We start from the raw sequence: 57,093 nt of genomic DNA, 5'->3' as shown, positions 1-57,093 counted from the left end.
GCCGAGTTGTAGTCGCTGTTGCTGATCGACTGCCAGTCGCCGCCGTCGGGTTTGATCTTGCTCTTGCTGGCAAACTGGTCGGTGACCGAGAACGACATACTCATCTTCTCGTTCAGGGCGAACGCGATACCACCGCCAATCTGCCAGGAGTCGCCGAGTTTCACGTCGCCCGGCACCTTGGTGTTGACGGTGGGGCTGATGTCACTGAACGAATCTTCCATGTTGTAGGTGTACGACAGGCTGCCGAAGAGCACGGCCGGGTCGAAGGTCTTGACCAGCGAGATACCGGGTGTGATGGCCCACACGCCATTACCGGTTGGCAGGTCTTCAGGGATCGCGAGGTTGTCGTTGGCGCTATCCTGGATGAGCTTGATGCCGTAGGGGTCCTTGCCGGTAGGCGCCTTGATCCGCAGCGTGGCGACCGTGTCTGGCCAGTTTTCCGACTCGTCGATGAATTTGTAGGCCACGCCGACGTTGACGTCGCCGATGGTCGGGTCGCGTTTCACCGAGCCATCGGAACTCACCCCGGCTGCACCGCCTGCGCCGCCGGAGGAGTAGGTCGACTCGCGATAGACAACCGGTACGTTGATGTCGAACTGCCAGCGCTGGTCGACGTTGTAGCGTGCCGTCAAGTCCAGCGTCCAGTTGTCGGCCTTGATCCGGTCGATGTTGATATTGCCCAGGAAAATCGAATCGAGCGCCAGAAACCCGTTGAGCGTCAGGGCACGGGTGTCGTAGTGGGTATAGGTCAGACCGGTCTCGACACTGAACTTGCCGCCGCCAAAGAAGCCGCTGGCTTCGTCATACAGGTTGGAAACGCTTTGCGCCGGTTCCGAGTCCTCTTTGAGCGATTGGCCGTAGGAGCTGCCGGTGGTGCCTGGTGCCCCGGAAGCCACGGTCTGTGCACCCTTGACGCCTTCGGCGGGTGACTTGGTCAAACGCTTGGGCGCGGGAGTAGCAGGGGCTTCCTCGACCTGACGCAGGCGTTGTTCCAGCACCATCAATGCATTCTGTTGGGCTTCGTAACGTTGTTTCAACGCGATCAATTCTTGTTTCAGCGCTTCGACCTGAGGGTCGGTTGCCGCTTGTAGCAGAGTGGCCGGGGCCAAGGTCGTCAAACAAACGAAAGCTCTCAACGTCAACAAACGATGCATGGATTAGCCGTCCCTTCTGACTACTTGTTCGATGAGACAGAGCGTAGATCAGTATCCGCCGGTACGAAGACCTTTGAGCTGATCAAGGTTGGCGTTCATCGGGCCAGCCGTTGCAGGGCTGTCGCGCAGCACGACATTGAGCTCCGTCAGGTTACGCACCTGGTTGCCAGCGCCGAGCAGGGTGGTGTTCTGCATCAGCCCACCCTGGCCCAGACGCTGCAGTGCGCTGCCCTGGTTGTTGTTGGCGACGATGCCGAGCTGCACGCCGGTGCCGCTGGCGGAAACACTCAGAGAACCTGCGCCATTGGCGCCCACCAGGGTCGTGCCCGCCGCCAGGGCCTGGCCTTGCGTTTGCGTGGCGGGTGCTTCGTTGCCCTTGGTGACCGTGATACCGACGTTGTTGTAAGCCGAGTTGTAGTCACCGGCGGCACGTACCACCTGGGTCACACCTTCGGTGGTATTGAGCCCGCTGCCACCGGTAACGGTACCGGTGCCCGGGCTCTGCGACTGCGAATTACCCGTGCCTTTTTCATTGATCATCGAGACATAGAACTGCGGTTGCAGGGTGGAATGCTGGATCTGCATCGAGGAGGTAGCACCGATCACCTCACCGTTGGCGTTCTGCCAGGTGCTGGTCATGACCACGCCAAAACTGACGATGCGCCCCGGCAATACATAGCGGCCGCGCAGTTCTGCCAGCTCCTGATCCTTCAGTTCGATCGGTTTGAACGTCTGTGCCTGGGTCGGCAGGCTGGCGGCCAGGCAAACGACTGCGAGCCAGCATGAAGTCTTCATGGGATGCTCCCGGGGCCTCTTGCCCCTTGTCATTAGAAGAAGTCGCTTTGAATGAAACCGAAGTCCATCAACTCGGCATCCTTCACCGGGGCGAAGTTGTTGATGCGGTTCTTGGCGCTGAGTGGCAGAGGCGGGTCGAGCAGTACATTGGACTTGTCGTACCCTTGGCCGATGACGGCGAAGATGATGCCGTTCCAGCCTTTGACGAAATCATCGAGCTTGAAGCGTTTGTGGCCCAGCACCGGGTCGCCGATGTATACCCAGCCGTTGTCGACTTTCTGCATGACCACGAAATGCTTGTAGCCGCGGATGTCCATCAGCACGACCACCGGGATGCGGATGCTGTGCAGGGTGTCGGGGGCTACCCGGTAGCCGCGGGCGCGCATGCCCAGGCTTTCCACGTAGCGCTTCATGTCGAGCATCGAGAAGCCCTGGGTACGTACCAGGTCATGGTCGGCGCTGGCCAGCATGCCCTCGATCACGTGTTGTTCGTCCACGTCCAGCCAATAGGCCTGGCGCAGAATGGTCGCCAGTGATGCGGCGCCGCAGCTGAAGTCGGTTTTTTGTTGCACCAGGTCGGCGAACTTGCGCTCGCGGATGCTCTGGATGGGTTTGTAGATCACTGCACCACCTGGCAGGACGGACAGCGGCATCTGGGCTGCTTCGCTGACACTGGCCATGCACAGCAGGAATGCCAAGGCGATAATGCGCATGTTCCATGCCCCCCTGTTTTTGTAGAAAGCTTTTGTAGAACGCTTTTAGTAGAACGCTTCTGGTAGAAAGAGGCCCCCCGAAGGGGGCCTCAAGGCTGCAGTTACATCGAGGTGTTGGAGATGGCCAGCGAGTTGCTCTGCTGGTTGCCCACACCGGCTGCCACGTTGACGCCCAGGTTGCCGCTGCCGCCATTCACCGAGCCACTCAGGGTTGCGGTGTTGGTTACAGGGTTGGCCCAGCCAGTCGGGGTCAGCACTTGGAACGAGACGGTGTTCTCCATCGCGTACTCGCTAGCCTCGCTGAAGCTCTTCGAGATGCTGTCCGAAGACTCCGAGGCCTTCTCGCCAGATTTCTCGAAGGCCGAAGCCTGCGCTTTTTCCCATGCCGACTCGTTTGCCTTCTCGAAGGAAGTATCGCGAGACTTGTCGTAGGACGAGTCACGGCTGCGGTCATACGAAGAGTCACGGGTACGGTCATACGCAGATTCGCGGCTGCGATCAAACGAGGAGTCACGGGCTCTGTCGAAGGACGAGCTCAAGGACTTGTCGAACGACGAGTCGGTGGACGACTCGTGCGACTTGTCGATCGATGCGTCAAGCGAAGCGCTGAGCGTTGCATCGAAGTCGGCACTGCGCGAGCGCGTGAAGTTGCCGACGGTTTGCGACGAAGACGCACTGCCGTTGGCACTGGCATCGAGCGAAGCGTTCACCGAAGCGCTAGACGAAGAGCTGTGGTCGCTGCTCGACGAGCCATTGGCAGCCCAGTTGTTGGAACCGCTGGCGCTGCTGCTGTTGCTGCCACTGGCGCTGCTGCTGTTCGAGCCGCTGGCACTGCTGCTGTTGCTGCCACTTGCGCTGCTGCTGTTGGAGCCGCTGGCGGTCATGCTGGTCGAACCGCTGGCGCTGCTGCTCTTCGAGCCGCTGGCTGAGCTGCTTTGGTTGCCAGCCACGTTGAAGCTCGAGCTGGAGCTCTTGTCGACGCTGGCATCGAACGAGCCGCTACGCGAAGACGAACCGCTCTTGGAGGTGGTGAAGGTCAGCGTGTCGATGGTGTAGGTACGATCGGCACGGTTTTCGACGGTCAGGCCAGGTCCGTTCTGGTTGGCCGAAGCGGTGGCAGTGGAGTTGCCGATAGGGGCAGCGTTGTTGGCAATGGCCATGGTATTTTTCTGCTGGTTCAGGTCACCGCCAGCAATGTTGATACCAATGTTGCCGCTTGCGCCTTCAGCCGAGCCGCTCATGACCGCAGAACTCTGGGTCGACCAGTTCTTGACAGTGTTTCCGTCGCTGAACTGACGCACGCTTGCGGTGGCTTCGGATTCGCCGAAGACGAAGCTGTTGTCGATTGCCGAGTTGTCAGACGAGGTATTGGCAATGGCCGCGGCGTTGTCTTGTTGGTTGCCGTTACCGGCCGCCACGTTGACCCCGACGTTGCCACTGGCGCCAGTGCCAGAGGTGCTCATTTCGGCTTCGTTGACAGTGCCTTCGTTAATGACCGAGTTGCCAGTGCTGCGTTGAGCATCGTTAGCTTCGGCAGTGGCGTTGGTGTACACCGGTTTTGGTGGGGTGGGTCGCCTGTCGTTCTGATTCGCTTGTGCAGCAACAGCCATGACCGCAGCAATTGCGAAAACCAGAGGCTTGATTGCCATCGAGGGTTTCATGGTGTTTCTCCGTCTTCTTTAGGTTAAGTGTTGTTCTTACCTTTTACCTATTCGGGTCAGTTCGCGACCCGTACGCTCAGGGTGTTTGCCGTCTGGTTACCCACCCCGGCGCTCTGATTCAGCTGAATGACCCCACGGCTACCGGTGAATGCCTGGTCACCGGTGGTGACCTGGCGATAGCCAGGGGAGGAATCAGATGGATCGGAGCTGTTGATCAGCGCCACGTTTTGCTGCAGCAGGACGCTGTCGTCGATACTTTGCGGTTGTGTACTGAGGCTGATGCGCAGGGCGTTGGCCTGCTGGGTGCTGGCACCGGCGCTCTGGTTCACACCCAGGGCACCACTGCCGTGACTGAAGGCGTCGCCCTGGATGCTGGCACGGGCATCCATGTTGGGGTCGACGATGGATATCTGGCGTTGCCGGATCTGCGTGGTGGCAGCGGCCGTGGTGCCGGTGGCCAAGGCCCGGGCGTTGGCTTGTTGCTGCAGGTCGCCTGCCGCCTGGTTGACGCTCAAGTTGCCTTGGTACTGCGCGCCGGAACTGTCGATGTTGGCGCTGTTGATCACGGGAACCGGGGATTGGGCGAGGGCCGTTGCACTGCAGAGGGTGGCCAGGATTAACAGCGATTGCCTCATCTCATTTGCCTCCGGTCAGGATCTGCAAGGGCGCCAGGCCACGCTGGACACTTGAGTTGACCATGTTGGAAATGCCGTTGCCGGAGCCTGTACCGCGACCCGCCGCCAGGTTGGGGAGTTGGGTCTGGTTGCTGATGTTGCCGCCCACATTGTTGGTCTGCTGGGTGATCAGCGAAGAAATCCCGGTACCGCTGGTGATGTTGGCAAAGTCCCCATCGCTCAGTTCGTTGGTCTGCTTGAGCACGTAGGCGGAGGGGTTGGCGTTGGCGGTGGTGGGGTAGGGGTCGGGCGCCAGGGGGGCGCGAGTGGCGATGCGGGGTTGAACATCGCGGGTGATGACGATGATTCCATTTTCGGCCTGTACCGGCACGCTGAAGCTTGCGCCCAAAGCACAGCCGACCAGCAGCAGACGGCAGATGCCATTGTCCAGTTTTCCCATGACTGCAATTCCTTCTTCAGCGCGGGCCTGATTAGGCGTTGCGAGGAGGAGAGCAGAAGGCGTGCCGCTTTTGGTTATTCTCTAATAATCAATGAGTTGCAGTAACTTGTTGGCGGTTGTGAGAGGTTGTTGTTTCAGCGTTGAGACAGATTATCCGCAAAGTGGGCTCTTTTCCGGTATGGATGTTGCTCAGAGGGCGCTTTCGCTCACTGTTTCATCGACTTGACACTCCCACCGCCAAAAGTGGGGAAGTCCGCAAATACGGGGGTCAAGGCCCACCGGGGTGTGTCAGAGGGTTAACACTCGGTGGGGCAAAGCGGGGTTTTTCCCTGCAACAGGGCCTGTACGGCGCACAATGCCGCCGCACTGCGCCGGGGCCAGTCACCCTCGATCACCTGCACCGTTTGCCGATGGCGCTGCAACCAGTTCAGGCTGTCGGTGAAGAAGCGATGCCGGTCGGCAAGGTCCGGCTGGCTGCGTTGGCCATCGGCCACCCAGCCCACATCATGGGGGCTGAGCAACAGGTGCAGATCATACTGACGAGCAAGCAAGGCTTGTTCCAACCAGGCGGGGCAATCCTGAAACAGCGCGCGGCTCCAGAGCATGTTGCTCAACAGATGAGTATCGAGGATCAACAGCTCCGGAGCCTGTTGCCGTGCCTGATCCTCCCAGGCCAACTGGCCCTGGGCGATGGGGGTGATATCGGCATAGCAGGTGTCGCGACATTCCCGATCGATGAAATGGCGCACATATTCGCCCACCACCACACCGCCGAAATGCGCCTGGATCTCGCCACTGAGCCAGCTCTTGCCGCTGGACTCGGGACCACACAGCACCAGGACCTTCATGCCTGCAGCGCCGGGTCGCGGCGCCATTCCAGCCAGCCGCGCACGGCGATCAGGGTCAGCACGGCGAAGAAGCCGGCGGTGAAGTACAGCTGCTGGTGCAGGTACTGGCCGACATAGACCACGTCCACCACCATCCACAGTGGCCAGCACTGCACGCGTTTTTGCGCCATCCACAGCTGCGCGACCAGGCTGAAGCCCGTCAGCGTGGCGTCCAGCCAGGGCAGGGCGGCATCGGTCCAGTTGGCCATGGCCGCGCCCAGCGCCACGCTGATCAGCAGACCGCCCACCAGCCCTGCGGCCAGCGCCGGTGTTTGCAGGCGCGAGACGTGGCGGGCATCCTCGACGCGGCCCGGGCGCGTCCATTGCCACCAGCCGTACAGTTGCAGCGCGGCATAGGCCAGTTGCAGCAGCATGCCCGAATACAGCTTCACCTCGTAGAACAGCCAGCCATATATAAGCACCATCACCAGACCGATCGGCCAGCACCAGGCATTCTGCTTGACGGTGAGCCAGACGGCGGTGACGCCGAGCACGGCGGCGATGAGTTCGAGGCCGGACATCGGCGCTCCTTGGCGACTTGAGGGGGGCGCGATTGTAGCCTGTGGGCGAAGGGAGGTGTAGAGCGGCGCATGCACCGCCCACTGCGGGTCCTTCGCTAAACCTTGAACTGGCGCAGCAATTGCTCCAGCCCTTCGCTCAAGCGCCCCAAGGCCACGCCCGCATCACTGGACTGACGCGCCGCTTCGGCGGTCTGCTGAGACAGCCCGGCGGTGTCCAGCACATTGCGATTGATTTCCTCGACCACATGCGACTGCTGCAACGTCGCGCTGGCGATCGACGCGTTGAGCGCGGTGAGGCTGTGCAGCGCCTGGTTGATGGCGCTCAGGCTGGAGCCGGCCTCGCGGGCTTGCTCGACGGTCTGGCGCGACGCTTCGCTGCTGGTATCGATGGCCTTGACCGCGGCGTCCGACTGCTTTTGCAGGTATTCGATCATGGTGTGTATCTCGGCGGTCGATTGAGCCGTGCGCTGGGCCAGCAGGCGCACTTCGTCGGCCACCACGGCAAAGCCGCGGCCCTGTTCGCCGGCCCGCGCGGCTTCGATCGCCGCGTTGAGGGCGAGCAGGTTGGTCTGCTCGGCAATGGCGCGAATCACCTCCAGCACGCCACCGATCCTGGTGCTATGACCCGCCAGGTCGCGGATCACCTGGACCGCCTGGTCGATGGTCAGGGACAGGCGGTCGATCTGCAGCAGGCTGCCGTCGATGGCTTGCTGGCCATGCTCGACCTGTTGTTGCGCGGCCTGCATTTCACCGGCTGCCTGTTCGGCCGTCTTGGCCACGTCCTGAACCGCGTAGGTGACTTCATTGACGGCGGTCGCCACCTGGTCCATCTGCAGCGACTGCTGGGCGCTGTGTTGTTGCGCCGCGCCGGCATTGTCGCCGACATGCCCGGCGGAGTGGGCCAGGGCATGGGCGGCATCCTGCAACTGGCCGACCACGCCCTGGAGCTTGCCGTTGAAACGGTTGAAGTGCTCTCCCAGCTGGGTGATTTCGTCGCGGCCATGGGTGTCCAGGCGACGGGTAAGGTCGCTTTCGCCGCTGGCGATGTTGCCCATTGCCTGCACCGCCTCCTGCAACGGGCGGGCGATGCTGCGGGCGATCAGCATGACCACCAGGGCCATCAGCAAGGCAACGCCCACGCCGACCAGGGAGGCGTCACGCAGCTGGCGCGCGAATTCGGCCTGCACGTCATCGACATACACGCCCGAGCCGATGACCCAGCCCCACGGCTGGAACAGCTGGATGTACGAAGTCTTGGCCACGGGCTCGCTGGCCCCGGGTTTGGGCCAGCGGTAGTTGACCGGGCCTGCGCCCTGGCTGCGGGCGAGGGCGGCCATTTCATTGAACACGGCAAAACCGTCCGGGTCGCGGATGGCGGAAAGATCCTGGCCGTCGAGCTTGGGATTGGCCGCGTGCATGATCATCTTCGGCCCCAGGTCGTTGATCCAGAAGTAGTCGCCCTGGTCGTAACGCAGCGCCCGCACCACTTGCAGTGCTTGCTGCTGGGCAGCCTCGCGGCTGAGCGTGCCAGCGGCTTCCAGCCCCTGGTAATAGGTGAGCACGCTCGCGGCGGTCTGCACCACATGGCGGGTCTTTTCTGCCTTGGCCTGGTACAGGTCGCCGTGGATCTGGCGCAGCATCAGCAGGCCGAGCACCACCAGCATCCCCACCGCAACCAGCAGGATCAGCCACAGGCGGCGACTGATCGACATCGACCTCAAGGTCTTCATGAATGGCACTCCCGCATTGTTCTTGTTATTCAGTGCATCCAAGCATGCTTTGTCGTCAGCCTGTATCCGACTAATGGCTAAGTGCCATTTATAGTTGCGGCGTTACGGCATGCCGCGCGAGCCATCGCCAGGCTGCTCTGCTAGGATTTCGGCCGCGCAAGATGAAACCTTTAGGCGGGGTGAACTTTTCTACTGGCGTTATACCCAACAGTCGCTGTAAAAGAGCCGCGCCGCGAGCGGCAATCACAAGCAAATCAAGAACAAGGGGCCTGCAGACAGCAGTGCTTCAACGGGGGAATGATGGATTTTTGGACTGCCTTCCAGGCAATCATCTTAGGCGTGGTCGAAGGACTGACGGAGTTTCTGCCGATTTCCAGTACCGGCCACCAGATCATCGTTGCCGACCTGATCGGTTTTGGCGGTGAACGGGCCATGGCGTTCAACATCATCATCCAGCTGGCGGCGATCCTGGCGGTGGTGTGGGAGTTTCGGGGCAAGATTCTCGAAGTGGTGTTCGGCCTGGCCAGCCAGCCGAAGGCGCGGCGTTTCACGGGCAACCTGCTGCTCGCGTTCATGCCGGCCGTGGTGCTGGGCGTGCTGTTCGCCGACCTGATTCACCATTACCTGTTCAACCCGATCACCGTGGCGGCCGCGCTGGTCGTGGGTGGCGTGATCATGCTCTGGGCCGAGCGCCGTTCGCACCGCGTAGAGGTCGATCACGTCGATGACATGCGCTGGTCGCACGCCCTGAAGATCGGCTTCGTCCAGTGCCTGGCGATGATCCCGGGTACCTCGCGCTCTGGCTCGACCATCATCGGCGGCCTGCTGTTCGGCCTGTCTCGCAAGGCGGCTACCGAGTTTTCGTTCTTCCTGGCGATGCCGACCATGGTCGGTGCGGCGGTGTACTCCGGCTACAAGTACCGTGACCTGTTCCAGCCGAGCGACCTGCCGGTGTTCGCCATCGGCTTCGTGACCTCGTTCATCTTCGCCATGATCGCGGTGCGTGCGCTGCTCAAGTTCATCGCCAACCACAGCTATGCGGCGTTCGCCTGGTACCGCATCGTGTTCGGCTTGCTGATCCTGGCGACCTGGCAGTTCGGCTGGGTCGACTGGGCGACGGCGAACGGCTGAATGCGTATCAGGCTACTGGCGCTGGCAGTGCTGTGCCTGCTGCCCCTGGCAGGGGCGGTGCAGATGGCCTGGAGCGGGCAGTCGTGGTTGCCGCTGGGGCTGTATCCGGCGGTTAGCTTGGTCACTGTCCTGCTGTATTGGCAGGACAAGCACCAGGCCCGCACTGCGGGCTGGCGTACACCCGAGAAGGTGCTGCACGCCAGTGAGCTGCTCGGCGGCTGGCCGGGGGCGCTGGTGGCCCAGCAACTGTTTCGGCACAAGACGCGCAAGGTTTCCTTTCAAGTCGTGTTCTGGATCATCGTGCTGGTTCACCAGGTGTTCTGGGCCGACTGGCTGTTTCTGGGCAACCACCTGCTGTCGTAGTGATCCGCTCACATCAGCAAACCCACCTGCAAGCGCTTCGGTAGCCGCCGCACCACCAGCTGGTGCGAGCGCTGCAACAGGTCGCACAGCTCCTCGCGTCCCATCGGGTAGGGGGGCTGCATGATGACCCAGTGCGCCCGCGCCAGGTACGGCGCCGGCCGCACCCCAGGGCGGTCGCAGTAACCCAGAAACAGCTCGTTGCCGACCTTGAACGATAATCCCGCCCCGGCCAGCCCGATGACCGCGAACATCTTGTTGCCCGCCACCGAGAACACCCGGATCCCGCCCCATTTATAGTCTTCCCGTGCCCCCGGCAGGTTCAGGCAGAAGGCTGCCACCTGGACCTCGGTCATTTTCTGCTTAGACATAACGCTCTCCACAGGCTTCGAACGAGGTGGCCAGGTGGTCGATCCACACCCGTACGGCCGGTAACAACCCACGCCGATGCGGGTACACCGCCTGCAGGTAGCCCCCTGGCAACGACCACTCCGGCAGCAGTCGCACCAGCTCCCCGCGTGCCAGCTCTTCTTCGCAGAACATGCTCGGCAGGGCCGTGAACCCTAGCCCGGCGCGCACGGCAGCATTGCGTACCACGAAGTCATCGATCGCCAGGCGTGGCTCCAGGGCAATTTCCTGCTGCCGGCCATTGGGCCCGAGTAAACGAAAGTGCACCAGCCGGTCGGCTTCGGCAGCGCCCAGCACCGGCAGGGAAGCCAGCTCGGCGGGGTCACGCACATGGTCGGCAAAGCCCGGTGCGGCCACCAGCTGCATCTGCGCCTGGCGCAGGCGGCGGGTGACCAGCGCCGGGTCTTCGTCGCCCAGGTCGCGCACACGCAGGGCCACGTCGATGCCTTCGGAAATCAGGTCGACACGGCGGTTGAGCAGCACCATGTCCAGTTGCACCTGGGGGTACTGCTGCAGAAAGCGGCTGATCACATCCGGCAGGAAGGCATGGGCCAACGCCACCGGGCAGGACACCCTCAGGCGACCGCGCGGCTCGCTGCTCATGCTGGCCACTACCTCGTCGGCCGCTTCAGCCTCCATCAACATGGCCTGGCAATGGTGCAGGTAGCGTTCACCGACCGTGGTCAGCTTCAGCTGCCGCGTGGTGCGTTGCAGCAGGCGGGTGCCGAGACGTTCTTCCAGCTCGGCGATGCGTCGCGACAGGCGCGACTTGGGAATGCCCAGCTGACGCCCGGCGGCGGCAAAACCACCGGCTTCGACCACTTGGGCAAAATAGAAGAGGTGGCCAGTTTTCCTAGAGAGACCATTGATCAAAACTGATGTTTCCTTTATCGGTCAATGGGCTAGCATGCTTCTGCTATTGACGAATGATCAAAATTACACCTTTGATCAGGGCCAGTCTCATTGAATGAAATCAGGATAGTTGACGAGAAGGTGCTGGCGGAGCCACCTACAGTGGCCGGTCACCGCAACGATCGAACGCGTGTGCTAAATGATCTAGCCAAGCCCTGACTGCCGGCAACACTCCACGCCTGTGCGGATATACCGCCTGGAGCCAAGCAGGAGCACAACGCCAATCTGGGAGCATGCGAACAAGCTTGCCGCTGGCCAGCTCGCTTTCACAATGCATTAATGGCAAAACCGTGAACCCCAGGCCAGCCAACGCTGCCTCTTTACGCATTATGAAATCTTCCACGCCCAAACGAGTCGGCATGGCGATTTCGAAACGTTCGCCAACATCATTAAACAGGCGCATTCTGGCCAACCGATCAGAATCTACTGCCCCTAGGAATGCGAGCCCCATCAGCTCTTTAGGATGTAAGACAGGGTGAGCGGCGACAAAGTCTGCGGAGGCAACAACCTCTGTACGGGCCTCGCGTAAGCGCTTGGTGACAAGGTTTGGTTCCTCATCCTCTACTTCGCGAACGCGAAGCGCTACATCGATACCTTCATTGATCAAGTCGACACGCCGATTCACCAAAAGCAGATCGAGCTGGACATGAGGGTATTGCGCTAGGAAATCACAAACCAAGGGATTGAGAAATTGATTTGCTAGCCCGACTGGGCTGCTCACCCTGAGAGGGCCTCTCGGTTCACTGGTTGCGCTAGCAATCACCTCATCAGCTTGCTCTGCTTCCAAAAGCATTGCCTGACAGTGGCGAAGGTACCGCTCACCTAGCGCAGTGAGCTGCAATTTGCGTGTTGTTCGTTGGAGGAGGCGAGCGTTTAGCCGCTGCTCCAATTCTGCAATACGCCGGGATAGCCTGGATTTCGGAATACCAAGTAGGCGACCTGCGGCAGCGAAACCACCAGCCTCGACGACCTTCGCGAAATAAAAGAGATCGCTCAAATTTCGGGGATCACCAATGGGCACTTTCGAATGACCTTATGAGTTAAGGGGGCAAGGTATGGGCTAGCGTCCATTATGCCTGAACTCAGTAGGCTTGTGCCCACCATTAGGCTGCACGTTGATTTGCTCGGCTATACGAGCTCATCGGCCATCAGTGCGCTATGAAAAGTTAAGGACTACTAGGTCAGCAGGGTTGTACAGAACTAGCGATCGCTTCATTGCAAGCTGTGATGGAATAATTTCGCGAGCGAAAATTCTCGACAGCTGGCCGAAGTCGAACATAAGGCGAGGGTCATGAGTTTTCTGGAATGCATGTGTCATCGAGATCACTGATTCGGGATCTTTAAGGCTTGAAATCCATGCCGGATCTAATGCGTTAAACAACTGACTAGCTGAGCAGTAAGCTCTGGAGTAAAAGTCGCCGTGGTAACCAAATTCGACATAGATGGCGTCCGGAATCCATTCTTGGAATGCCCTGTCAACTTTATAGCCTTCAGGCGAATAATGATCTGGAGTTGAGCACAGGGTAATCAAAGTAGAAATGGCGCAGGCGATGTCTTCATTCGTATAGGGGAGATTTCGCATACCGTTCCATGCTTGACGAGTCGTAGAACTAAGCAACGCCTCGTCGACTTCCTCGGGAAGTCCGGTAAAGACCCACTCTACTGCTTGGGCTCGAAGCCCTCGTTGTGTGTTAAGTGCCCCTCTTATCGAATGTTTCACCTGATCGGCAAGACTGGGGGCTGTGGCCTCTCTGCGAAGGGGCAAAGGCATATGGCGGCCAACAGTCGAATAAAATTGTTCGTTCGGGTTGACTCGCCATAGTTCAAGTGTCTCGTCGCTCCATTGCGGGGTGGGGCTCAGCGGGGCGATAAATGAGTCTGACTCATAGGTTTCGGGCGTTTCGACATAGATGTTGCGGAACAGGCTTTGCTTTCCTTGCTCCTCTGCCATGGCACGGAGCAAGGCATGGTTCTCTATGCATCGCTCGTTGAAGAAATACGTGTCGAGTGATTGCTCCAAAGCGCTCTTGTGAGAAGGATATATCTGTTCACGCGACGGGAAGGCTGGAGCACCGCTCCAAGGAAATACGATTCTATCTATGTCGTAAATCTGATACCAGGGATGGTTCGCGAACAAGAAGTGACCGTGCTGGGACTCCAGTCTCCAAAGATTAGGGACGTTAACCGTCACTGGCTCTGCAATAAAATCTATCCCTTCAATCGAAGGGGGCAGATGACCATAAAATTCTTTAAGGTCTGAAGTATTTAGGCAGTAGATAACGCAGTTGCCAGGTTCTTCGGGCGGAGATTGAGTGTCAGATGCAAAGAATCCTGCAATTGTAGGTTCGGTGCTAAAATCAATATAGTTCGTAGGGAATCCATAATGCTGAAGCACAGCAAACAGAGAATCGACGTGCTCTTCCTCCGCAAGATAAGCGAGCGCTGGCTGTTCGATCACCCAGTTCGTGAACCTGAGAAGCTTCTCATCAAGCTGAGATTTAGCGACCGGGTCGTGAAGTACTTTGCGCTCCAGCGACGAACTTGGCGTCCACTCGCGGAGCTGTCCTCGAAACCAATCGTAGCGTCCTTCGGCTTTGAAACCCTCAGCAAGTGCAACTGCTTCTTCTACGTTTGCCGCCTTAAATACTGTCATCGATGATATCCATATATTAAATTATGCAGTCGATGGTTTGACCGCCTTGCACCAACTTGTTAACTAAGCCCATAACTTGAATTATTTGCCGTGGAGAATCAAAAGCCACTTCGCCGACGGCTGCTAGCCCCAGGAAAATTCAGAGTAGGTATTGGTCTGGGCCCAAACTCCAGCATCATGAGGTCTGTGCGATATCTTCCTCCAGCTCTCGCACTGCCTTACTTACTTTGATCTCAAATCGGCGTTCTACCTCTGAATCGCTCAATTTAGCAGCCTCTGCGCCAAGCCACATAGCGAGCTTCTCGCGCTTCTGGGGCACTGTGAGGGCGTCAAGGTTTGGAATGTATCCATCACCTGCCTTCATGCCTCGTTGAAGCTCGTAATAAGTCTTGATCAGCGACTTTGGGCGAATCTCGCCGCCAGGACAGAATCGATCAGTCAGCTTCCTGATGGTGTGATTCACGGAGCGTAGTTGTGCAGTCGTGGTGATCTGCGAGAAGTACGCGGCCCAGCCGAGCCGCTTCCCCTTGAAAATGCAACCGGTGATCCTGAGGTTGAGCTTCCATTGGCAATAGGCAAGTGCACGCTCTTTATCAGCCACGCTACGGGCGGACAGCAATTTGTGGCGGTAAGCGGTGAAGATCTTGGCCACCGATGCCTCGAATCTCAGGATGCTCTCGTGACGTATTAGTACGTTGCCGGTCTCAATCTGATAGCCCAAGAAGCTGAAGGGATCAGTCAGTGGTGCGACTTTGGATTTTGAGTCAGGCCCAAAGTCATGAGGATTGAGCTTCAACCCCTTTAGTTGGGTAATCAGGTCGTTTGCCGTTGAGCGTGCCAAGCCTGCGGGTGCGAGGATCAGGATGTCATCCACGTAGCGCTTGTACCAAATGCCTGGCCTCGATCCAAAGGTGGCATCAATGCTTTGCAAGGCAACCTCTGCAAGTACGTTGGAGATTGCCAGGCCCTGCGGTACGCCAATAGTAGGACGATCAGCACCTTTACCTCCCCTGGATTCGGGCACGGTGGGCGTGGTGAGGGCGCTGCTGATCAGCTTGCGAAGCTCTGGTTTTCGGATCTTTTTCTTTGTTGCCGAGGCCACCAGGTCATGAGGAATGGATGGGTAGAAGGTTTTCAGATCGATTTTGGCGTATTCAGCGTAAGCGCCTGAGTCGAGCGCTTTTTTCAGCGAGTCGATGACGGTCTGAGGCAGTGTGAGCTTCGCAAGGGGGAAAACGTCGGTGAGGCAATTGCAGAGCGCACGCAGAACGATACGGTCTCGGGCCGTGGGGATAGATATCTGCCTAGGAAGAGATGATGCCCCTTTGAGTATCAGTTTTTCCTTATAGGCGGTGAAGCGGTACTCACCCTGGTGAACCTTTTCGTGAATTTGGTCGATTTCCGCACTCAGATTCTTGTTGAGGTTAGCCGGGCGCATACGGTCGAGCCCGATTGCACCAGATTGCTTGATTTTCTCGGTATAGATTTCCAAAAGGTGCTCACGGCTGAAGCGCTTTTTGAAACTCAGGGACGCGCTCATGGCTTGTTCCAAAACGAGTAAAGCCCGACTGCCACAGGGAGTAAATAAAGCATCGTGGTGATCAAAAAGCGCATCGTCAGCCAGAACACTGCGTTGAAGTATTCGAAACCTGTTGGCGTACGACTGGTAAGCCCAGTTGCGAACACCCGCGCTATGCGATCGTCGATCTCTCGATGATTTTCGGACTCAGCGAGCAACTCGTCATAGCGGGTTACCTGTGCAGGTGTAGGCTTCGGGGCGTCAGGTTCTGATGAGTCGTTGGGCAAAGCACGATGAAGCTTCTGTAGCTCCAGATAGTTCGTACGCATCAGCATCGCACGGCCGCGAAAATCCCGATTCGCTACCGCCAGTGAGATACCGAGCAGCGCGACGGATAGAATGGTAGCCATGACATCGGTGTCGGGGCCCAGCACAGTGCTGTGTCGTATGGTTAGCACCCCTAGGGCCGTGCTAAGAATCGCATACCACACCAGTAAGAGTTGTGAGTGAAAGTCCAGCCACTCTAGGCGTTTATGAGCCTGAATTCGCGCCTTGTAGGTGAACCAGACGTTGTCCTTTTTCACGCACATCTCTCCATAGAAAAGGGGAGAAGGGGTGGGAGGATTTGAGTACCGTTGAACATCCCTAATGGGATCAGCGGGCCGAAGCCCAACAGCCGAAACTGTTTATTGTCAGAACCGCCCTCGCTTGCGCGAGAGGAAGAGCCCACCCCCTCGGTGAATGATTCTACCGTGCCAGTATCACGGGTGGAACTGTCCACCTACCGGGCTACGCATTTTGTGAAATGCCGGATGAAGGGCACGGGCTCAGATTCACCCGCTGAAAACCAGCTAGAGTACAAATGTACTCTTCTGTGTAAGGTCTGATGCCTAGAGATGGTGTCAAACAGAAATGCAGGCCGGCGTCGCTTCTACGGGATGCTCATGTACTCCTAATCCGGCCAATGCGTCACGCAGCGTGGCGTGCTGGCTGCTGGCCATCCTTTCCGGATATGCTCCGGCCACAGCATCACATCCAGCCCTACGCGAAAGTGGCCATCGGCCCTGCAGGCTGCAATTGATGCGTAATTGTCGCCTGGGCGCATGCCGAGGCGGGTGGTTCCTCTTCCTGCTCAGGAGGGGGGCAGATTCCATGGAGATGGCATGAGCTTTTTTTCGGACGAAGAGATTGATTCACTCAAGATCACACGGATGATCTTGCATGTCGTGGGTAACAAAGACTTCGCGGCCATGCCAGAGCGGGCTCTGGAGGAGGAAGCGTTCTTCATCGGCAAGATCGTGGACATGGCCACCGCGCCGGTGTTCATGTTCAAAGCGGTATCGGTGACCCGTAACGAGGTCGAGGCGATCGCAAGTGAGGACACGTCCTTCGTGGCCGGCGCTCAGGCCCTCGCCGGCAGTTTCAACCGGGCGCACGTGGGTGGCAGTGCTGATGGCGTTCTGTTGATGTTCGAGCTGTCGGTCGCAGACCCTGATGTGAAGATCTACAGTCTGATCAAGTACGACTACAAGCTTGCGTTGGAGCAGAATGATGGTGCTCCAGGAACGAAGCTGCGGCGTATCGTGAATGCCTTGGTGGACGAGAAGAAGGCCATTCAAAAAACGGCGCTGATTCGGGTGATCAGCGGGGTTGCCGACCAGAACATTTCGGCCACCGATCGCACCAAGCAAGGGGTGGATCTTGCCGACTACTTCGCCGATTTCTTGGCTGTGAGCCGGGCAGTCTCGGACACCGAGCTGAGCGAGATCACCCGCAAAGTGCTCAAGGCGGCACTGCAGACCTGCATTGAGCACCTGCCCGGTCAGGATATAGCCAAGGCGCTGCAGCGGGCCCAAGCCAACCTGGGCACTCGCCGGCGCATTGATGAAGAGGCGATTGTTGAGGCGGTGATGCTGGCAGCGGGTCATCCTGAGGATGAGAAAATCGCCAACCGTCTGGAGCGTGAGACGCGTAGTCGTGTCAGGAAAAGCAAGCTGCACGAGCTGAGCTTCAAGCCTGATCGCCGGATCCTCCGGCAGCCCTACATGCGCAAGATCGTCACGGCTGAGGGCGTCACGATTCTCTTCCCCGATCGGAAGGAAAACCCCAACGTCCAGGTGATACAGCTCGACGGAGATAAGAAACAAATCATCGTCGATACAGACCGAGTCAAGGAGGACAGCGTTGTCACACCAAAGCCTGGCCAGCCTGCTTAACGAGCTATCGCGCAAGCGTCAAGCGCTAATCACAGAGGGCAACCTGACCCTCATCGTTTCCGACCTATCTGCGGAAACTGCTCGGTCGATCAAGAAAGCCGCTGTCGCTGCTGCCTGGTCATTCACGATCTACGACTGCGCGAGCAGCGAAACTGACGTCGATGATGAGGATGAAGATTTCGGGCCGTTTCGCGTTGAGCTGGAGAAGCCACTTCCGGAAGCCCATGTCCAGGAACAGGCCCTCTATGTGGCGACGGAAGTAGGCTTCAAGGCGTTCCTGGTCAATGGACACGCTGCTGCACGTTGGCACCTGCTTGGCCTGACTCAGCCTTTCAATACAAGAGCGAGGGCATATTGTGGTTGGGGTGAAGGGGGCGACTACACCGAATCACAGGCGACCAAGTCACCCCGCCTCTTGGTGAAAGAATCAGCGACCGTCCGGAAAGTACCGGAGGATGTGCGACATTGGTTGCTCGAAGAAGGGCACCATCTCGATGAGGCTGATCCTTTAAACATGCTCTGGGCAGGGCAGGCATTCGGTGCCCTGAGCCGTTGCTTTGCGAATGAAATCGACACCAGTGGTAGCAAGCTCACCTTCAAGGGGCCGCCCAAGCTAAACCTGACGATCCCAGAGGCGGTCGAGGGGAGTCCATCCATCTCGCTAAAAGACTTCGAGGTTGTCCAGGAAGCAGCGGCATGGGTGTTCGATAACGCGCGGGAAGCAGAGGTGAAGCACATCCTGTTGTCCGCCGAAATCGCGCGTTCCGGTCGGGCGGACGGGGAGGTACAGGAGTACTTCGGGGAGAACCTGGCCGCTGCCTTGGATTGCGCGAGAATCGCTTATCAGATGGCGGTCTCGGAAATCACCAAGGACACCCTGAAATCCCTGACAGATCTTCGTAAGGCCGTGACGGAGGAAACGTCGAAGGCGACCGACGCGACTCGTCAAGCAATAGCAGCGATCTCCACAGCGCTGACTGTTGGCTTGGGCCTCATCGCCGCGAGGCTCACGTTGCAGATCAACCCGTACCTGATCTCGATCGTCATGGCGGTCGCAGTTGGCTACACGGTACTCAATGTGATGTCGGGCCGTAAGTTCATCAACATCCAGCGAAAGCTTCGCAAGGACTGGCAGCCAAAGCTGTATCGCTTTCTGTCTGAAGCCGAATTCAAGAAAATGGTAGGGGATCCCATTGAGCAAGCCGAAGGGCTCTTCTACAAGGTGAGTTGCCGGGGTATTGCGATGCTTGCGGTCGCTGCCATAGGTATATCCATTTATGCCTTTAACTACAGCGCCCTTGCATCCTCATCGTCGACGTCTTTAGTTCCCCCGTCCCAAGCTCCAGCAGCTCCAGCAGCTCCAGCAGCTCCGCAGCCGTCAACCAGCGACCCGGCGACTAAGCCTCAAATCAAGTCTCAGCCAGCCCCTGCCTCTCAGCCCGAAATTACCCCGCAGCGAGAGCCGGCGCTTCAGCCTGAGATAAGGCCACAGCCAAACCCGGATCCGAAAGAAAACGTCCCGTCGAAACCTTCAGAAAAAGGGGGGAGCCCTGTCAGTTTTGAGCAGGGGATTTTTGCTTCACGATCGATTTCCCTGTAAGTACTCCGATCGTTGCGTGTCCACGTTACCGTCCGTTGCACCTTATCCCGTCGAATGAAGTTCGAATGGGAGAGGGCAAGCGAGTACAGATTTGTCTCGACAAGGTGAATGTATCGCTGAGAAGGTGGCTCACGGATGAACCTTATTTTGCGGGCTGGTCACTCAAGCCTACTCAATTCGCCTACATATTCCCAAAGGTTGGCAGTGCAAATTATGTGGATGGGCACCGGTATTTCCCGGGGATCGTTGTGATCTTCGACGTGCGCCACAGGGCAAGTCAGCAACCCACGCAGGCTGAGCCAAAGGCCTCGCATGCAGCCTTAGCCTGATTTAAGACCTGGCAATTCATTGGAAAGCAAAAAATGACCGGCAACTGGCAGTCATGCACGCGCCCTACCGCCCCTCCACCCTCAGAGAATGGAGGCGGGCGCTCACCTAGTCGATTCAGTTAGTTCAGCGTTTGAGCGGCTCAACACGGCTAATCTGCGATTTAAGCGCGAGGTTGAGCATGAGTCTGCGATTGGTCAGCGTTTTGAAGCGCCCTCCTTGCATCGGGGCAGGTCTGGGCGCTGCGATGGAGTGTTTCCATATCCCGAGAATGACGACCTCATCGTCCACCGCAAAATCCTTGAACCAGTCCGGCTGGTTCGACCAGACGCTGACCTCGAGCCCGATTCCGTTGGTCGAGTCGTCAGGATCGCTGCGGAGCTTGTTCATCACCAAGTTGATGACATTACTCGATGGCTTGTTCTGTACAGCGTACCGGATGCTCTTGATCTGCCCCTGCAGCGCGATGGGGTGCTGCACAGTGTTCTGTGATACTGCGTGATAGGCATGCATGTGCCGGTCTTGGTCAAAATAGAACTGATCCCAAGAAACACTGACGTTACCTTCAAATACCAGCTCCAGGTGCTGCTCCATTTCAGCGTTGCTCTCACACATCGCTCTGAGCTTGAGCACCCTGTTCGCGGAGTTGATGTAGGCTGGCAGAAGGCCCGGGCTAGACGAATAGGTGTGGCCCGCCTTGGCGCGTTCTCCGTCACCCTGCTTGGGTTTGCTCGTCTCTGTTCCCAGGGCCTCCTGAATCATGACAAGACGCAGGCGGTATTTATCATGCTCAAGGCTCTCAATGAGGTCTTCAGAAGCCTTCGCGATCTTGTTGATCTCTTCATCCACTCCGTGTTGACAGTTGGGGGCATGAGCGCGTTTGGGCATCAGCCGGAAATACCCAGGGACGAACACCGGCTTGTCGTACATCTCCTTGGGATAGGGAGGATTGTGAGCGACCGTTGTTTCACAATGCATGCACAACAGAGGCTCGGCACCGCGCCCTTTTTGATAGGTGTCGGCGTCCCAGATGTGTCCTTTCTGGTCGCGAGCCTGGCTCATCTTGATGCCCATTGAATTTCCTTATGTGCATTAGGTGGAGTGCAGTGCTGGCTGACCTCTCGGGCTTTCTTCCAGTTTCACCTACATGCGCATTCCTAAAGTGAAAACGCGGGTTAGGTAGCTCTCAGCAGCTCTGGGGCCGGATAAGGTTCGAGCGAGCGCTTGCAGATCGAAGCCAGAATGTATCAATGTGACAGTTCGAGAAACAAGCCCGAATACCCACGCTGATTGTCTAGCATGCGGGATCCATCGATTCAGAGGGTGGGGTGCAGTTGCTCTGTCACTTTGGCGGGGGAGGTAAGGCGCGAGCGAGCCTGATACCAGGACGTGCCGACTTGCGGCGTTGCATTGTCCAGGTATGATCCGTAGCATGGTGAACTGACTACGTAGACAGCAGAAAATTTGTCGGCGGTGCTGCGCAGGCCCTTTTGTTGTGGGTCATATGAAGGGAAATTGGAAGCGCATGGGTTGTTCTGCTTCAGTGCGGGAGACTTGCTTTCGAGGCCGTCCTTCCTCCGTAGTCACGAGATGCTTCGAATCTTGGCCTCCGTTGCATGAAACGCAGTGACGGGGGCCAAGAATTTTCTACCGTTTTCCTGGCAAACCTTCACAACGGCTACCGCTTGGTACCGTGTGGCTCCCACTATCACCTTGCGCCCAGCATTGAACAAGATCGCTTGCGCGTTCTTCGGTTTGTTCAAGCCAATCTGGCTGTGGCTGCAGTAGGCGCTGATCAGTATCTCAGCTACCTCCTCGACTGTGCAGCCGTCCTTCAACTGTCGAGCGATCAGCGGATGCGCGACAGCTTCCAGGTCAAACCTGATACCCCGACAGTTTGGTACCGGCCAGTTCTGCTGCCGGCAGATTTTGCGAATGCGGTCGTACTGCTTGGCAGTCATCAGGTAAGTGAACTCAGGGGCGCGGCCTGCTTGATCAAGACGTAGCCCGTCTTTTTGAGAGCGCACCACATGATCAATCAGCGCCCGAAATGCGTCGGCTACGTGACAATCAGAGCAACGGTTGTGCTGCATAGCCTTCCTCCTCGAGCGCTCGCTGCATGTGTGATTAGGTCGATTTAGGTGCGCGTGCGGGTTTCTTCCGGCTACTCGCTACCGCTTTAGCTTCTCGCTCTGCAATCATCTGCTTTGCATAGACGCGCGCTTTCTTGATGAGTCCATTGAACGAGTAGCTGTTGCTCATGTTGCCGCCGCTTTTCCAGAAGCGTTGAGTGCGCTCGATGTAGCCCATGGCTTCCAGTTCGGCGATCGCGCGCTGAACCGTCCGAGGCTGCACCCCCATTTTTTGGGCAAGCGTTGCCTTGCTCGGGAAGGGGTCATTGCCTTTGCGCCACCAATAACCTGCCAGGTGCAGAATCACCACAATGTGAGCAGTTTTCAGCCCTAGGTCTTGAGAGTGCTCAAAGACAGCGTTGGGGATAGCAGTCCATCCAGCGGCTGTGAGGTCTTTGCCCCAACGCTCGGCAATCGACTTGTCCTCCGCGGGTTCTTTTGGGGTCTTCTTGGCTTTTGCGGAGGGCGTCGCGGCTTTAGGAGATCCGGTACCGCTTGCGGCAGCATTTTTAACCTCATCTGCAGCATTGGGCTTTTTGCGCGTCGCTTTGGTCTTAGGTGCAGCTGGGGAACCGCTACTAGCGGTGGTAGAGGCAGTGGCCATGGTGGGCTCCGGCTAAAGTGGTTGTGTCGGAGCGGATTATGAGAGCGCTAAAAGCGAGGTGGCAATGGGGTGCCTCGCGACAAAATTGTCTCCCCGTCCCTGGTATGCTGCGTGTGAGGGTTAGCTGGATGTGCTTAACGGTGATGTACTTAACGGTGGATATGATTAGGAGGACAGAATTGACCTCCGCCAGGGTGTCTTTTATGTCTACCACCTGGGAGGCTTATATGACTCCGGGGGAGGTCATAGATGTCCTCCAAGCAGGCAAAAAATATTTCTCTTTTTTTCGTTTTCCACTGGTTAGAGGTGTGACAGGCAAGGTTCTGTCGTTCACCGCTCGTACAGGGCATGCGCTCGTAAGATTCGATGCCGGGCCAATGCCTGTTGCAAGACGACCTGTATGTGCGTGTCTTCACGCGATTTTCACACGGGTACGGTGGCCTTACTCCTTTTACGAATTTCCTGGCCCCCCATCCCGGGCCTTTTTGCGTGCCGTCTAGCTGAATCTGGCCACCCGCATTATTCGTACGGCAGCTCACCAAACAGCCCGATCATCAGATCACCCCGCAGCACTTCGAAAGGTAGTTCGACATGTTCATCCGGGTGGCGTGGTAGCGCTTTCTTCTCGTGGCTCGAATTCTTCGTGTGACCCTGCACCTTCTGGCCACTGGCTTTGATGTAGGGAAGTACAACAATACGGCCATGGTTTTTGGAAATGATTGTGCCTTCGTGCCACAGGGTGTCGCCATTTTCGCCGGATGATGCACTGACCGTGGTCTTGATGATCCACCCAGGCGTACCGCTCTCTTCGTGCCAGAAAACAAAACCGCCCATCACGACGACGCGTTGGCCGCGTGCTTTGGCATCAAGAAGCATTTTCTGGACGCTTGCCAGCTGCAGAAGCTGATTGGCCCGAGGCAGTAGCTTTGCACGGATCTCCGCCTTCGTTTTGCCCCAATGATCCGTTCCCGCGAAACCGAACCCTCTGGCGATCTTTTCACGAGCGCAATACATCGCGCATTTTTTGGTTGGACTTAGGCGATGCGACCAGTCGAATTCTCCCGTGCGAGCCAGAGCGGTATTGAAGATAGGGGAAAAAAACAACTCAAGGTATGGCATCTGCTTAAGCTGCTGGAAAAGGGTTTCCCTGAGAGCTTCGGAACCAGAAGGCAAGATAAGCTTCTCGCGTGCAGGACGCGCGGTTGAAGCATGACGTCTCAGCGCCTCTTCCAACATCATCTGCTCCTCATCGGCCAGACGGGCCTGAACAGTCACCTCTTTCGTGGCTTTAAGAGTCAGTGAGACACGCTGCGCTTCGGTCAGATCCAATGCGCCCACCTTGCTGGCGATCCCATCATTGAACTTGGCGGCAAAAGCACGCCCTTCCTGGTAGGTAGCGAAGGCTTGAGCTTTAGCATGGCCGCTGTGCTCAATGCAGTGGTACATCCACTTCACCTCGCCTGAAGGAAGCGCCTTCAACGCGCGAATGATCCAGCTTCCAGCCTCGTACCAGCGGAAGGGAAAAAGAGCCACAGTGGGATATTCGTAGCCTGGTATTTCGCTCAAGAGCATGTTCGGGTTCCCATGGCAAGGCGACAGGGCAAGTACAGAGCGGGGTGTCAGATCACGTTTTGTAAGCTTTGAACAGCTTGTCCGGTGCTATGTAAACACCACCGCGTGCGCGGGAGAACGCTACGTAGAGTTTGTTTCTTGTCTGGGCCACGGACTCATGCAGCTTACCCTCCAGGTATTGCTTCCACGCCTTGCTGCCCATCACGACGCAGACATCCTCGTAGTGATCCTGCCCCTTACTGGCCCCCCAATTTTGCGAGTAGCATCCGTACTTGTAGTGCTGCTCCTGGAACAGCTTAACGATGCCGTGATCAGCATGCAGACGGTCTGCGAACTCCTGAGAATCGACCTTGATGATCTGGGACACCCTGCCTTTGTGGGAGTCAATCTTGATCTGCAGGTGGGCGCTTATGAAGTCGCAAACCGTCGTACCACACCGCCAGCTCTTGCTCAGGGTCTCCTTGTCTACCTTGATTTTGGCTTTGGCGAACCGCTTCTCGTATTTCGTGATGTCGTCGTGCAGGGTGCTGTTCACCGAGCCATCGCGACTGGTGTCGAAGGTGTGCTGGTAGAAATCACCTACGAACAGCATTTCGGTATTCGCAGCTGATATCTGGAGCAGCAGGTTGAAGTCATGGCCGGCAAAATCCTGCACCTCGTCAACGTAGACCGAGTCGTAAAAACGCTCGATTCGCGCCTTGATGCCAGGCAGCAATCCCTCGACCTCGATCAGCTTGGCTAGTCGGTTGTGGTAGAGCCGACCACCCCGATCTCGGTACCGCTCCCTATCATTCAGTGCGTAATTACGCTGTGGAGGTCTCCTGAAATTCAGGCCTCTCGTGTTCATCTCGTTCTGCATGAATGGACGGAAGCAGAACCCGTGTAGGAACGCAAAGTACGTCATCACGGTGATGTTCGACGGGAGGGTGCCGAACTTCTTGATGATGCTGTTGCGCAGATGGCTGTAATTGTTCTCCGTGTAGGTGATGATCAGGGCGCGCTTCTCAAGGCTGAGCTTGCTGATGAGGTGGGTTGTTTTGCCTGACCCAGCCACTGCAAAGATCACTCGTTTATCCATGCGATCGCATCCTTGATGTACTGAGGGGGCACGAGCGCTGCCGACTTCTTCCTGAGCAGTTCGAACGCAGCGTCGGCCTTGTTCTTGAGCATGTACTCCTGGACAGTCAGCTTCTTGCGTCCGGCTGCGAACAGCTCATCGCAAGCCGCCTTGTTGTCCTGGTACAACCCGATCTCGAACGTCGAACGCGCATCATCCTTGTCAGCGAAGATCTGGGCGCCCTTGTACAGGCTTTCCTTGTAGTTCTCCACGCAGTGCTGCTGGTAGTCGCCGTCATTGTCACGGATCGCTGCGACTCGGATTCCCAGTAGCATCCCGAGCTCCAGGTAGCGTTTGAAGCTTGTGCCACCGATCGAAATGATGTGTACCTGATCGGCCTGTGGCGTTCGTCCGTTGGAGTGCTTCTTGTAGAGCTCTTCGATCAGGATGAACTCGGCATCACCCTCCACCAGAATGACCTTCTTGGAGAGCGCGAACTCCAGGACATTATTATCCGGTGCCTTCATGAAGAAGCTGGCAGTCGGCTCGGTGAGCGCTTTCAGACGACCAGCCTGCTGATCGCTACCCAAGAGAAGCGCATGCCGAAGGTCGAGCCGCGAGCAGATGTGGCTACTGTGAGTGGCGATGAAGAGCTGCGTTCCTGCCGTGGCGGCCAATTGCTCAACTAGGAGCTTCATCCTGGTGTGGCTGAGGTGGTTCTCAGGTTCTTCCAGGAGGAGGGCATGCAGTTCGCCCTTGGCTTCATGCCGGCGCAGCGCGAACTCGGTTTTGATGAAGCACTGCTCACCCTTACCTCGATTCTCGATCGGGATCCCATCCTTGGTGATGACGAGGTCGGTTTCGAGATTGGCGCGGATACTGGTTCTCACGCCAAATTGGTAGGCACCTAGGTCAGCATTGAGTGCGGCCAGTTCCTTGTCGCGAAAAGCTTCCTTGCCGCGGCGATAGCGATTTTCCAGGCTGTAGCGCTCAGGTGGTTCGGCGTTGAAGCTGAACACTGTGCGGGTGTACTCCCTTGCCGCGTACTCACTGTCGATGCGGGAGCTGTCCAAGAGAAGGTGCTTCACAGGGCGCCGATAGCTGACATGCGGGCCGCCAGAGAAAGTGTAGAATTTCACACCGTAGTATTCGTACGGGAAACCTTCCGGGTCGTCTTGCAAGAGCTGATGGATCGTTGTACCGAACTCCTCAATCAGCGGAGCAATCTTCATCCCAATTCCGTCAGTCATAGCGCCGGCTAGATTCTGCGTGCCGTAGTAGCCTTGATCATCGCCTTCCTCGAGAAACACCTCCACGACCAATTCCGGCAACTGGTCGAGCGTACGTGGGCCCTGCTGAAAAGCCTTTACCGCAGACTGCGCCAACAGTGACTCGTACCCAATGGTTTCTACGTGACTACGGCTGGCACTGAGTGCGAGATCGAGGCCAAGCAACACGCTGCTTTTCCCCGTCTCGTTGTCACCGATCAGTACGCTCACCCCGGCATCGAACTCAAGCGTAAGCGACTCGAATTTCTTGAAGTTTTGGAGCATCACTTTCTTGATGGCAGGCATCTCAAATCATTCCCACAGTGTTTGAGTTCAAGGTCGGCTAGCGGACATCGAGTGGTCAGGCCTTCTCGGCCAGGCGATTGGCGTCACTCTTTCGGCTCATTTCCATTATGGGGTGGTTGTTGGCGATCTGAGCCCCCAGATGCATGCGGCTTGGCAGTTTGAGTTGACCGTCTCACAAGCAGTCAAGGAGTGAGGATGAGGCTGCCACGCGGCAGGTCTACCTGTTCCGAGCGGTGTCTTGCTTGACCCGATTCTAACAATTGATTTTAGTTTGCCACTACTCAAGGTGTGACGTTTTGTGTGGGAGTGGGGTTATATGCACGGAAAGAATTCAATTGGGTTTATTGGTGATCAAGTGGGCACTCAGCAGAATGTGTCAGGCAGAAGTCGACGCTTGGCCGAAGGCCGCTGCTCGCTGTGGATTTCCTAAAAGAGGCGTCGCTGGTAGGCAATGACCACGCATCTTTTTGCCCACAGCTAGGCGTCCCGCGAATGGCGGGGGCACGTATGCGAACTCACGAGGGGTCAATCGGGTAGCTAGTTCATCCAGATGTTTGAGCGAATCGAGCAGACGACTTCTGTTCAATTTTCTGAGAAATAATCGGATGGCCGATCAGTAGTGATCTCTGGTCAACCTAGCGCCGAAGCATTGATTTTGAAGCTGGCATCGATGCCCACCACACACTGGATAAAGACATCATTCCTTGCGCCAGTAACGGCTGACACTGGAACGAGGTATGCCCAACAGCTTTATCACCTCAGCCTGGGTCTTACCCTCAGATTTCAGCTCGCGCACTTTCTTGAGATTTTCCTCTGCGCTGCGAGTGCGGGGATGCGCTTTTTTTGCCGGTGCCAGGGGAAGAGGTGCGTCAAGAAGCTCCATAGCCTTGAGCTCTTCTAGCACCAGGTTGATTATGTCCCTAGGCGTTTTCTGCTCATCTGACGCATGTACGAGCGCCAAGAAGGTCAGCGGATGCACACTCAAGGACTTGGCGAGGGCTCGGTTCGTTTCCAGAGTGGGATTGGATTGGCGGCCTTCTAAGCGGCTGACCTGCGACTGGGTCACCCCGCCGGCGACATCGTATTGAGACAGCTGTCGCTGATCTCTTAGCAGCTGCAAAACCGCTGCATAGGCTTCACGCAGGCTCATTTCATCCGCCCTGATAAAAGCGGACGGTATGCCGCGTTTGCGTGCTCTCACTCAAATGTATATATTCATCTGTGTGGGATTTGGCTGGCTTGTCAGCCACCTGCTTGGCGCTTGTCTTTGAGCAGAATGCTGGAAGGCTGGTGTCCGATAACCCGTTCAATATACGGCTAACTCCCAAGGGTACACCGTGATGTCCAGCAATTTTGAGCTGTTGGCTAGCCAGCAGTCGCCGATCGAGACGCCGCCCGGGTCAGTGCCTGCCAATGTGGAGCGGGCGATGGCCACAAATTTTGGCATCGCTATAACGGGCTTCCTCTGCTGCGCTGTGTACGACCAGTCAATCAATTGTCTGGTGGGCATTGTCTATCGCGAGAGCCGCTGTCGATTCCGAGATGGTTCCACAATCCGTACCTCTACGCTCAGGCAGCGCATCGAGCGTGGTGCGTACCATCTGTTTGAGACGAGAAATGGAAGCGTCTATGTCGTCTGCGACTGGGCGCTGGAAGGTGGAATCCCTCAGTTCGAAGGCGCCCTCCACTAAGTCCGGCATATCCCGTAACGAAGCGATGCAAGATGTAGCGCGCTAAGACGAATCAGGTAGGTACAGTGGAAGCAGCGTTGGTAGCAGACCTTTTATCCGAACACGGCCTTCCCTTGGAAGGGGACGGCCAATCAGATGAGCTTATCGTGCAGATAGCATGGGCAAATAATCAGGGCCAACCGTTTTATGTTGTCCGTGATTGGCTCCTACTCGACATCATGGTGCCTAGTGATGTTGAAGATGACCTCAAAGCTATGGGGCTATGCGGTTGAAAGTGACCATGACGTATTGTTGATAGGGCCGGCAAGGCTACGCCCATAATCCAAAGTGCGGTAGATGTTAAAGTCGAATCCAAGGCGCCTTCCTGGATCGATTGTAAAGGTGTATTTCGTGTTGGCGTAGTATTGGTGCCAAGCATCTTCAAGCTGCCCTGCATAAAGCGCAAATGACAAGCTGCCGTTCTGGTAGCGGCCACCAACGAAACTCGCAGAATCGTAGGTGATCGCCGTACCACCTCTGCGAAGCGCATAGTCAGTTGTGAATTTGTCGCCACTGTTGGAAGAATCAACACCTGTCTGTTTAGTGTAATGCCCTGCCTCAAAGGCAAAATGTTCGAATTCATTGACGTTGAGTTGTAGTCCAGTGGCTGCGCTTGGAAACAGGCGCACCGTATTGACTGCCAGGACTGGCGTCATAGGCATCTGCTCACCATATTTTAAGGTACTTTTTGATGCGCGGAGCTTTAAGGCTCCCCCAATCCTTGAGTACACATCACCTGGTTTCCCATCGCTATCGATGGGTACCAAGCGCAGCCCGGCAGTGCCTCCGCCGCCATCCAGTTTCAAGCCCAGTCCTGCACTGGCATCGACTCCCAATCCTAAGAGGCCCGGTGTGTAGCCCGACTGGTAGTCCAGCAGAAATCCTTGAGCCCATTCCTGCGCATAGCCGTTTCTTTCACTGGCCGGCTTGAAGGCATTAGTGCCAGTTGCGCTGGAGCTGCCATTGCGGAAATCACGGTGGAAGAAGAAATTTTTGTTGATGATTTTCAGCTTCGAGTCTTCGACGAAAGAGCCCGCAGCCGCGGTTGCTTGCAATGCAATCACGCAGACGGTGCCCAATACCATTGCACTTTGGCGAGGCATGATTGTACCTTCCTTATTGTTTTTGTTTGGATAGGTAACGCGTTGTCTTTTTCTGGAAAAGCTGAGCAGTAAAAGTGTTGTTAGGCTCTAGTTATTTTGAAATTGCTAAGTAATGAGAAAGCAAGAGCGAATATGCAAACCTGCCTTCTCATTACTGCACGCCGCCTGACGGTCACTGTCAGCCTCGGTATTGGCTTAGAATGAACGTGGCAATTCGAGCCAGCGTTCCCCAAGGAGGTTTGCCAACATGTCGTCGGTAAGGGGCGCGAAAGAATAGAGGCGGATATCGCGGTAATACCGCTGCATCGGGTACTCGAGGTCGAAACCGGCGCCGCCCATCGCTTCCATACCGACCCGCACAGCATCATTCGCCGCTTTGCTCGCGGCGAGCTTGGCAATGGCGCTAGGGACTTCGATATTCGCGTGACCCTGTTCTTCAGCGATTGCTGCCATCTGAGTGGTCAGCCAAGCCTGCTCGAGCGCGATCCCCGTATGCACAAGTCGATGCTGCAGCGATTGGAACTGTCCGATTGGACGACCGAATGCTTTGCGATCCTTGGCATACTCGACGGCGAGTTGTTGTGCGCCGCGTCCGATGCCTGTGGCCACTGCCGCCGCGTTCAGACGTTCTGAATTGAGTGTGTTCAACACCTGGATGAAACCTTGGTCGACTTCGCCGAGTACGGCTGTTTCGGCGAGACTCACGTCGTCGAAAGCTACAGAACAGGTATCGTAGCTGTTGATTGCAAAGGTGTTGATCTCGGTGGCCGATACACCTGGGGCTGTTTTTTCGACCAAAAACATGGTGACCCCGCGGGAGCGGTGATCGCTCGTGCGGGCCAGCACGATGAGCAGGTCGGCGTGAATAGCGCCGCTGATCCAATACTTGCCGCCTGTCAGACGCCATCCTTCGTCTACACGCTTAGCCTTCGTCCGCATCGTTTGTAGAATGTCGGTACCACCACTTTCTTCCGTCAGACAGAACGATGCTTTGATCTCGCCGGCGCAAAGCTTAGCCAGGTACTTGTCTTGCTGTTGCGGGGTGCCGTACTGGCGAAGCAGACGTGTAGCCATGAACTGCACAACACCGAAAACGGCCATGGACGTGGCCATTCGTCCCAGCGCCTCTAGCATCAATACCTGCAGCTTTGGTGTTCCGCCGGCACCGCCATACTCTTCATCGGTACCCACCCCCCAAACACCCAGCTCGGATAAGGCTTTGTGAAGCTCGAAATCGAATTGCTTGGCGTTATCGAGCTTCTGCACTTGCGCGACGGGCGCCACTCGCTTGATAGTGCCCTCAACCGCATGGCAGAACAGTTGCTCCTCTTCGGACAGGTTTAAAAACATCCTCTTCTCCTTGGGTCTTTTTCATCGTTCGAGTGCCGGGATCGAATGCCAATCCGGCATCTGGAGCGGCAGTTTCAGTCAGGCTTCCCAACCGCGAGCGCATGTTTAGGCATCAGTGTGAGCATGCCCAGCGCTGCCGCCACCATGATCAGGCTGATGGCATACATGCCGGCGTGATCCTTCCCGGTAAGATCGCGCGCCAGGCCGATGATCGATGGCGCAGCAAAGCCACACAGAGAACCGAGCGAGCTGACCAAAGCGATCCCGGCCGGTGCGCTTTTGCCCTTGAGGTAGGTCGCTGGAATTGCCCAGCAAACGATGATTGCCCCACTGAAGCCGAACGCCGCTCCACCCAGCAAGGCTAGAGATAAAGGAAGTGAGGTAGATAGGGTGGACAGCGATAGCATGGCCGCCCCAAAGAGAATGCTAATGCAGTAATGCATCCGACGTTCTCTGCGTAGGTCGGAGCTCCGGCCGATGAGGATCATGCCCAGGGCTGCGCAAGTGAACGGGATCATGGCGTACAGCGAAATTTGAGTGATGCTGGATACACCCAGCTTCTGGATCATGGTGGGTAGCCAGAAATTGAACGCGTAGGTGCCTAGTGCGGAACTGAAATACAGGAACGCCAGGACGTACACCTTGGGGTCAGTCAACGCGCTGAAGATGGCCTCGCCGCTGTGCGGATTCACTTTCTCGGGATCCAGCGTTGCTCTATCCCGAGCCATCAACTCCTGATGCAGTGCCTTCTCATCAGTGCTAAGCCATTGGGCTTGTTCTGGCTTGTCGCAGAGCAGCAGGAAGCAAGCGATCCCGATGAAGATGATCGGCACGGCCTCGAGCAAGAACAACCACCGCCATCCCGCCAAACCTGAAACGCCGTTCATGGATTCCATGATCAAGCCCGAGATAGGGCCGCCCAGAATCGGAGCAACAAGGGTGGCGAGTAGCAGCGTACCGGTAACGCGTCCTCGCATGTAGCTCGGGAACCAGTAGCTCAAGTAGAGGATGACACCTGGGAAGAAGCCGGCCTCGAAAATGCCTAGGAGCAGGCGCAGGATATACAGTTGCTGGGCCGTGGTGACGAACATAGTGGCGGCTGACGCCAGTCCCCATAGCACCATGATCCTGGTCATAGTCTTGCGTGCACCGATCTTGTCGAGCAGCAGGTTGCTTGGGATCTCAAACAGGGCGTAACCGATGAAGAAAATTCCGGCTGCGAAGCCATACTGGCCTTCTGTCAGACCCAGATCGGGAAGCATTTGCAGTTTTGCATAGCCGATGTTGACTCGGTCTAGGAATGCGAAGATGTAGGCCACAAAAATGAGGGGAATGACACGCAGTGCTATCCTTTTGAACAGCATTCGGTTGATAGCGGATGACCCTGGATGGCTCCAGGTAGAAGCATCAATCGTCGATTTCATGGTGAGTCCAGTGTTGTTATTGTGCGGACTTCGAATGAAAGGCGCGCGTGGACGCCTTTCACCATTTAGGTTTTACTCGGCATTGACGGTATTTTTGAGTGTTCCGATTCCCTCCACTTCCACTTCAACAACATCACCAGGTTTCATCCAGAGCGGCGGGGTTCTGAACGCGCCTACGCCGCCGGGGGTTCCAGTTGCAATCACATCGCCAGGCAGCAGCTCAGTGAAGGTCGAGATGTACTCGATCAGATCCGGAATCTTGAACAGCAGGTCATCGAGCCCTTCACGCTGAACCACCGTGCCGTTAAGGCGGGTTTCCAGGGTAAGGCTGTTGATATCGGCGATCTCGTCCGTGGTGACGAGCCAAGGGCCGAAGCTTCCGCTACCAACAAAATTCTTCCCTGCGGTGAACTGCAGGGTGTGTTTTTGCCAGTCGCGGATAGAGCCATCATTGAACAGGCTGTAACCAGCGATGTGCACCAAAGCGTTAGCCTTGGAAATGTGCCGCCCGGCCTTGCCAATCACGATGGCCAGTTCGCCCTCAAAGTCGAAGGCGGTGGAAGCCTTGGGCAGAATCAGCGGCTGATCGTGGCCCACCTGGGCGCTCGCAAATCGAGTGAAGAGGGTGGGGTGCTTTGGCACCTCCCGCCCGGTTTCAATGATGTGCTTGAGGTAGTTCAGGCCGACGCACAAAACCTTGTCCGGGTTTGGGATAACCGGCAGCCATTGAACCTGCTGTACGTTCAAGGCCGGGGCATCACGCAAAGAGGCGAGTTCGGCCAGGCCCTCGCCGGAGTTCAGCAAGGATCGTAAATCGGCGTAGCGATGACCGAGCACTGCGCCGGCGTCCGAGACAGTGTCGTCACCGACGACACCGTACGAACTGCGCCCGTCATGGATGAAGGAGGCAATTTTCATGGACAGGATTTCTCAGGATTATCCAAGGATGATGAGGACGTTACCGTCATCGACGGTATCGTTCTCCGCGACCTTGATTTCTTTAACGACGCCGGAATCATCGGCCTCAACTGGAATCTCCATCTTCATGGACTCCATGATGATGACCTCGTCGCCGAAGTTGACCTCTTGACCGACCTGGACGTTGATCTTCCAGATGTTGCCGGCCATAGGAGCTTTGATTTCGCTCATCAGCTAAATCCTTTGTAATTGTCTGGGGTTAAACCGGATAGATGCCGTTGCGGCGATCGATCCGTGGAATTTCACGGCGGCTGTAAAGGGCGAAGCGCTTGATCAGCTCATCACGCAGGTCATCGGGATCGATAACTGCCTCGAAGGAGAATTGGTCAGCGGGATCAAAGGCGTTGATGTCTTTGGCGTACGCCTTCTGCTTCTCATCGATGAATGCCGCGCGCGCCTCGCCCTCCAGTGCCTGGATCTCGTTGTAGTGAATAGCGTTGATTGCAGCCTCTGGGCCCATGAGGGCAGGCATGGCGCCTGGCAGTGCCAACTGAGCATCAGGCATGGTTGGGCCGCCGGACATGCCGAGGTAACCGCCGCCATAACCCTTACGAACCATGACGGAAATGCGTGGGACTTTTGCCTCGCAGACTGCATGCAGCAGTTTGGCGCCATGGCGGATGATGCCGGCCTTTTCTACAGCGCTGCCGATCATGTAGCCGCTGATGTCCTGCAGGAAAAGGAGCGGAACGTTGAATGCGTTGCAAGCCCAGATAAAGCGGGTTGCTTTGTCGGCGCTGTCGTTAAACAGCACACCGCCTTTGTTCTTCGAGTTGTTCGCGATGATCCCTACTGGTCGGCCGCCCAGGTAAGCAAATGCGGTGTAGATCTCTTTGGCAAACAGGGCTTTTACTTCGAAGATCGAGCCTTCGTCCACGAGCGATTCGACCAGCTCTTTCACGTCAAACGGACGGTTTTGGTCGGGTGGAACAATTTCGGTGATCGAGCGCTTCGAACCGGGCAGTTTTGGTTCCCGCAGCGGCGGCAGCTGGCTGTTATGGCTCGGGAAGAAACGCAGGTAATCCGCGGCGGCTTTGAGCGCTTCTTCTTCGTTCTGCGCGAGGTAGTCACCCAGGCCACTCATGGCACAGTGCATGCGTGCGCCGCCCATCTGCTCCTCGGTTACCTTTTCACCGATGGCCGCTTCAGCCAGGCGTGGCGAGCCAAGGTAAGCGGTAGCTTGCTTGTCGACCATGATGACTAGGTCGCACAGCGCCGGCACATATGCGGAGCCTGCGGGCGAGGGGCCAAACATCACACAGACTTGTGGTACCACGCCCGAAATCTGTACTTGGGTGTAGAAAATATTGCCCCAGGCGATACGGCCCAGGTAGCAGTCGAACTGGCTATCGATGCGTGCTCCGGCGCTGTCCACCAGGTAGATGATGGGCATTTTGGCGTCGACGGCAATTTCTTGCATGCGCACGATTTTGCGGAAGGTGTGATAACCCCAGGTGCCAGCTTTGACCGTCATGTCGTTTGCAATGACCGCGACTTCCTGGCCATTGATCTTGCCGATCGCAGTGACCACAGCGTCACCTGGCATGCCGCGGGAGGCACCAACCAGCAGCCCGTCTTCAAGGTATTCGCCATTGTCGAAGAGCATGTTGAGGCGATCGCGAACCAGGATCTTGCCCTGAGCTTGATGTTTTTCTTTCGCTTTGTCGGAACCACCAGCGCGTGCAATTTCGACGCGACGTTGCAGTTCTTTCACATTCTCGTAACCGCTCATGCCTTCACCTCTTTTTTGGCAAAAAATTTCTCGATACCGCGGCGCAGCTCTTCTGAGCACATGAAGGCTGGGCGCATGCCGCGGGCCAGCTCCAAGCCTTCCATCAGGCCAACGGATGAGATCTTGTTAAATGCGTGCTTGCCGCGGCGGACAGTTGCAGGCTCCAGGTGCGTGAAACTTTTCACGAGCTGGTCTACCAGGACGTCTATCTCATCAGCCGAAGCGACTTGATTTACGAGCCCCATGCGGTAGGCCTCCTGCGCATCGATGGTGCGGCCGGTCAGCGCGAGATCCAGCGCATGACGATCTCCCAGGCGGCTCAGAAGCGCCGGAAGAATGAATAGAGGGAAGAGGCCGATCTTCACTTCAGGCGAGCCGAACTTGGCGCCCTCGGTGCAGTAAGCGAAGTCGCACGCGGCTACCAGCCCGCACGCCCCGGCCATTGCCGGGCCAACCACGCGAGCGATCACGGGCTTGCTCAGGGTGGGAATCACGCTAAACAGACGTTGCCATGGCTCGCCTGTTTCCCACAGTTGAGTACCACCTGCGTCGACAGTGGAAAGGAACTCGTCGAGGTCACCGCCGGAGGAAAAGCAGTCGCCTTCGCCTGTGATCACAATGACTCGGATGTCCTGTTCGCCATCCAGCTTCAGCAAGGTGTCGACCAGCGCGCTGGCAGTGGCGGTGGCGATCGCATTTCGCTTGGCAGGGTTGCTCAAGATGATGGTAGCGCGGGGGCCTTGGCGCTCGACCAGAAGCTGCGTTGTGCTCAAGGGATTCTCCTTTTTTGTTTTACTAACCGTTGTTAGTTTTCGAGAATATAGCTAGGCTTTGTTTCCAGCACAAGCCTGGTTGCATTTTTTCCGATATCTAACCAATGTGCCTGTGCATTGGGGCCTGTAGGCGGAATGGGTGCGGTGCGGCGAGTGACTTACAACTGTTAGTTTTAGGAGATGATCGTGACAGAACAAAAACTACTGATCGCGAATCGCGGCGAGATTGCCTGCCGTGTGATTCGCTCCGCCAAGGCTCTCGGAATTCCTACCGTTGCGGTGTACTCCGAGGCAGATGCTGACTCTCAGCATGTGAAGGCTGCTGATGAGGCTTTTCTGATTGGCCCGTCCAAAGCGGCGGAAAGCTATCTAGATGCGGAGAAGGTGCTGCGGGTAGCTAAAGAAAACGGGGTGACGCTGGTTCACCCGGGCTACGGGTTTCTCTCCGAGAACACCGACTTCTCCGACGCTTGTGCCGCTGCCGGCATAACCTTCATTGGCCCAACCGCCGAAGTAATTAGGGCTATGGGCGACAAGCAGCGCTCTCGTCACCTCGCTATCAAGGCGGGTGTCCCAGTTCAGCCAGCTGCTGAAAACGTGACTGCAGAAGATCCCGAAGCACTGGTTAATGCGGCGCGAGTTGTGGGATATCCGCTGTTGGTGAAAGCTTCCGCCGGGGGAGGGGGAATCGGCTTGAAGCCTGTGCATTCGCCAGCTGACCTTGTGGAGGCTGTGGCTGCTACCCAACGGATGGCAGAGCGTGCATTCGGTGACGGCACTGTGTTCCTGGAAAAGCTGATTGAGAGTGCGCGCCACATCGAAGTGCAGATATTCGGGTTCGGTAATGGTGAGGCGGTACACCTTTACGAGCGCGATTGCTCGATCCAGCGCCGCTATCAGAAAGTATTGGAGGAGTCCCCTGCGCCCAATGTGCCAGCCGAGGTTCTGGCGCACATGGCTGATGCAGCTGTGAATCTGGCCAAGCTGTGCCGTTACGATGGCGCCGGCACAGTCGAATTCCTGTATGACGAGAAATCGAAATCCTATTTCTTCCTGGAGATGAATACGCGTATTCAGGTAGAGCATCCTGTTACCGAAGCGGTGACCAGCGTCGACTTGGTTGAAGCGCAGATTCGTCATGCGCTGGGCGAGGACGTTGCCTCCGAGCTGACGCAGCAGTCGATTCAGCGCAATGGACATGCCATTGAGGCGCGGCTTTATGCTGAGTCGCCGGAGAAGAAGTTCATGCCTGCGCCTGGCCTCATCGAAACGCTGGAGGTGCCGCAGATGGAGGGTGTGCGGATCGATGGTGGTTTTGTTGCGGGAGATCGAATCACTCCTTTCTACGACCCGATGATCATGAAGATCATTGCTCACGGTAAGGATCGTGCGCAGGCGATTACTCGCCTGGAAAAAGCGCTGACCGAACTCAAAATTTCCGGTCTCAAGACGAATCGCCACTTCCTGCTTCGCGTACTGGCTGAGCCTGCGTATCTGGAGGCGAAAGTGCACACCCGCTTCATCGATGAGCACAGCGAGAGCCTCTTCGCTGTCGCTGCTGAACAGACAGTTTAATAGGAGATAGCCATGGCTGTTACCACCCCAAACGTGCCAGGTATCGAAGGTCTGTCAGAGCTCGCCTCGCGCTACATCAATGTTGATTCGCTCCCTTGGAAGCCCACCCCAACACCCGGGATCGACATGAAAATCCTGCTGCAGGACAAAGAAAGCGGCCTGCTTACGGCACTTTTCCGCTGGGCGCCTGGTACACGCCTGCCTCTGCATGAGCATGTCGAGGTTGAACAGACCTACGTGCTTGAGGGCAGCATCGTCGACGACGAAGGTGAGGTGGTCGCCGGTGATTTTGTATGGCGCCCGCGCGGTAACCGGCACCTGGCCCGCTCGCCGAATGGCGCGCTGGTGCTTTCTTTCTTCCTTCGCCCGAACAAGTTCCTGGAAGGCGAACACGCAGGCCAGAATCTGGAGTAACAAAATGAGTGACCTCCCCAAGAAAATTTGGATCAATGAAGAAGGGCCTCGTGAAGGTTTTCAGATCGAGGCGACTCCCATCGCGCTTAACCGCAAGGCTGAGCTGATCGAAGCGCTCGCGGAAACCGGGCTGAAGCAGATCGATTGCGTTTCGTTCGTGAACCCCAAACGTGTTCCAGGGATGGCGGACGCCGATGAGTTGGCTGCCGCCATCCGCAAGAAGCCGGGTGTGCGCTATACCGGTCTGTGGTTGAACCAACAAGGGCTAGAGCGTGCTTACAAGTCTCAGCTCGATATCATCGGTGCCATTCGGGTTACTGCGTCGGAGAGCTTCTCCGTAAACAACACCAACAAGAACATTCAGCAAACGCTGGATGAGCAGCGCGCTTGGTTGAAGTCGTATGCCGAGCACGACGTCCCGGTAGAGTGGGGCTACGTCATGACAGCGTTCGGGTGTAACTACGAGGGGTATATGCCGATTCCGCAAGTCGTGCGGATGGTTGGCGAGGTGCTGGATCTTGCTAATGAAGCCGACGTGCAGCTGAAAGGCGTCTACTTGGCTGATACCGTGGGTTGGGCTAATCCGCTGATGATGGAAAAAACCATCGGCGCGGTGCGTGAAAAATGGCCTGATCTTCCGCTGGCCCTCCACCTCCACGATACCCGTGGTACCGGGCTTGCTAACGTCTATGCTGCGCTCAAATTAGGGGTGGCGAAGTTCGATAGCTCTTGTGCAGGGTTGGGCGGCTGTCCATTCGCGGGCCACCGTGGCGCTGCCGGAAATATCTGCACTGAAGACTTGGTGTTCATGTGTGAGGAGATGGGGATTGAGACCGGTGTCGATCTTGACGCGCTGATCAAAGTCGCCCACCTGGCCGAAGACATTTTTGGTCGGCAGCTGCCGGGTAAGGTGATGCACGGCGGTAGCCTCAATCGGTACAAGAAGACTTAAACCTTACAGGTTCAAAAAACCCACCATCGCAGGTGGGTTTTTTACTTCAGGTGGACTTGAATCCGACCATCCTTAGCGACAGCTCGATATGCTGTCGCGCGAGCTCTTCAAGCCCGAGTTTTCCGCCAGGCTGATACCAGGTACAAATACCGGTCAGCATGGAGATCAGGGCTTTGGTCGTCAGGTTACAGTCCGATACATTGAAAATACCCTCTTGCACCCCGTCCTCGATGATCTGACGAACCCGTCGCTCGTACTCGGAGCGAAGGCGGGTCACCATCCGGTAATTGTCCTCATCGAGGCTGCGAAGCTCCATGTTGCCGATGAAAACCTCTTTGCGGCGCGCGGTATGAAAATGCAGATGCACGCCTACCATGGCTTCAAAACGCTGGTACGTAGTGGGCTGAAGATCCACCTTCTCGGTGAACTCCATCAGCAGGTCGCGCATCACGGCCTTGAGGACGGTGGCCAGGAACTCTTGCTTGTTGCTGAAGTAGTTGTAGAGCGAGGCAGCCTTGATACCCACCTGCTCTGCAAGTGCCCTAAGCGTCATCGCCTCGTAGCCATAGGTGGCAATCAAGTCCACGCCGGCTGTGTGGATGGCTAATTCGGTGACTTCTCGTTTCGCGCCTACGGGTCGCATCAGGTAAATGTCTCTATCAGGAAGGGAGGGCGGCTCAGCGGGTCAGATAACCACCATCCACAGGAACCATCGCGCCAGTAATATAGCTTGCCAGGTGCGAGGTCAAGAACACTGCCGGCCCAACCAATTCATGTGGCTCCCCGGTGCGTCCCATCGGGACGTGGCTGAGGAAAGCTTGAAGCTTGCTCGAATCTTGACGGGTCTCTTCTGACATCGCTGTCGGGAAAGAGCCAGGTGCAAGCCCATTCACGCGGATTCCGTCAGCGGCGAGCTCGGATGCCAGTGCTTTGGTGAATTGCAAGACAGCGCCCTTGGAGGTCACGTAACTCGACAGGGAGGCTAGGCCGGAGGTGAAGCTGTGGATGGAGCCGATGTTGAGAATGGAGCCTTTCGTTGCTTTCAAATGAGGCAGAAATGCGTGAGTAGTGTTGAACATGCCCGTAACGTTTACAGCAAGGGTTCGACGCCACTGCTCGGGGCTCTTGTCGCTGGCAAATGGTGCGCGGAACAGTAGCCCTGCATTGTTGATGAGCGCCGTGATATTGCCGATTTCGGGGTGAACATGGTCTGCCAGACTGCGGCAGGCTGCCTCGTCGCATATGTCCAAGGGGAAGGCATGAGCCTTACCACCATTGTCGGATATGGTTTTGGCGGTCGCTGAGGCAGTTTGCAGATCGATATCGGTTACGATCACGGTCGCACCCGCAGCTGCAAAGCCATGGGCCAGGGACGCGCCATTTCCTCGCCCACCTCCTGTGATCAACACGATTGCTTCTTCAAGGCGCAGTGACAGGTCGAACATGATGAATCCTCTGTTGTTTTTGGAATAGGAAACTAACGCTCGTTATTTTTAGCGCCTTTCGCTCGAAAAACAAGGGATTTAGCCGTGTTTTGCCTGATTTTTTACCAGCGAGGCAATGCTTTTGCAGGCGATTATGTTCAAAAAATCCGCGCCTTTCCCTCTTGCAAACTAACGCAGGTTAGTTATTCTGGGCGTCCAGACAGCTCGGATGCGACGTGGGTCTTCGCGCGCTAGGGGCTTCAGAACAATTACAAGAGGAATTTTCATGTCTAGCCGTATGTTGCTGGGTGGTCACATCACCCATAACGCCAAGCGCTTCCCTGACAAGGTCGCCCTCATTGACAAGGCGGGGCGCACGACCTATGCCGAGTTTGAAACCGGTGCAAATCAGGTTGGCCATGCACTTCTTGCCAAAGGGGTAGGCCATGGTGACAAGGCAGCGTTTCTTGCCAGCTCCAGCCGTCAGTGGGTAGAGGCGTTCTATGGCGTCGTCAAGATCGGCGCAGTCGCGGTTCCCTTGAATTACCGAGAGACGCCTGAACAGATCTTGATGATGCTCGAGGACAGTGGCTCGAAAATCTTGTTCGTGTCCGAGCAGCACGTCGAGGCTTTTGGCTCGGTGCTCGAGTCTGTGGCCCTGCCCGTCGTACAGCTCGAGTCGTTGGATGCCTTCAAGGGCCAGGAGAGCATCCTGCCGCTTACCACTGATGCCCTCAGCGAGCATGATCCTGCCGTGATTCTCTATACCGGTGGTACCACCGGTCGTTCCAAAGGGGTGCTGCTGAGTCACTCGAACCTTTTCTGGAACTCTCTGAACGAGATCATCGACACCGATATGGAGGAGGGCGACAACACGCTGATCGCCACCCCTTTGCATCATTCCGCAGCCCTAAACTGCTGGCTGCTACCGCACCTCTACCTCGGTGCTACCGCGACGCTGCTGGAGAAGTACGCGACCGAGGATGTCTTGCGCGTCATTGATAGGGAGCGTGTCACCAACACATTCATGCCACCGTCCCTAGCGCGCGAGTTCGTTCTTCATCCATTGGCGAGAGAGTTGGATGTCAGCTCGATGACTCGGTGGTATGTCGGCAGCGGCATTCTGACCGCGAATGACCGAAGCGCTATGAAGGCGTGCATTCCCGGTGTGAAGATTTTCTATCAATACGGTCTTACTGAGGCTGGCCCGATCGCCACGGTGTTGAAAGAGGAAGACTACGACCGCGCCCGCGGCTCCATCGGCCGAGCGTTCCAGAACGTGGAAGTGGCGATTGTCGATGACCAAGGTAACGTCGCCCCCCCGGGTGAGATCGGTGAAATTGTACTGCGTGGGCCGACGATCATGCTCGGCTATCACAATCGTCCAGACGCCACCGCCGATGCCATTGATCAGAACGGCTGGCTGCATACGGGCGATCTCGCCCATATGGACGCGAACGGCTTCGTGTACTTCTACGATCGCTTGAAAGACATGATCAAGACCGGCGGGTTGAACGTCTACTCGCAGGAGGTCGAAGCGGTGCTCGCCAAGCATGATCACGTGCGCGAGGTCGCAGTAATCGGTTTGAACAATGAGCGTTGGGGAGAGGAAGTCACCGCGATCATCGTCCTGCATGAAGGGGCTTCCGGCAACGCGGAACAGCTTGTTGCCCATGCCCGTGAGCACCTGGCCAGTTACCAGTTGCCCAAGCGTGTCGAATTTATCGCTTACGAGGAGATGCCGTTCAATCACAACGGCAAAATTCTGAAGCGTGAGCTCCGTCAACGTTTTGAGCCCCAGGGCTGAGGGACATCATGGCAATCGAATTTGAAAAACAAGGTCGTGTGGCATTGGTGACTATCAATCGTCCGCAGGCGATGAATGCCATCGATCTGAACACGCATTTAGCCTTCCGGGAGATCTGGGCAAGGATCAACCAGGATGACGACATTCATGTGGTCGTGCTCACAGGCGCCGGTACCAAGGCATTCTGCTCAGGTGCAGACATAGGGACTTTCCTGCCATACCTGCGGGAGCGAGCGGTGAAAGAAATCGATGACGGCGATTTCTGCGGTATCAACCGAGGCTCGCCGACGACTAAACCGATTATCGCTGCCATTAACGGTTTGGCTTATGCGGGAGGGCTTGAAATTGCCCTGGCCTGCGACCTGCGCATTAGCGTGGACTACGCGAAGTTCGCACTACCTGAGCCTCGCTGGGGTGTGATCGCTGGCGCGGGCGGCGTTACTCGCTTGTCGAGGGTCATCCCTAGTGCGTTGGCAACTCAGATGGTGCTGACTGGCGAGCCCATATCGGCTGAGCGAGCACTGGCAGAAGGTCTGGTCAGCGAGCTCACCACCTCGGAAAATCTCTTGGCTCGGGCCTTGGAGATTGCTCACAGCATCATCAGAAATGGGCCCTTGGCTGTTCGCGCGTCTCTGCAGGTGATCCGACGCGGCGCTGACTGCGGTTTGGACGCTGCGCTGGAATTGGAGCGTACAGCGTTCCGCCGAATTCTTCTGAGTGAAGATTTCAAGGAAGGCATTGCTGCTTTCACAGAAAAGCGTGAGCCCGTTTATAAGGCGCAATGAGTTCGGGCTGTAAGCTGCGTTGCATGGACAGCGGATAGGCGCATGGGGCGCTATCGCGAGGCAGTCGTCTTGCGGGCAACCAGCCACCGAAGCTATTCATGCATACGCTTTGCGAGGCGAGTGTAGATGAGCACACCGGCAGAGAAATTAGCCGCCATTTTCGCGTTGACGGAGGTGGAGGCCAATGTTTTTAGAGGCGAGAGTCAAGACCTGAGGTTACCTCAGCTCTTTGGGGGGCAGGTTTTGGGGCAGGCTTCAATGGCCATGACGCGAACCGTGCTGGCGGATAAGCGACTGCATTCTCTCCACGGCTATTTTGTTCGTGCCGGGCGTGCCAATGCGCCTGTGATGTACGAAGTTGAAACTGTCCAGGATGGTCGAAGCTTCTGCCGCAGGCGTCTGACAGCCTGGCAAGACGGCAAGGTTATTTTCGTGGGGGATGGCTCGTTTCATGTCGTAGAGGAGGGGATGCATCATCAGCGTGATGCCCCTGTGGTTCCGCCCCCGGAAACATTACCGACAGAGCTTGAGCTACTAGCGGGCGACATTGATCTGATGGCTGAAATCCGGTCTCGTTACGAGGTGGCAGATGCCATTGAGATTCGCCCGGTTGAGCCAATTGATCCCAGCAGCCCGATTAGGCATGCGCCAAATAAAAGCTTCTGGTTCCGATTCGGTAAAATCGATATTCAAGACGCGGAAGTGCATCGCAGTCTCTTGGGTTACGCCAGTGACACTGCATTGCTGATCACGTCGCTGCTGCCCCATGGTGTATCGGATATGCAACGAGACATGCGGGTAGCGAGCCTTGATCACGCCATCTGGTTCCATGCGCATTGCGCTGTGGACGAATGGCTCCTGTATGTCACAGATAGTCCGTGGAGTGGTGCCGGAAGGGGCCTTGCACGGGGTTCGATATTTGATCGTCATGGTCGATTAGTCGCGTCAGTGGCACAAGAGGGGCTTATTCGCAAACTCTAGATTTTTCTAACAGCGGTCAAGCAATTTTGGGCGCTGTTTTTTTATTCCAATAAAGCTCTTCTGACTTCAAAAATAATAATTGGCATCTGCGGGATGTCATTTAAGAAGGGAAATAATATGACCTCTACACCCCCAAAACCATGCGCACCTCGTCAGCGGTTATAGTTTATTTCAAGACATCGAGCGTCCATGCGATGGCTGAGGCTCTTGGCCAGAAAACCTACATTCCTAAGCTGCTCGATAAATACCTGCCGAAACCGATTCGGCAGTTTTATCTGAGTCGATGGATACGTACTTTCCAGCTCGGAATTATTTTTGAGTGTTTTAAGGAGTCTGAATATCTGCTGGATGTAATGAACATCGACACCCTGGGCGAACTCGAAACGTTCATTAAACATCACAGGCTTTCCCCTCTTCCGCCGCAGTTGAATCTAAAAAATTGGTTGCCAGCCAATGAGCGAAATGATGGAGGCGCTGTGGTTAAGGGAATCATTCCTGTCTGCCCAATGCTCTGCACACTTTTGATCACTATGGCACCAATCTTTAGAGAGTGGCAGTCCAAGGGGCATACACTCAGTGAGAAGTACTTGAATTGGGCTTTGAACGGAGAATACTTAACGCATGCTATAGCGCTGTATGAGCGGGGCGAGATTGAGGTTGTCTCTGAGGAAGTCGCTTCGATTTTTCGGAAGTCCGACTACTCCATTCCTTTGGCTGCGAAGCTTCGGCTCATGATCGAAGATGATGAAGAGGGGCTGTTATATGCCTAATCGACGCGCGAAGAACATTGAAGCAAAGGTTGAGAATCCTATCCTTGCCGAAGAACTTTCAAAGCTAAAGGGTATGAGGTATTACGAGCAAAGGATGAGGCTTCTAGAGCTGGTTAGCATTGGGGCTGGCGGAGAGGCAGATATAGATACGCCAGATTGGCTTATTGAGGGGAGCAACATTGAATCACCACTTTGGGTGTGTTGGTTTGGTACCGAAAAAAAAGGAATCAAGATTGTAGTTGATTTCTGCATCCAACTCTATAACGGGAGCATGCTAACTGATAGCGTCAACACAACACTTTTAAAGATTATCAAGGTGTTCTTGGTGCTTCAGATCCACCCACGCTACAACGGTGGCTCAAGAAGAGGGGCAGACGCAGAGGCGCAGATATTCAGGCATGGTCTTCACTTCGTCGATTGGCTATTGATGGGGGGAGAACGCTTCAATATAACGCAGTGCGGGCTTTCTCTCATTACCGAAAGCGACCTTGTTGAATACCTCCTTCTTAATACGAGCAACCCCATATCAACTTATCTTTACGTTTACCCCACAAGGCTGGCTATCGAGTTGAAGCGATTGTCGTCAAAGATCACAATCGAGGACGCGATTGATACACAAGAACAATGGCACGAGTGTTTCGAACTCATTGATATTGCCGATCAGACATTGGATATGAGCAAAGATGACCTAATCAGGGCGAGGGTCTGGATGTACCGAAACGGCTACTACATTAAGCAGTTTGGCGTATTGAGGTATAATTCGGCGCACTTCATTCGGTCGCTTTATCGGAATACGCTAGGAGGTGTGAGGCTTGCTGTTAGAACTTTTGATGAGTTGAATGGAGGGGTGGTTTGGAAGACAGAGTACCCATCTGTCCCTATTCGCAATGAAGTAACTCCGACGGTGTCTAGTAAAACATTGGGGCGTATTTTGCGTGCGCTTAAAAAGCTTCCCATTCTGAATAATTACTTCAAAGCCGCACGCTTTGATAGTCAGGCGCTCGCCAAAATCACGGTCAAGACAATACTTTCCAAAGTAAGCGAAAAACCTAAGGGTAGGTTTCGGTCACTACCAGGGGAAGTGGTGTTTAATTTAGTTCGTGCGTCTTATGAATATATAAGGAAAAATGCTTTCAGAGTTATGTCTTCGGTAACTATCAATTCCGTTGCTAATCAAGGCGGTAAGACCAAAAGGGCATTCAATATAATAGGTGCTCCATTCGAAAATATGAACAGTAAAATTATGGCTCAACCTAGCATATTCTCCGCTTGGTTGATTCCATATACTGAGCGCCAGTCAGATTATTTTGAGTTGTTTAGGTCTGATTATTGCCTCTATGATTCTTATACTGTTCTGATGGGGGCTTATATATCAATCATAGGCTTGCTAACGGCTAGACGTCAAATTGAACTATTAAATTTGCGTGCTAATACTTGCCTGCTGCCAAATAAAGATCCCTATTTGAGTGAAAATAAAAGTATTCAATATGAGTTATTATTTGATGGGGGTAAAACTGGGAATAGGCATGGTAAAGAGCTGATGCGCGTTACGGTGCCGACAATGGTGGCGAAATTGATATGGGACTTGAAGAGATTTCACGCAAACTGTTACAAGGCGGGTCTGATTTCCTTCGATACTCCTCTATTTATTTATATTCGTCCTGATAATTTGTCTTTTAGGCCTATGGATGCTCGGGTTTTCAACAACTGCTTAAGTGCTGTCTGCGATTATACTCAAACGCCGGTGGTGACACTGGAGAATGGGACGCAGGCTCGCTTCTATGTCCGGCAGCATCAAATGCGCAGGTTTTTTGCCATGGCATTTTTTTCATCAGCTGGATTCAAAGGTTTGGACGCATTGCGCGCCTTTTTAGGGCATAGCGACCTTGAACATCTCTATAATTATATTCTAGAAATCACACCTGGCTCGATGCTCGAAGGTGTTAAGGTTGAATGTATTACCGACGCCATTCTGAAAAATGAATCTACAATAGAACATTTGGATGAAGTTAAATATATGCTGTGCGAGCGTTTAGGTTGTCGCGACATTGGGGCTAAATCATATTCAGAAATTTGTCATGGACTTAAGGAGGCCGCTGACCGTGGCGACATCGTTGCTGATTTCGACTTTGCTGATTTCAGCTACGGTCAAATTTACGCCGATGTGGCAAAGCTTGTCCAAAGCCATCGTATTGATTTAAAGCCAGATTTCGCCATGCTGACCACAGAAGACGGCAGTACTTTTGAGATGAAGCTTTCCGTTAAAGTACGCTACCCATGAGAAATAAGATCGAGGCGGGAAGGGCTTCTATGGTAAAGCTGTTGACGCTAATGCATGATGTCATTAACAATCCCGCGTTGTACAGGGAAAACATGGCTTTGGTGTCAGCGCTTGGAAGTCAACTTGCATTGGCCTCTTATGCAGATGACGAGCGGGGAATCAAAGCATTCAGTCTGAACACTTTCAAGAAGCATGCAATTGGACTGGGTGAGACTTTTCAAGGCATTGACTCAATCAGAAAAACAGCGTTTAAGGCCATCCAGAAGAATAAAGCGTGCAGGAGAAAACCTAGTTCGCGGCGCTCCCAAAGTGAGACTATAGCTCTTCTGAGGAAACAGCGTGCTGCACAGGATATTGATTTGATGCGTCTCGTAATGATTGTGAAAGAATTGAAGGATCTTGCTCAGCGTTTGGCTGAGCTAGATTTGCCGGACAGGAGTGGGTATTACAAAAAAGAAATCTCTCGCATCAATTTGATGCTCATCACGCGAGGGCGTTGAAGTGTCTGGCTTTCAGTTACATCGACCTCTTGACATGGAAGCTATGTTGCCCACTGGGCTAGGTGTTCAAGCTCCAACCCAGCAGGATGCTTCAAATTTACCCTGTTTTTACTACCCTAACGGTGACTTCTGCTTTGAGGTTAATGCATTTATTCTGAGTGCATGGAAGTACTCTAATTACTCTACAACCAACAGAGGGGGGACGCTTCGCCAATGGGTAATGCAGCTAAGCGAGTTTGTGCGGTTTATGGAGAGCAATGCATTAAATGTTTTGACGGTTACTGACTCCTATTTTGTGTTGTTTGTCAATGGGCTAATGGCGGAAAAGGAAGCGAGTGGGGAGGATAAAAGATCTGCTGAGACAGTGCGGGCAATAGGTTCGAAATGCTTGGAGTTTCTCGCGTTCGCAACGGAGATGTACGGATATGAAAACTTTGTTTCTCCAGGTGGAATTGTGAAAGGCTGCAAGGTTGAATCGTCGGATAAGCGAAAATATCCATCCGAGTATCGGCGTGTGGTTTGGCATCATCATTCTTTTCCTCTTTCTAGTTCTGGTGGTGAAGGAAGCCCTATACTTGCTGAGTCACTGGTCGCTTTAAAAATGGCTTCTCGTAAACGAGCGAGACCTGTTGCTGCGCGGTTAAAGATTCTGATATCTGTATTGGAGTCCTTGGGTTGCAGGAGAGCCGAGGCAGCCCGGATAAGGGTCTCTGATATCATGACAGCCTATCATTCATGCCTAAGCTCTCCACTCTTGAGAATTCCTATGGTTAAGGGGCGTGTAGGGTCAAGGCTAGTACCTGTAAGCCACTCGATAATATCGACATGGAATGACTACATCGTCGAGTTTCGGAACCCGCGTCTAGCTGAGTTGCGGAAGAAAAACCCAGATGGGGGAGTCCTCGATCATGATTATCTATTTATTAATTTGCGCAATGGGCAACCATTGGGTATCAATACAATCACTAATGATATCAGCGACCTAAAATTTGCATCAGGCATTGCTAAGCGAGCTCATCCGCATATGTTTAGGCATCGCTTTATTACAAACAAATTCAAAGAGTTGATCATAGAGTATGATCTACAAAATACGGATGTGATGCGTAGAGCTATATCTAACTCCGAGCTGATCAAGACGAAGCTCAAGGAATGGACAGGGCACAAGATGGTCGAAAGCCTGGATCGCTATATCCATTTGGCTTTCTCTGAGTTAGCTGGTATGCCTGCTGTAGTAGAGCGGGTGAATGCTACTGCTGAATACAAAGCCGCAAGAACGATCTTCAAAGACCTTGAAGAAGATCGGGACGCTGGGCAGATCAGTCAGGAAAAATTCGAACGCAAGGCATCCAGGCTTTTGGGAGAGTTCTTCGTTGGCATGGATGCTGAATCTCCTGTACGGGGGGGGTAGTGCTGTCCTCACATCTGTCCATAGGCTGCCTGTGATTGACCTTACTGATCTGTGCTTATTCGTCAAGGTAGTGGAGCATGGCGGCTTTGCTGCAGCATCAAGAGAATCGATGTTCCAAATCCAAGCTGAGTCGGAGAGTCCTCGCGCTCGAAGGGCGATTAGGTGTACAGCTAATTTGCATATCGCCCCAGCGTTTCTTTGTCACTGAAATTGGGATGGATTACTGCCGCCATTGTCGGGCTATGGTTGCGCAAGCTGAGGCCGCCGAGGGAACGGTGCAGTCGGCCAAAATAGAGCCGCAGGGCATCATCAAGGCCACTTGCCCGCCGGGGGCTAGGGGCCAACGCAATGATCGCTGATTTCATTGCATTGTACCCAAAGGTGTTCGCCCATCAGCAAATCACCAATCTCGAGGTTGGCGTCGATATTGCACTTCGCGTTCGATTCCTCGCTCGTGGATGACGGTCTGGTCGTAAAGCGTCTGGGCGACAGCTGTCAACGCTTGGTCGCGCACCCTGACCTGGAGAAAGATTACGATCATTGCGACCATGTGCACGCCCTAGCCAGGCTTACTACTATGTCACTCTGGCCCAAACCATTGCACTAGTGGGTATTTATTGTTTGATGATTTGCAGATCCCTCACAGAGTGCAGCATATCCCTGAGTTGGTTACCTCTGACCTGAGTGCTCTGCATCATGCAGCGCTCATCGGCGTAGGCGTTGTGCAGCTTCCAGAGGTTATAGTGAGAGATGACTTAACTGCTGGACGCTTGGTTGAACTGTCACCTCAATATCGTCCGCAAAGCGGTCTCATTAACGCAGTGTTACGTCCCGGAAGGCGTTGTTGCCGGTTGTCCGAGCGTTGCTGGATATGCTTGGGGAGAGATTCGAGCTCCTTGAGATCTGATCAGGTTGGTAGTTCCGCCAACGTGTGAGGGTTATCGCTGATTCAACCATAGGGGTACCTGCCATCTGGCACAGCTCAACCAGGGACTCTCATGCGCTATGGTACTTACGCTATCCATCGTGATGTTTTAGGTCAGCCTGGAAAGGCTTTGGTGCAGAATTGGGAGCAGGGAGGGGTGATGATCAGGCAAGGGGAGATCAATAATTACGCTGGATATCGGTAAAGCATCAATGCTCTGTTCACCTAGGGAATGGCTCAGGAGCACTCCCCGTTACACAGCACCAGGTCTCTTTTTTTGTGGGCACTAGGGTTGGTTGCTGATCATTTTGATGAGCTAACTGGTCATCCTAGGAAAACATTGAGGTCTTGCATGAGGGCTGTCTCACTGTTCTACCTGTGGGACAAACTAACGCATTTTTGCCGACTTATCAGCTATTCGACGTCTCGGTAGGATTCTCCCCATCGTGATCGCCCACCGCCGCGGTCTTCATTCACAGGAGATTCCCATGAAACTGTTGCATATCGATTCGAGCATCCTGGGCGACAATTCCGCCTCTCGCCAACTCAGCCGCGAAGTGGTCGAGGCCTGGAAAGCCGCTGATCCGAGCATCGAGGTGGTGTACCGCGACCTCGCTGCCGATGCCATCGCCCACTTCTCGGCGGCCACCCTGGTAGCGGCAGGCACCCCGGAAGACATGCGTGATGCCGCCCAGACCTTCGAAGCCAAGCTCAGTGCCGAGACCCTGGAAGAATTCCTGGCCGCCGACGCCGTGGTGATTGGCGCGCCGATGTACAACTTCACCGTGCCGACCCAGCTCAAAGCCTGGATCGACCGCGTCGCCGTTGCCGGCAAGACCTTCCGCTACACCGAGGCTGGCCCTGAGGGGCTGTGCGGTGACAAGAAAGTGGTGCTGGTGTCCACGGCCGGCGGCCTGCACGCAGGTCAACCTAGCGGCGCCGGCCACGAAGACTTCCTCAAGGTGTTCCTGGGCTTCATCGGTATCACCGACCTGGAAATCGTCCGCGCCCATGGCCTGGCCTACGGCCCGGAACACCGCAGCAAGGCGATCGATGCTGCACAGGCGCAGATTGCCAACGAGCTGTTCGCGGCGGCCTGATCGGGCCAGCCTGACTGCACCGGCCTGTTAAACCACAGGCCGGTGCAGGCGCGTTTTTCATCCAGCTTTCATCTGCTGCTCGCTCGACCGGCCCTATCCTCTGGTGATCCCCTCGCTGCGCTCGGGTCGCCGGCCAATGAACATCCTCCGCTGCTTGCTGGCACCGCTCCTGTGCGTCGGCCTGCTGGTCCATGCCGAAGCCGCCCCGTGGGTAGCCGGCCTGCACCACATGACCCTGGACGATCCGGTCGATGCGCGCCCGATGCAGGCCTTGGCGTTCTACCCCGCCCACGGCACGCCCCGCAGCCTGCGCATCGACGGCTACCCCGTCGACGTCGCCGAAGAAGCTCCGGTTGCCTCGGGCCAGTTCCCGTTACTGGTGCTTTCCCACGGCAACACCGGCAGCCCCCTGGCCTTGCATTACCTGGCGACATCGCTGGCTCGCCAGGGGTTCGTGGTGGTGGCGGTGGTACACCCCGGCGACAACGCGCGTGACCACAGCCGCCTTGGCACCTTGAGCAACCTGTATGGCCGACCGCTGCAGGTCAGCGCCGCGATCAGCGCAGCCCGCGTCGATGCGCTGCTGGGGCCCTACCTGAACGATGGCAAGGTTGGCGTGATCGGCTATTCGGCCGGTGGCGAGACGGCGCTGATCCTGTCAGGCGCGCGGCCCGACCTTGACCGCCTGCGCAAATACTGCCTCGCACGCCCCAACGATGCCGACGCCTGCAAGACTCACGGGGTGCTGATCGCCGACCGCAACGAGCTGGCCCCCCAGGCTGACCCACGGGTGGGGGCGGTGATGCTGATGGCGCCGCTGAGCCTGATGTTCGGCCGTCATGCCCTGGCCGGGGTAAAGGTCCCGGCACTGATCTACAGCGGCGACAGCGACCAGCTGGTGGCGGTGGACCGCAACGCCGAGGCGCTTGCGCGCAAATTGCCCGTGACCCCGGACTATCGCCTGCTCGCCGGCGCCGGGCATTTCGTGTTCATGGCCCGCTGTGACGAAGAGCAGCATGCGCGTATGCCGGTACTGTGCAAGGATGCCGAGGGTGTCGATCGGCGTCATATCCATCATTCCCTGCAGCGCGACACCGCGGCCTTCTTCAGTCAGACCCTGGGCGCGCCAGCGTATGCAGGCCGCTCAGGCGCGACGGCCGCGCCGCGCCAGTAGCAGCGTCAGGCCAACACCGGCCAGGGCCAGCAAGGCCGCTACACAGAAGATCGAGGCATAGCCCAGGTGCATCGCCACCGCGCCCATCACTGGGCCTGCGATGGCCAACGCCATGTCGAAGAACACCGCATAGGCACCCAACCCGGCACCGCGGCTGCTGCTTGGCACCTGCTTGATCGCTTCGACACCCAACGCCGGATACACCAGTGAAAGCCCGAACCCGGTAAGCCCGGCCCCCAGCAGTGCCCAGGCAGGCGAGGGCGCCAGCCACAACAGGCCCAAGCCGAGCACCTCGGTGGCCATGCAGGCGACGGCCACGTTATAGCCGCCAAAACGGTTGACCGCGTTGACGAACAGCAGCCGCGAAATGATGAAACACAGGCCAAAGGCACTCAGGCACCAGGCCGCGCCGACCCAGCCGCGCTCCAGGTAATACAGGGTAACGAAGGTGGTCAGGGTGCCATAGCCGATCGACGCCAAGGTCAACCCAAGGCCGCACGGGGCCACCCGACCGAACGCCGACCAGAAGGGCAGGCGCTCCCCGCGCACCACGACCACATCGGCGCGCTTGCGCAGCACCAGCAAGGCCAACCCGGCCAGCACCAGCAGCGCTGGCCCCAGCACACTGAAATCAAAGCCATCGACCGCCACCACGCCCATCGGAGCGCCAATCGCGATGGCACCGTAGGACGCGATGCCGTTCCAGGAAATCACCCGGGCCGTGTGCTCCGGTCCCACCTGGTTGATACCCCAGCTCAGTGTCGCCACGCCGATCAGGCCTTGGGCAAGCCCGAGCAGTACACGCCCGCCCAGCAGCAGGGCCAGGCTCACCAGTGGAATGCTCAGGGTCCAGGCTGAAAGCAGCGTCAACACCCCGCAACCGGCGATCCCCAGCAAGCCATAGCGAATGGCCTTTTTGCCGCCCAGGGTATCCGCCACGCGCCCGGCGAAGGGACGGCTGAGCAGGGTGGCGAGGTATTGCAGGCCGATGGTCACCCCGGCGATCACTGCGCCGAAACCGAGCTGATCGTGCACATAGCTGGGCAGCACCGCGATCGGCAAGCCGATGCAGAGGAAGGCAATGAAGGTGTAGAAGACGATCGACAGGATCTGCTGGGTGATGGCGAAGGTGTTGCTGGCGGGGGCGGGTTGCTGCGCGGTCATGGGCTCGTTCGCGGGCGGGGCGTGGCTTCATCATGGCCGTTGCGCGAAAGAAAAGAAAGCAGGCTAACTAATATTTTACAGGCTTGTGGAGGCGCTGCCCTCATCGCTGGCAAGCCAGCTCCCACCCCGGATTACGGTGCTTTCATGTGGGAGCCGGCTTGCCGGCGATGAGGCCATTACAGCCTCAGCTGATTCAGACCAAGACGCCCTGGCTACGCAGGTAATCGTCATAGGTGCCGCTGAAGTCCACTACGCCATCGGGCGACAGCTCGATGATGCGGGTGGCCAGCGACGACACGAACTCACGGTCATGGCTGACGAACAGCAGGGTGCCCGGGTAGTTCTCCAGCGCCAGGTTCAGCGCTTCGATCGATTCCATGTCCAGGTGGTTGGTCGGTTCGTCCATCACCAGCACGTTCGGCTTTTGCAGGATCAGCTTGCCGAACAGCATGCGGCCCTGTTCACCACCGGAAATCACCTTCACCGACTTGAGGATCTCGTCGTTGGAGAACAGCATGCGCCCGAGGGTGCCGCGAATGACCTGTTCACCGCTGGTCCACTGGCCCATCCAGTCGAACAGGCTCAAGTCGTCTTCGAAGTCGTGAGCGTGGTCCTGGGCGTAGTAGCCCACTTCAGCGCTGTCGGTCCATTTCACCGAGCCCGCATCGGGCGTCATCTCGCCTACCAGGGTGCGCAGCAGGGTGGTCTTGCCGATACCGTTGGGGCCGATGATCGCAACGCGCTCGCCGGCTTCGACGGTGATGTCGAAGTTCTTGAACAGGACTTTTTCGTCGAAGGCCTTGGCCATTTTCTCGACGACTACCGCCTGGCGGTGCAGCTTCTTGGTCTGCTCGAAGCGGATGAACGGGCTGACCCGGCTCGAAGGCTTGACCTCGGCCAGCTGGATCTTGTCGATCTGCTTGGCCCGCGAAGTAGCCTGCTTGGCCTTGGAGGCGTTGGCCGAGAAGCGGCTGACGAAGGTCTGCAGCTCGGCGATCTGGGCTTTCTTCTTGGCGTTGTCCGACAGCAGCTGCTCGCGCGACTGGGTCGCTGCGGTCATGTACTCGTCGTAGTTGCCCGGGAACAGGCGCAGCTCACCGTAGTCCAGGTCGGCCATGTGCGTGCACACGCTGTTCAGGAAGTGACGGTCGTGGGAAATGATGATCATGGTGCTGTTACGCGCCGTCAGAATCGTTTCCAGCCAACGGATGGTGTTGATGTCCAGGTGGTTGGTCGGTTCGTCGAGCAGCAGCACGTCCGGGTCCGAGAACAGCGCCTGGGCCAGCAGCACACGCAGCTTCCAGCCGGGTGCCACTTCGCTCATCGGGCCGAAGTGCTGTTCCAGCGGAATCCCCAGACCCAGCAGCAGCTCACCGGCACGGGATTCGGCGGTGTAGCCGTCCATTTCGGCGAATTCGGTTTCCAGCTCGGCGACGGCCATGCCGTCTTCTTCGGTCATTTCCGGCAGCGAGTAGATGCGATCGCGCTCGGCCTTGACCTTCCACAGCTGACCATGGCCCATGATCACCGTGTCGATCACGGTGAATTCCTCGTAGGCGAACTGGTCCTGGCGCAGCTTGCCCAGGCGGGTGTTCGGTTCCAGCATGACCTGACCACCGGACGGCTCCAGGTCGCCACCGAGGATCTTCATGAAGGTCGACTTGCCGCAACCGTTGGCGCCGATCAGGCCGTAGCGGTTGCCGTTGTTGAATTTGACCGAGACGTTTTCGAACAGCGGCTTGGAGCCGAACTGCATGGTGATGTTAGCGGTGGAGATCAAAGGGCTTACCTATCAGTAACTTACGACGCTGGATTTTCAGCTGATACCGATTTGATACCAATCTTGAGTGATTCCAGCTCGCTCCAGTCGGAGCGTGAGTTGAGCCAACGGGCATGCGTCGACAGCAGCATCTGAACGCTGTGACCCAGCTGTTGGGCGATAAATGCGGGGTTGAGGCCGGACATTGAGCACATTGTCGCATAGGTGTGACGGCAGTTGTATGGGGGGGCGACGCTTGATCCCCAATTCCTTGGGGAGACCTAGGGCGCGCGGGTGGGCTTGGTCCGGTACGTAGAGCTCACGAAGGCATACACCCGATGGTTTCAAACGGGACGCGCTCAAACAGCAGGGGGAACAAGCGGCAGGTAGGGCAGCAGGCGTTCGGTCTCTTTCTTGACGACGGCGTAGCATTCGCAGCTGAGCTGCTCCAGGCGGGTCCTGTCGAGCACCTTGATGTTGCCCCGGCTGTACTCGATCACGCCAAGGCGCTGGAGTTTGCCGGCGGCGTCGGTCACGCCTTCGCGGCGCACGCCCAGCATGTTGGCGATCAGTTCCTGGGTCATGCACAGGCGATCGCCCGGCAGGCGATCCAGCGACAACAGTAGCCAGCGGCACAGTTGCTGGTCGATGGAGTGGTGCCGGTTGCACACCGCCGTTTGCGCCATCTGGGTAATCAGCGCCTGGGTGTAGCGCAGCATGAGCATCATCAGCTCGCCATGGCGATTGAACTCGTCCTTGAGCCGCTGGCAGGGCAGGCGAAAGGCATGCCCGGCGCTTTGCACGATGGCGCGGCTGGGGGTGCTTTCGCCACCCATGAACACGGCGATGCCGACCAGACCTTCATTGCCCACCACCGAGATTTCGGCCGAGGCCCCGTTTTCCATCACATACAGCAGCGAGACAATGGCATCGGCAGGAAAATAGACATGGCGCAGGGCGTCGCCGGACTCGTAGAGCGCCTTGCCCAGGGGCAGGGTCACCCGTTCCAGGTGCGGCTCCAGCCGGCTGAACGTCGACGCGGACAGTGCGGCCAGCAGGTGATTCTGTTGCGGCTTGGGCGAGGGGGACATGCTCGGGACCATCGACTGCAGCGGCTGTCGGAACAAGAATAGCCCAGCAGGGCCGGGGATTGCGTTCACGGCACCCGAGGTCTGCCGGGCGGTTCACGTGATGGGCACGGGATTGCGCTTGCACTGGGCAATCACCTGGTGCGGTTTACCGTCGTCCTTGAGCTGCAAGATGGGCTGGGCAAGCAGTTGGCCGTCCAGGCTCAGGGTCAGCTCGGCGGCGGCGCTGTTGAGGACTTCAATGCGGTAGGAGGTGCCGCCAAACCGGTAGTGCAGCACGCAACCCGGCCAGTCGGCCGGCAGCAGCGGGCGGATCCGCAGGGTGTCGCCGCTGCGTTGCAGGCCCAACAGGCTTTCGACGATCAGCCGGTACATCCAGCCCGCTGAACCTGTGTACCAGCTCCAGCCACCCCTGCCCGCGTGGGGTGCCACGGCGTAGACATCAGCGGCCATGACGTAGGGCTCGACCTTGTAGGTGTCGATCAGCGCGGCGCAACCCTGACGCACCGGATTGATCAGCCGTAGCAGCTCCCAGGCCCCCTCGGTATCCCCCAGGTGGGCGTAGGCCATGCTCGCCCAGATCGCCGCGTGGGTGTACTGCCCCCCGTTCTCGCGCACTCCGGGCAGGTAGCCCTTGATGTAGCCGGGGTCCAGGTCGCCCTGGTCGAAAGGAGGGTCGAGCAGTTTCACGATACCGATATCGCGGCGTACCAGATGATGATCCAGTGCCATCATGGCGGCGCGCGCGCGTTCGGGTGGGGCGACCCCGGACAGCACCGCCCAGCTCTGCGCCAGGGAGTCGATCCGGCATTCCTGGTTGCTCGCCGCGCCTAGCACCCGGCCATCGTCGAACCAGGCGCGGCGGTACCAGCCGCCGTCCCAGGCGTGCGCTTCGAGCTGCTGCGCCAGCTCGGCAGCCTGAGCGCCGCAGCGCACCGCGAAGGTGCTGTCGCCGTGGCGCAGGGCGAGGCAGGCGAAGGCCCGCAACACCACATGGCCGAAGAACCCCAGCCACACGCTTTCGCCCTGGCCCTGTTCGCCGACGCGGTTCATGCCGTCGTTCCAGTCTCCGCTGCCGATCAGCGGCAGCCCGTGCACGCCGCATTGCAGGGCATGCCCGAGGGCGCGCTGGCAGTGCTGGTACAGGCTCTCGACCACGGGCGAGTGGGCGGGCAGGTCGTAATAGGACTCTTCACCGGCATTGAGCGCACGCCCTTCGAGGTAGCCGACCGGTTCGTCCAGGATCGTCTGGTCCCCGGTGATCTCCACGTAGCGGCTGGGGGCCAGCGGCAGCCA

At 56.7% G+C, this 57,093-nt stretch carries 53 protein-coding genes and 1 pseudogene (1 of these 54 only partly in view); 18 read left to right on the top strand and 36 right to left on the bottom strand.

Going from position 1 to position 57,093, the window contains the following annotated elements; genetic code table 11:
- The 10 genes and pseudogenes from PMI38_RS00420 to PMI38_RS27780 form a co-directional block, all read right to left on the bottom strand.
- Positions 1-1,154, bottom strand: partial view of a hypothetical protein gene (locus tag PMI38_RS00420; protein WP_008089263.1) — the 5' portion only. Its footprint begins 127 nt before the window's first position; the window shows 1,154 of its 1,281 coding nt (coding positions 1-1,154); it begins with the start codon at positions 1,152-1,154; the stop codon falls past the left edge of the window.
- A 48-nt stretch (positions 1,155-1,202) separates the two neighbouring features.
- Positions 1,203-1,949 (bottom strand): hypothetical protein, encoded by a 747-nt coding sequence (locus PMI38_RS00415; protein WP_008089261.1) that lies wholly within the window; start codon positions 1,947-1,949, stop codon positions 1,203-1,205.
- Between the two features lie 32 nt (positions 1,950-1,981).
- Positions 1,982-2,662 carry a C39 family peptidase gene (locus PMI38_RS00410; protein ID WP_008089259.1) on the bottom strand — a complete coding sequence of 227 codons (681 nt, stop codon included), beginning with the start codon at positions 2,660-2,662 and terminating at the stop codon, positions 1,982-1,984.
- Positions 2,663-2,763: 101 nt separating this feature from the next.
- Positions 2,764-4,323, bottom strand: coding sequence for a hypothetical protein (locus tag PMI38_RS00405; protein ID WP_008089257.1), 1,560 nt, complete (start codon positions 4,321-4,323; stop codon positions 2,764-2,766).
- A gap of 56 nt (positions 4,324-4,379) precedes the next feature.
- On the bottom strand, positions 4,380-4,958 hold the full coding sequence (locus PMI38_RS00400) for a hypothetical protein (protein WP_008089255.1): 579 nt from the start codon (positions 4,956-4,958) through the stop codon (positions 4,380-4,382).
- A gap of 1 nt (position 4,959) precedes the next feature.
- On the bottom strand, positions 4,960-5,397 hold the full coding sequence (locus PMI38_RS00395; protein WP_008089253.1) for a hypothetical protein: 438 nt from the start codon (positions 5,395-5,397) through the stop codon (positions 4,960-4,962).
- Between the two features lie 296 nt (positions 5,398-5,693).
- Positions 5,694-6,245, bottom strand: a complete 552-nt coding sequence (locus tag PMI38_RS00390; RefSeq protein WP_008089251.1) for an AAA family ATPase — start codon at positions 6,243-6,245, stop codon at positions 5,694-5,696.
- Positions 6,242-6,805: a nicotinamide riboside transporter PnuC gene (pnuC, locus tag PMI38_RS00385; protein ID WP_008089249.1), complete on the bottom strand. Its 564-nt coding sequence runs from the start codon at positions 6,803-6,805 to the stop codon at positions 6,242-6,244. The genes PMI38_RS00390 and pnuC overlap by 4 nt, the downstream gene beginning before the upstream one ends.
- 95 nt (positions 6,806-6,900) lie before the next feature.
- Positions 6,901-7,635 (bottom strand): methyl-accepting chemotaxis protein, encoded by a 735-nt coding sequence (locus PMI38_RS27785; protein ID WP_443216383.1) that lies wholly within the window; start codon positions 7,633-7,635, stop codon positions 6,901-6,903.
- Positions 7,636-7,773: 138 nt separating this feature from the next.
- Positions 7,774-8,445, bottom strand: a pseudogene (locus PMI38_RS27780) (cache domain-containing protein); the annotation flags it as partial.
- A 390-nt stretch (positions 8,446-8,835) separates the two neighbouring features.
- On the opposite strand from PMI38_RS27780, the gene PMI38_RS00375 reads away from it, so the two are divergent.
- On the top strand, positions 8,836-9,666 hold the full coding sequence (locus tag PMI38_RS00375) for an undecaprenyl-diphosphate phosphatase (RefSeq protein ID WP_008089245.1): 831 nt from the start codon (positions 8,836-8,838) through the stop codon (positions 9,664-9,666).
- Positions 9,667-10,029, top strand: a complete 363-nt coding sequence (locus tag PMI38_RS00370) for a DUF1294 domain-containing protein (protein ID WP_008089243.1) — start codon at positions 9,667-9,669, stop codon at positions 10,027-10,029. It abuts the gene before it with no gap.
- A gap of 8 nt (positions 10,030-10,037) precedes the next feature.
- Here PMI38_RS00370 and PMI38_RS00365 read toward each other — a convergent pair whose 3' ends face one another.
- From PMI38_RS00365 to PMI38_RS00340, 6 genes are all read right to left on the bottom strand, one after another.
- On the bottom strand, positions 10,038-10,397 hold the full coding sequence (locus PMI38_RS00365) for an MmcQ/YjbR family DNA-binding protein (protein ID WP_008089240.1): 360 nt from the start codon (positions 10,395-10,397) through the stop codon (positions 10,038-10,040).
- Positions 10,390-11,307: a LysR substrate-binding domain-containing protein gene (locus tag PMI38_RS00360; RefSeq protein WP_008089238.1), complete on the bottom strand. Its 918-nt coding sequence runs from the start codon at positions 11,305-11,307 to the stop codon at positions 10,390-10,392. The genes PMI38_RS00365 and PMI38_RS00360 overlap by 8 nt, the downstream gene beginning before the upstream one ends.
- A 136-nt stretch (positions 11,308-11,443) precedes the next feature.
- On the bottom strand, positions 11,444-12,367 hold the full coding sequence (locus tag PMI38_RS00355; protein WP_008089236.1) for a LysR substrate-binding domain-containing protein: 924 nt from the start codon (positions 12,365-12,367) through the stop codon (positions 11,444-11,446).
- 135 nt (positions 12,368-12,502) lie between these two features.
- The gene (locus PMI38_RS26230; protein ID WP_008089234.1) at positions 12,503-13,999 is read right to left on the bottom strand and encodes an FRG domain-containing protein; all 1,497 of its coding nucleotides are present in this window, start codon (positions 13,997-13,999) and stop codon (positions 12,503-12,505) included.
- A gap of 175 nt (positions 14,000-14,174) precedes the next feature.
- A complete protein-coding gene (locus tag PMI38_RS00345) occupies positions 14,175-15,539 on the bottom strand; it encodes a reverse transcriptase domain-containing protein (protein WP_008089232.1) in 1,365 nt (454 codons plus the stop codon).
- Positions 15,536-16,102 (bottom strand): SLATT domain-containing protein, encoded by a 567-nt coding sequence (locus PMI38_RS00340; RefSeq protein WP_008089230.1) that lies wholly within the window; start codon positions 16,100-16,102, stop codon positions 15,536-15,538. Before PMI38_RS00340 ends, PMI38_RS00345 begins: the two co-directional genes overlap by 4 nt.
- Before the next feature lie 579 nt (positions 16,103-16,681).
- Between PMI38_RS00340 and PMI38_RS00335 the strand changes: the two genes are divergently transcribed.
- Together PMI38_RS00335 and PMI38_RS00330 are read left to right on the top strand one after the other, a co-directional pair.
- Positions 16,682-17,734, top strand: coding sequence for a nucleoid-associated protein (locus PMI38_RS00335; protein ID WP_008089227.1), 1,053 nt, complete (start codon positions 16,682-16,684; stop codon positions 17,732-17,734).
- Positions 17,703-19,334: a hypothetical protein gene (locus tag PMI38_RS00330; RefSeq protein ID WP_008089225.1), complete on the top strand. Its 1,632-nt coding sequence runs from the start codon at positions 17,703-17,705 to the stop codon at positions 19,332-19,334. Before PMI38_RS00335 ends, PMI38_RS00330 begins: the two co-directional genes overlap by 32 nt.
- 453 nt (positions 19,335-19,787) lie before the next feature.
- Here PMI38_RS00330 and PMI38_RS00320 read toward each other — a convergent pair whose 3' ends face one another.
- From PMI38_RS00320 to PMI38_RS00290, 7 genes are all read right to left on the bottom strand, one after another.
- Complete coding sequence (locus PMI38_RS00320) at positions 19,788-20,735, bottom strand: hypothetical protein (protein WP_008089223.1); 948 nt, start codon at positions 20,733-20,735, stop codon at positions 19,788-19,790.
- Between the two features lie 509 nt (positions 20,736-21,244).
- Positions 21,245-21,754, bottom strand: coding sequence for a hypothetical protein (locus PMI38_RS00315; protein WP_008089221.1), 510 nt, complete (start codon positions 21,752-21,754; stop codon positions 21,245-21,247).
- 34 nt (positions 21,755-21,788) lie between these two features.
- Positions 21,789-22,397: a helix-turn-helix domain-containing protein gene (locus PMI38_RS00310; protein WP_008089219.1), complete on the bottom strand. Its 609-nt coding sequence runs from the start codon at positions 22,395-22,397 to the stop codon at positions 21,789-21,791.
- A gap of 519 nt (positions 22,398-22,916) precedes the next feature.
- A complete protein-coding gene (locus tag PMI38_RS00305) occupies positions 22,917-23,969 on the bottom strand; it encodes a hypothetical protein (protein ID WP_043272689.1) in 1,053 nt (350 codons plus the stop codon).
- Positions 23,970-24,021: 52 nt separating this feature from the next.
- Positions 24,022-25,047 (bottom strand): AAA family ATPase, encoded by a 1,026-nt coding sequence (locus PMI38_RS00300; RefSeq protein WP_008089214.1) that lies wholly within the window; start codon positions 25,045-25,047, stop codon positions 24,022-24,024.
- Complete coding sequence (locus PMI38_RS00295; protein ID WP_008089213.1) at positions 25,032-26,600, bottom strand: ATP-dependent nuclease; 1,569 nt, start codon at positions 26,598-26,600, stop codon at positions 25,032-25,034. Before PMI38_RS00295 ends, PMI38_RS00300 begins: the two co-directional genes overlap by 16 nt.
- Positions 26,601-27,297: 697 nt before the next feature.
- Positions 27,298-27,750: a helix-turn-helix transcriptional regulator gene (locus PMI38_RS00290; protein ID WP_008089211.1), complete on the bottom strand. Its 453-nt coding sequence runs from the start codon at positions 27,748-27,750 to the stop codon at positions 27,298-27,300.
- A 190-nt stretch (positions 27,751-27,940) separates the two neighbouring features.
- Here PMI38_RS00290 and PMI38_RS00285 point away from each other — a divergent pair, with 190 nt between their 5' ends.
- Positions 27,941-28,291, top strand: a complete 351-nt coding sequence (locus PMI38_RS00285; protein ID WP_008089209.1) for a hypothetical protein — start codon at positions 27,941-27,943, stop codon at positions 28,289-28,291.
- Positions 28,292-28,356: 65 nt separating this feature from the next.
- Positions 28,357-28,563 (top strand): hypothetical protein, encoded by a 207-nt coding sequence (locus PMI38_RS26955; protein WP_157214829.1) that lies wholly within the window; start codon positions 28,357-28,359, stop codon positions 28,561-28,563.
- On the opposite strand, the gene PMI38_RS00280 is transcribed toward PMI38_RS26955, so the two are convergent.
- The 7 genes from PMI38_RS00280 to PMI38_RS00250 form a co-directional block, all read right to left on the bottom strand.
- A complete protein-coding gene (locus PMI38_RS00280; protein WP_008089206.1) occupies positions 28,552-29,433 on the bottom strand; it encodes an OprD family outer membrane porin in 882 nt (293 codons plus the stop codon). The genes PMI38_RS26955 and PMI38_RS00280 overlap by 12 nt on opposite strands.
- Positions 29,434-29,628: 195 nt before the next feature.
- Positions 29,629-30,783 (bottom strand): acyl-CoA dehydrogenase family protein, encoded by a 1,155-nt coding sequence (locus PMI38_RS00275; RefSeq protein WP_008089204.1) that lies wholly within the window; start codon positions 30,781-30,783, stop codon positions 29,629-29,631.
- A gap of 74 nt (positions 30,784-30,857) precedes the next feature.
- Positions 30,858-32,207, bottom strand: a complete 1,350-nt coding sequence (locus PMI38_RS00270; RefSeq protein WP_008089202.1) for an MFS transporter — start codon at positions 32,205-32,207, stop codon at positions 30,858-30,860.
- Between the two features lie 72 nt (positions 32,208-32,279).
- Entirely contained in the window at positions 32,280-33,125 is an 846-nt protein-coding gene (locus PMI38_RS00265) for a fumarylacetoacetate hydrolase family protein (protein ID WP_008089200.1), read from the bottom strand.
- 18 nt (positions 33,126-33,143) lie between these two features.
- Positions 33,144-33,356 (bottom strand): biotin/lipoyl-binding carrier protein, encoded by a 213-nt coding sequence (locus tag PMI38_RS00260; protein WP_008089198.1) that lies wholly within the window; start codon positions 33,354-33,356, stop codon positions 33,144-33,146.
- A gap of 28 nt (positions 33,357-33,384) precedes the next feature.
- Entirely contained in the window at positions 33,385-34,917 is a 1,533-nt protein-coding gene (locus PMI38_RS00255) for an acyl-CoA carboxylase subunit beta (protein WP_008089196.1), read from the bottom strand.
- Positions 34,914-35,690: an enoyl-CoA hydratase/isomerase family protein gene (locus tag PMI38_RS00250; protein WP_008089194.1), complete on the bottom strand. Its 777-nt coding sequence runs from the start codon at positions 35,688-35,690 to the stop codon at positions 34,914-34,916. Before PMI38_RS00250 ends, PMI38_RS00255 begins: the two co-directional genes overlap by 4 nt.
- Before the next feature lie 186 nt (positions 35,691-35,876).
- Here PMI38_RS00250 and PMI38_RS00245 point away from each other — a divergent pair, with 186 nt between their 5' ends.
- Genes PMI38_RS00245 through PMI38_RS00235 form a run of 3 tightly spaced genes read left to right on the top strand, consistent with a single transcriptional unit; the run spans position 35,877 to position 38,631 of the window.
- Positions 35,877-37,265, top strand: coding sequence for an acetyl-CoA carboxylase biotin carboxylase subunit (locus PMI38_RS00245; RefSeq protein ID WP_008089192.1), 1,389 nt, complete (start codon positions 35,877-35,879; stop codon positions 37,263-37,265).
- 12 nt (positions 37,266-37,277) lie between these two features.
- A complete protein-coding gene (locus PMI38_RS00240; protein ID WP_008089190.1) occupies positions 37,278-37,679 on the top strand; it encodes a cupin domain-containing protein in 402 nt (133 codons plus the stop codon).
- A gap of 4 nt (positions 37,680-37,683) precedes the next feature.
- The gene (locus tag PMI38_RS00235; protein WP_008089188.1) at positions 37,684-38,631 is read left to right on the top strand and encodes a hydroxymethylglutaryl-CoA lyase; all 948 of its coding nucleotides are present in this window, start codon (positions 37,684-37,686) and stop codon (positions 38,629-38,631) included.
- 46 nt (positions 38,632-38,677) lie between these two features.
- Here the strand turns inward: PMI38_RS00235 and PMI38_RS00230 are convergent, their stop codons facing one another.
- The gene (locus PMI38_RS00230) at positions 38,678-39,274 is read right to left on the bottom strand and encodes a TetR/AcrR family transcriptional regulator (RefSeq protein WP_008089187.1); all 597 of its coding nucleotides are present in this window, start codon (positions 39,272-39,274) and stop codon (positions 38,678-38,680) included.
- Positions 39,275-39,308: 34 nt separating this feature from the next.
- Positions 39,309-40,076 (bottom strand): SDR family NAD(P)-dependent oxidoreductase, encoded by a 768-nt coding sequence (locus tag PMI38_RS00225; RefSeq protein ID WP_008089186.1) that lies wholly within the window; start codon positions 40,074-40,076, stop codon positions 39,309-39,311.
- Positions 40,077-40,341: 265 nt separating this feature from the next.
- Here PMI38_RS00225 and PMI38_RS00220 point away from each other — a divergent pair, with 265 nt between their 5' ends.
- The 9 genes from PMI38_RS00220 (at position 40,342) to PMI38_RS00180 (ending at position 51,786) form a co-directional block, all read left to right on the top strand.
- Complete coding sequence (locus tag PMI38_RS00220) at positions 40,342-41,862, top strand: class I adenylate-forming enzyme family protein (RefSeq protein ID WP_008089184.1); 1,521 nt, start codon at positions 40,342-40,344, stop codon at positions 41,860-41,862.
- Positions 41,863-41,870: 8 nt separating this feature from the next.
- A complete protein-coding gene (locus PMI38_RS00215; protein ID WP_008089181.1) occupies positions 41,871-42,647 on the top strand; it encodes an enoyl-CoA hydratase/isomerase family protein in 777 nt (258 codons plus the stop codon).
- 126 nt (positions 42,648-42,773) lie between these two features.
- Positions 42,774-43,628 (top strand): acyl-CoA thioesterase, encoded by an 855-nt coding sequence (locus tag PMI38_RS00210; protein WP_008089178.1) that lies wholly within the window; start codon positions 42,774-42,776, stop codon positions 43,626-43,628.
- 194 nt (positions 43,629-43,822) lie between these two features.
- Positions 43,823-44,398: a hypothetical protein gene (locus tag PMI38_RS00205; RefSeq protein ID WP_008089177.1), complete on the top strand. Its 576-nt coding sequence runs from the start codon at positions 43,823-43,825 to the stop codon at positions 44,396-44,398.
- Entirely contained in the window at positions 44,391-46,679 is a 2,289-nt protein-coding gene (locus tag PMI38_RS00200; protein WP_008089175.1) for a hypothetical protein, read from the top strand. Before PMI38_RS00205 ends, PMI38_RS00200 begins: the two co-directional genes overlap by 8 nt.
- Positions 46,676-47,179 (top strand): hypothetical protein, encoded by a 504-nt coding sequence (locus tag PMI38_RS00195; protein WP_043272679.1) that lies wholly within the window; start codon positions 46,676-46,678, stop codon positions 47,177-47,179. Before PMI38_RS00200 ends, PMI38_RS00195 begins: the two co-directional genes overlap by 4 nt.
- A 34-nt stretch (positions 47,180-47,213) precedes the next feature.
- Positions 47,214-48,587 carry a tyrosine-type recombinase/integrase gene (locus tag PMI38_RS26225; protein WP_081502489.1) on the top strand — a complete coding sequence of 458 codons (1,374 nt, stop codon included), beginning with the start codon at positions 47,214-47,216 and terminating at the stop codon, positions 48,585-48,587.
- Positions 48,588-50,000: 1,413 nt separating this feature from the next.
- Positions 50,001-50,612, top strand: a complete 612-nt coding sequence (locus tag PMI38_RS00185) for an FMN-dependent NADH-azoreductase (RefSeq protein WP_008089168.1) — start codon at positions 50,001-50,003, stop codon at positions 50,610-50,612.
- 136 nt (positions 50,613-50,748) lie between these two features.
- Positions 50,749-51,786, top strand: coding sequence for an alpha/beta hydrolase family protein (locus PMI38_RS00180; RefSeq protein WP_008089166.1), 1,038 nt, complete (start codon positions 50,749-50,751; stop codon positions 51,784-51,786).
- Here PMI38_RS00180 and PMI38_RS00175 read toward each other — a convergent pair.
- The 4 genes from PMI38_RS00175 to PMI38_RS00160 all read right to left on the bottom strand — a co-directional run.
- Positions 51,757-52,950 carry an MFS transporter gene (locus PMI38_RS00175; RefSeq protein ID WP_008089164.1) on the bottom strand — a complete coding sequence of 398 codons (1,194 nt, stop codon included), beginning with the start codon at positions 52,948-52,950 and terminating at the stop codon, positions 51,757-51,759. The genes PMI38_RS00180 and PMI38_RS00175 overlap by 30 nt on opposite strands.
- A gap of 193 nt (positions 52,951-53,143) precedes the next feature.
- Positions 53,144-54,730, bottom strand: coding sequence for an ABC-F family ATPase (locus PMI38_RS00170; protein ID WP_008089163.1), 1,587 nt, complete (start codon positions 54,728-54,730; stop codon positions 53,144-53,146).
- Positions 54,731-55,068: 338 nt separating this feature from the next.
- Positions 55,069-55,800, bottom strand: coding sequence for a Crp/Fnr family transcriptional regulator (locus PMI38_RS00165; RefSeq protein WP_043272675.1), 732 nt, complete (start codon positions 55,798-55,800; stop codon positions 55,069-55,071).
- 93 nt (positions 55,801-55,893) lie between these two features.
- Positions 55,894-57,093 (bottom strand): GH36-type glycosyl hydrolase domain-containing protein (locus tag PMI38_RS00160; RefSeq protein WP_008089159.1); only part of this gene is annotated, 1,200 nt, incomplete at its 5' end.

It is taken from the genome of Pseudomonas sp. GM84, from assembly GCF_000282535.1.
Taxonomy (GTDB): domain Bacteria; phylum Pseudomonadota; class Gammaproteobacteria; order Pseudomonadales; family Pseudomonadaceae; genus Aquipseudomonas.
Note: the sequence above shows the minus strand (reverse complement) of the source record. Positions and strands in the feature narration are given on the sequence as shown.

What these genes read in the sequence shown, in the direction of transcription:
- PMI38_RS00415 (WP_008089261.1), bottom strand. Translation starts at nt 1,949, where the DNA reads ATGAAGACTTCATGCTGGCTCGCAGTCGTTTGCCTGGCCGCCAGCCTG.
- PMI38_RS00410 (WP_008089259.1), bottom strand. Translation starts at nt 2,662, where the DNA reads ATGCGCATTATCGCCTTGGCATTCCTGCTGTGCATGGCCAGTGTCAGC.
- PMI38_RS00405 (WP_008089257.1), bottom strand. Translation starts at nt 4,323, where the DNA reads ATGAAACCCTCGATGGCAATCAAGCCTCTGGTTTTCGCAATTGCTGCG.
- PMI38_RS00400 (WP_008089255.1), bottom strand. Translation starts at nt 4,958, where the DNA reads ATGAGGCAATCGCTGTTAATCCTGGCCACCCTCTGCAGTGCAACGGCC.
- PMI38_RS00395 (WP_008089253.1), bottom strand. Translation starts at nt 5,397, where the DNA reads ATGGGAAAACTGGACAATGGCATCTGCCGTCTGCTGCTGGTCGGCTGT.
- PMI38_RS00390 (WP_008089251.1), bottom strand. Translation starts at nt 6,245, where the DNA reads ATGAAGGTCCTGGTGCTGTGTGGTCCCGAGTCCAGCGGCAAGAGCTGG.
- pnuC (WP_008089249.1), bottom strand. Translation starts at nt 6,805, where the DNA reads ATGTCCGGCCTCGAACTCATCGCCGCCGTGCTCGGCGTCACCGCCGTC.
- PMI38_RS27785 (WP_443216383.1), bottom strand. Translation starts at nt 7,635, where the DNA reads ATGGACCAGGTGGCGACCGCCGTCAATGAAGTCACCTACGCGGTTCAG.
- PMI38_RS00375 (WP_008089245.1), top strand. Translation starts at nt 8,836, where the DNA reads ATGGATTTTTGGACTGCCTTCCAGGCAATCATCTTAGGCGTGGTCGAA.
- PMI38_RS00370 (WP_008089243.1), top strand. Translation starts at nt 9,667, where the DNA reads ATGCGTATCAGGCTACTGGCGCTGGCAGTGCTGTGCCTGCTGCCCCTG.
- PMI38_RS00365 (WP_008089240.1), bottom strand. Translation starts at nt 10,397, where the DNA reads ATGTCTAAGCAGAAAATGACCGAGGTCCAGGTGGCAGCCTTCTGCCTG.
- PMI38_RS26230 (WP_008089234.1), bottom strand. Translation starts at nt 13,999, where the DNA reads ATGACAGTATTTAAGGCGGCAAACGTAGAAGAAGCAGTTGCACTTGCT.
- PMI38_RS00345 (WP_008089232.1), bottom strand. Translation starts at nt 15,539, where the DNA reads ATGAGCGCGTCCCTGAGTTTCAAAAAGCGCTTCAGCCGTGAGCACCTT.
- PMI38_RS00335 (WP_008089227.1), top strand. Translation starts at nt 16,682, where the DNA reads ATGAGCTTTTTTTCGGACGAAGAGATTGATTCACTCAAGATCACACGG.
- PMI38_RS00320 (WP_008089223.1), bottom strand. Translation starts at nt 20,735, where the DNA reads ATGGGCATCAAGATGAGCCAGGCTCGCGACCAGAAAGGACACATCTGG.
- PMI38_RS00315 (WP_008089221.1), bottom strand. Translation starts at nt 21,754, where the DNA reads ATGCAGCACAACCGTTGCTCTGATTGTCACGTAGCCGACGCATTTCGG.
- PMI38_RS00310 (WP_008089219.1), bottom strand. Translation starts at nt 22,397, where the DNA reads ATGGCCACTGCCTCTACCACCGCTAGTAGCGGTTCCCCAGCTGCACCT.
- PMI38_RS00305 (WP_043272689.1), bottom strand. Translation starts at nt 23,969, where the DNA reads ATGCTCTTGAGCGAAATACCAGGCTACGAATATCCCACTGTGGCTCTT.
- PMI38_RS00300 (WP_008089214.1), bottom strand. Translation starts at nt 25,047, where the DNA reads ATGGATAAACGAGTGATCTTTGCAGTGGCTGGGTCAGGCAAAACAACC.
- PMI38_RS00295 (WP_008089213.1), bottom strand. Translation starts at nt 26,600, where the DNA reads ATGCCTGCCATCAAGAAAGTGATGCTCCAAAACTTCAAGAAATTCGAG.
- PMI38_RS00290 (WP_008089211.1), bottom strand. Translation starts at nt 27,750, where the DNA reads ATGAGCCTGCGTGAAGCCTATGCAGCGGTTTTGCAGCTGCTAAGAGAT.
- PMI38_RS00285 (WP_008089209.1), top strand. Translation starts at nt 27,941, where the DNA reads ATGTCCAGCAATTTTGAGCTGTTGGCTAGCCAGCAGTCGCCGATCGAG.
- PMI38_RS00280 (WP_008089206.1), bottom strand. Translation starts at nt 29,433, where the DNA reads ATGCCTCGCCAAAGTGCAATGGTATTGGGCACCGTCTGCGTGATTGCA.
- PMI38_RS00275 (WP_008089204.1), bottom strand. Translation starts at nt 30,783, where the DNA reads ATGTTTTTAAACCTGTCCGAAGAGGAGCAACTGTTCTGCCATGCGGTT.
- PMI38_RS00270 (WP_008089202.1), bottom strand. Translation starts at nt 32,207, where the DNA reads ATGAAATCGACGATTGATGCTTCTACCTGGAGCCATCCAGGGTCATCC.
- PMI38_RS00265 (WP_008089200.1), bottom strand. Translation starts at nt 33,125, where the DNA reads ATGAAAATTGCCTCCTTCATCCATGACGGGCGCAGTTCGTACGGTGTC.
- PMI38_RS00260 (WP_008089198.1), bottom strand. Translation starts at nt 33,356, where the DNA reads ATGAGCGAAATCAAAGCTCCTATGGCCGGCAACATCTGGAAGATCAAC.
- PMI38_RS00255 (WP_008089196.1), bottom strand. Translation starts at nt 34,917, where the DNA reads ATGAGCGGTTACGAGAATGTGAAAGAACTGCAACGTCGCGTCGAAATT.
- PMI38_RS00240 (WP_008089190.1), top strand. Translation starts at nt 37,278, where the DNA reads ATGGCTGTTACCACCCCAAACGTGCCAGGTATCGAAGGTCTGTCAGAG.
- PMI38_RS00235 (WP_008089188.1), top strand. Translation starts at nt 37,684, where the DNA reads ATGAGTGACCTCCCCAAGAAAATTTGGATCAATGAAGAAGGGCCTCGT.
- PMI38_RS00230 (WP_008089187.1), bottom strand. Translation starts at nt 39,274, where the DNA reads ATGCGACCCGTAGGCGCGAAACGAGAAGTCACCGAATTAGCCATCCAC.
- PMI38_RS00225 (WP_008089186.1), bottom strand. Translation starts at nt 40,076, where the DNA reads ATGTTCGACCTGTCACTGCGCCTTGAAGAAGCAATCGTGTTGATCACA.
- PMI38_RS00220 (WP_008089184.1), top strand. Translation starts at nt 40,342, where the DNA reads ATGTCTAGCCGTATGTTGCTGGGTGGTCACATCACCCATAACGCCAAG.
- PMI38_RS00215 (WP_008089181.1), top strand. Translation starts at nt 41,871, where the DNA reads ATGGCAATCGAATTTGAAAAACAAGGTCGTGTGGCATTGGTGACTATC.
- PMI38_RS00210 (WP_008089178.1), top strand. Translation starts at nt 42,774, where the DNA reads ATGAGCACACCGGCAGAGAAATTAGCCGCCATTTTCGCGTTGACGGAG.
- PMI38_RS00205 (WP_008089177.1), top strand. Translation starts at nt 43,823, where the DNA reads ATGGCTGAGGCTCTTGGCCAGAAAACCTACATTCCTAAGCTGCTCGAT.
- PMI38_RS00200 (WP_008089175.1), top strand. Translation starts at nt 44,391, where the DNA reads ATGCCTAATCGACGCGCGAAGAACATTGAAGCAAAGGTTGAGAATCCT.
- PMI38_RS00195 (WP_043272679.1), top strand. Translation starts at nt 46,676, where the DNA reads ATGAGAAATAAGATCGAGGCGGGAAGGGCTTCTATGGTAAAGCTGTTG.
- PMI38_RS26225 (WP_081502489.1), top strand. Translation starts at nt 47,214, where the DNA reads ATGGAAGCTATGTTGCCCACTGGGCTAGGTGTTCAAGCTCCAACCCAG.
- PMI38_RS00185 (WP_008089168.1), top strand. Translation starts at nt 50,001, where the DNA reads ATGAAACTGTTGCATATCGATTCGAGCATCCTGGGCGACAATTCCGCC.
- PMI38_RS00180 (WP_008089166.1), top strand. Translation starts at nt 50,749, where the DNA reads ATGAACATCCTCCGCTGCTTGCTGGCACCGCTCCTGTGCGTCGGCCTG.
- PMI38_RS00175 (WP_008089164.1), bottom strand. Translation starts at nt 52,950, where the DNA reads ATGACCGCGCAGCAACCCGCCCCCGCCAGCAACACCTTCGCCATCACC.
- PMI38_RS00165 (WP_043272675.1), bottom strand. Translation starts at nt 55,800, where the DNA reads ATGTCCCCCTCGCCCAAGCCGCAACAGAATCACCTGCTGGCCGCACTG.